This is a genomic window from Modestobacter excelsi, from assembly GCF_005930495.1.
Taxonomy (GTDB): Bacteria; Actinomycetota; Actinomycetes; order Mycobacteriales; family Geodermatophilaceae; genus Modestobacter; species Modestobacter excelsi.
Map to the genome: position 1 here is coordinate 112828 of NZ_SJEX01000001.1, position 57671 is coordinate 170498.

Here is a 57671-nt window from a genome sequence, read left to right on the forward strand (position 1 = left end):
CCGGCCCGTCGGCGCCACCCCCGCTCCTCAAAGCTCTCCGCTAACACGTCGACAGGAAGATCGTCATGGTCACGCGCCTGCATATGCCCTCACTCGGTGGGGCGACTGAATGGCTGAACTCCGGGCAGCTGAGCAGCGCTGATTTGCGCGGGCAGGTGGTCCTCGTCGACTTCTGGACGTTGACGTGCATCAACTGGCTGCGCACCGCGCCCTATGTCCGCGCGTGGTGGCGGGCCTACCGGGACGACGGACTGGTCGTCATCGGAGTCCACACGCCAGAGTTCTCCTTCGAGCACGAGGTCGACGGGGTGCGGCGGGCGACGAAGGAGCGGGAGATCGACTACCCGGTCGCTGTAGACAGCGACTTCGGGATTTGGACCGCCTTCGACAACCACTACTGGCCGGCGCTGTACTTCGTCGACGCGGAGGGCATCATCCGCGACCAGCACTTCGGCGAGGGACGGTACGAGCATTCCGAGCGCGTCATCCAAGGTTTGCTGGGTGTGGACCGCCCACTCCTGTCGGTGGAAGGGCTCGGCGTAGAAGCGCAGGCGGACTGGGCGCATCTGCGCTCGCCGGAGACCTACCTCGGCAGCGACCGCGGCACTGCTTTCGCGTCCCCGGGGGGATCCGCGGCGGGCCGCCTCCGCGCCTACGAGCTCCCCGAGCGCCTGTCGAGCAACCACTGGGCACTCTCCGGTGAGTGGCGCGTCGGCGGTGAGAGTGTCGTGCTCGCCCGGGCTGGCGGGAGGATCGCCTACCGCTTCCACGCCCGCGACGCGCACCTCGTGTTGTCTCCGGGAGCGCGAGGACCGATCCCATTCCGGGTGCTCCTCGACGGGGAGGCTCCTGGGCCATCCCACGGGGTGGACGTCGACGAGGCTGGGCGCGGCGTGCTCGGGGAGGGCCGGATGTACCAGCTCGTCCGCCAGCACGACAGGGTCCGCGACCGGACCCTTGAGATCACGTTTCTCGAGGCTGGCGCCGAGGCTTACTCCTTCACCTTCGGTTAGCCGGAACGGCGCAGGCACGAGCACGACGCACACCCGGAATGACGGGAGAAGTGGCGATGTCGATCCCCGACCCACATGAAGCCGACCCCGAGCAGGAGTGGGGCGTGCTGCAGCCCCAGGACGCCCTCGATGACGTAGGCGGAGTCGTCGACGTCCTTGACACGGGCTGGTCGCCACCGGACCACCCATGGGCGGTCCACGACTGGGGGACGACCCAGCAGGAGGAGAGCGCGAGCGAGGCCCTCGGCCGACGCCTCGCGCGCGAGGTCCCGGATCCGGGGGAGTGGTACGGCGACGGGCTCGGGGACACGTCGGACACCGACGGTGAGCTCATCGACGGCGAGGTTGGTCATCGGCGGGCCGGCCGTCTGGTCGATCCGGGGGCGCAGGAGCGGGACCCCGGGTCGTGTCTCTACGCCGCGGACGTCGGCATCGACGGCGCCGGGGCGGCCGCGGAGGAAGCAGCCGTCCACGTCGTCGTCGAGTGGCTCGAGGACCCGTACGGCCCGCCTTGGCCGTGACTGGGCGACCCCAGTCGGAGCCGGCCGGACACCAGTAGGGCACGGATGGGCACCGGCGGTCCTCGACGGGCGCGGTGGCACGCTCCGGGCGGAGACCGTGAGTGCGTACCGATCGCCCCGGCTGGGGCAGGAGTGGGAACGATGACCGTCATGTGCGCCATGGAGAGCCAGCGCACGGATCACCGGGCCGGCTTCACCCAGGCGTGGAGCCGCTTGGTCGACGCTCGCTTGCAACAGCAGCAGAAGGACACCCCCGCGCACCGCGCGGCGGTGGCCGCACGGCTCACGGAGAATGACGCAGTGCTCGACGCCCACCTGGAGTTGCGCCGCTACGACGTGCCGGTCTCTCGGCAGGGCGCTGATGCGCGGAACGCGCACCACGGCGGCGATCGGCCCGAGAGCCGCGACGTCGTCGTTGCGCGACACTCCGGCAACCCATGAGCTGACCACCGGCGCCGCGCGAGCACGGCCAGGGAACTCCGCCTCATACGGACGAGGTCTCCGCGGGGACGTCGGGCAGGACTAACCGTAGCTCGCGGCGTGACGTGATGCCGAGCTTGGTGAAGACCTTCCGCAGATGCCACTCGACCGTCCGCGAGCTCAGGAACAGCAGGGCGCCGATCTCTGTGTTCGTCCGCCCCTCGCTCGCCAACCGCACAATCTGCGCTTCCTGTGCCGTCAGCTGTCCCACGGTGTCGACGCTGCGCTTGCGCACCCTCTCGCTGGTGGCCTGCAGTTCGACGCGCGCGCGCTCGGCGAACCCGTCCACGCCCATGATCGTGCACATCTCGTGGGCAGTGCGCAGCTCCCGGCGAGCGTCTCTCCGACGGCCCTCGCGTCGCAGCCATTCGCCGTAGAGCAGGTGAGCGCGGGCCAGATCCAGGCGGAGCCGGCTGTGGCCCAAGTGGTGGATCGCCTCCTGGTAGCGGTCCTCGGCGTTGCCGTCCTGATCGACCAGCGCTCGGCAGCGCGCTTCGACACCGATCGCCCAGTCGGTGCCGCTGGGTCGCGTGCTCCACGACAGCCGCTCGAGGGCGCCTTCGGCGACCGCGGTCTCGCCGCTGCGGACGGCGGCCTCGACCAGCTCGACAAGACACCATGAGGCGAAGCCGAGCTCCTGAGGGTGCTGGGCACCCCGCGTGGCGGCGGCCATCGCCATCGAGTACTGCCCCAGGCCGTTGTGCAGCACCGCTTCCGCGTGGTCCACCAGGGTCAGTCCCATGCCCTCACAGCGGGGGACCAGCTCCTCGCGGGCCGTCCTCATCAGCGCCAGGGCCTCGACTTCGCGACCCTGGCGGGCCGCCAGCGCGAGGGCACCGTACGGCGGCAGCCGGTTCCCGGTCACCTCGGCGACCGTGGCGACCTCCTGGACCAGCGCGGCAGCCTCGGCCAGCTCGCCGGCGTAGAGGTGCAGTTCGATCCGCGCGCTCAGCGCGAGGGGCAGCATCGTCAGCGCGCCGGCCTGCTTGGCCATGCGCACATGACGCGTGCTCAGCACCGCCCAGCTTTCGTCGTCCCAGATGTCGTGGGCCGCATGGGTGGCGAGCCAGAGCCAGCGGAGGGAGTCACCCTCGGAAAGGCCCTGGGTGCGTACGGCGTCCAGGCCTCGCTTGAGCAATGCCGCGCCATGGGAGGGGTCATCCGCTATCACGGTGGCCAGACCATCGAGGAGGAGGTCCGCGGGGCCCGGGACGTCGGGCTTCGGCGCGCGGAGGGCCGCGGCGGCGACTGCGACGACACCAAGGTCCCCACCGAATCGACCGACGAAGAGTGCGGCCGCCAGAGCGTCCCGATGGGCGTCCCGAGCGAGCCCGGCATCCAGCGGCTCTAGCTGACGGGCCCCCGCCAGCAGGAGCGAGGGAGCCTCCCCGTCGGAGTTCGAGGCAAAGGCAATCTGTGCCGCCATCACTGCGACGCGGGCGTGTTGCAGCTCATCGAGCGAATCTAGTTCGGCGGAGGTGAGCAGCGCAGACGCCGCTTCGAGCGCGCCGGACAGGTAGTGGGCCTGCGCCGCGGCCAGGCTCCGCGCGGCCCGGCGAGCCGGATCAACCGTCAGCTCGCACGCACGCTGGAGGAAGGCGGCCGTGGCAGCCAGGCCCCCACGGGCCCGCGCCCGGGCGGCCGACCGCTCGAGTTCCACCGCGACGGACTCGTCCGGCCCCGTCACCGAGGCGGCCAGGTGCCAGGCACGGCGATCGGGGGCACGCTCGGGGTCGGTCGACTGCGCCAACGCGCGATGTACCTCGTGCAATTCCGGACGACCGGCTGCTCGGAAGGCGGCCGAGCGCACGAGCGGATGGCAGAACGTGACGCGTGCTCCGAGGTCGATGAGTCCCGCTGCCTCGGCCGGCGCTGCGGCGTCGGGCCCGACCTCCAGCCGGTCAGCTGCCCGCCACAGGAGGGAGACGTCGCCGGTCGGCTCGACTGCTGCCGCCGCTAGTAGGAGTCTGCTGTCGGCCGGAAGCGCCGCGATCCGCTGGAGAAAGTCCTGCTCGAGGCGTCCGGCCACATTCTCTGCCTCCCGTTGCCCGCGATCCAGACCGAAGGCCAGTTGTGCCGGTGTGCGCCTCCGAGCCAGTTCGAGCAACGCCAGCGGGTTGCCGTGCGTCTCCGCGATGATCTGGTCCCGGACGGTGGCCTCGAGCGGAGTCTGCAGCACCATGTCCAGCAGGGCCCGCGCGTCGGCGGGGTCGAGACCGCGGACTGGTAGCTCGGGCAAGGCCGTCAGTGCCCCGTCCCTCCCGGTGTCATGAGCGGCGAAGACCAGGCCCACCGGCTCGGTATGCAGCCGACGGGCGACGCACGCCAGCGTCAACGCGGAGGCCTCATCCAGCCACTGCGCGTCGTCGACCAGGCAGATCAGTGGTACGTGCTCGGCTGCATGGGAGAGGAGGCTCAACGTCGCGGGGCCCACGATGACGGGGTCGGGCGCCGCTCCGGCACTCAGGCCGAACGCCGTCGCCAGTGCCTCCCTCTGTCGATCCGGCAGTTGACCGAGGTGGTCGAGCAGGGGAGCGCACAGCTGCTGGAGTCCGGCGAAGGGAAGTTTGATCTCTGACTGCACGCCGGCCGCCCTGACGATGCGACACCCGGGCGCGTGTTGGGCGACGTGGTCGAGGAGTGATGTTTTTCCGACCCCGGCTTCGCCGCGGACGACCATGACGCGACCACGTCCGGAACGGGCGTCGGCCACCAGTCCTTCGAGCGTCGAGCACTCACTGCGGCGACCCGGGAGCCGGGAACCGGGAACAGCTCTCGTCATCTGCGGCCGCCGAGTCTGCACAAATTCCGGACCAGGAAGCCGCACAGTGTAGCGACGCCCCCGGTCGGCGAGGAGCCGTACGGGCCTCGCCGCAGCCATCGTGCGGGCCGCAGTTTGGCACATCTGCGGTCCGGGACGCTCCGTGACCAAGGCGCGACTTCGGGGGTTCGCACTGCGGCTGCCGGCTCTCGGCAGTTGTCAGGGTGGCGGCTGCGCCGCTCGGCGGGGCGGCTCCGAGAGGAGTGCTCGGTCACCCCGCCGAGCGAGCGCGTTCGGCGACGCGCGAGGAGGTCAACCGGTGACGGCGACCGCCGGCCTCGACCCGGTCGCCGTCCCCACTCCGTCGCGATAGGGCTCGAGGAACGTGGTCAGCACCTTCAGCATCTCCTCAGGAGCCTGCTCGGCGACCCAGTGGCCGGTGTCCGGGATGACCACGGTCTGCACGTTCAGGGCGGCTGGCTCGATGCCATGGCCGGCATGGTCGCCCCAACTCTCTGCTCCGCCGATGGCCAGCACCGGCATGGCCAGCGGTCGGCTCTTCCGCTGCTCGTTCTGTGCGAGCGTGGTGCCCCACGCGCGATAGAGGCCGAAGCTCCCGCGCAGGGCGTCGGGGTCGGAGAAGAGGTCGAAGTAGTACTTGAGCGCCTGATCAGGCAGCGGCTCTCCACCCTGGATGGCGAACTCGTATCCGAAGAAGATGTCCTCACGACCCCTGACGAGCTGTTCGGTCATCTCGTTGTTCACGCGGTTGAAGGGGATGTGCCAGACGCGGTTGTTGACCGGCTCGGGAACGAACAGCGGCGGCGACGGTGCCACCCCCGGAGGCCCGGGGATCTCGGCGAGTGCGACGCAGGCGACGCGGTCCGGGTGATCGGCGGCCAGCGCGTAGCTGATGATGTATCCGGTGTCGTGGCCCACCACGGCAAACCGCTCGTGGCCGAGGGCGTCCATCAGGCCGATCAGGTCGCCGGCGAGGGTTCCGGCGTCATAGCCCCCCGCGGGCTTGTCGGACAACCCGAAACCGCGCTGATCGACGGCGATGACCTTGAAAGACCGGGCCAGGGTCGGCATCAGCAGACGCCAGGCATACCAGTTCTCCGGCCAGCCGTGCACCAGCAGCAGGGGCGGCCCCTCGCCTCCGATGACGGCGTGCAGGCGAACGTCGCCTGTGTCGATGTACCGACTCGCGAAGGTGTCGGTGAACCCTGCGGGGAGGCCAGGCGCTCCAGAGGCGGAGCGGGGGCCTTCCGGCGTGTAGGAGGTGCCGGCGGACGAGCTCATGGGTGTCTCCTCTGGTTCATGATGGGACTTCCGCACCGGCTCGATGCCGGCTCCAGCACCGTCCCGCTCCTGCTGTTCGCTCGCCTCGGGGATGTCCCTGATCCACTGCCTGGTCATGGGGCGGGGCATCGTCGGTGGCGTTCGGAGGCCTTGCCGAGATTGGCCTGGGGCGACCCCACCGTTGGCTCCACTGGGTGGCGTCCGCCCGTGTTTCACCGGGGAGGGCACGGACGCGACGGGGCCCTCCCGGGATCGACGGTCCTTACCTCACGACCTTGAACCAACGGAGGACCTCATGTCGGCAGACACCGTAGCCCTCGCCCCGACCCTCGACCGGGACCGGACCGCCACCCTGCTCGGTCGTACGATGGGCCTGGTCGGGCTCACCGCAGCGACGTTCACCCTCGGTGCGTACCTGGCCCGGGGACTGTCAGCTGGGTGGGGCTGGTTGTTCTTCGGCGCCACCGTCGCGTGCCTGCTCGCTCTCAACACGGCAGTCAAGCGTTCGGAGCCCACAGCCGTCGGGCTGTTGTTGGTCTTCGGCGCCTCGTTGGGCGCAGCGCTGGCGCCGACGATGGCTTACTACGCCGGGGCGGACCCGCTGGGGTTGGTGCTTGCCGCCGGGGCGACGGCGTTGTTCATAACCGGCTTCGGAGCCGCCGGCTATGCGACCCGACGCGACCTCTCCGGGCTGGAGCGCACCCTCTTCTGGGCGCTGGTCGGCCTGGCCATCTTCGGCGTCGTGTTGATCTTCGTCGAGCTCCCGGGCGGTGCACTTGTCTACGCCGTCGTCGGACTCGTCGTCTTCGCCGGGCTGACGAGTCTGGACTTCCAGCGGCTGCGGCGGAGCGGCGACATCAAGACCGCGCCGCTGCTGGCCGCCTCGATCTTCCTCGACATTCTCAACGTGTTCGAACTGTTCCTGTCGCTCTTCCGAGGCGACGCCGACTAGCAGCGCCGCTCTGCCCGCACGGCCAGGGCACGACCAGGACGCCAGGACGGGATAGAGGCATCGGCCTTCGGCAGCAGCTGCCGCCGGGAGCCGATGCCTCCCCGGTGGAGCGATCCGCACCGGGGTCAGCGACAGAGCTCCGGGACGGCGCGGAGGGCCCCGGTCTGTCGAGGTCGAGCCCGGCGCCCCAGCCGGCGCCGGGTCGGTCCACCCGACGGAACTGGGCCCTGGGCGCGCCTATTCCCTTGCCATCCCCGCTCCGGCACGGTCGGGCACAGGCCCCTCGGCCGGGACGGCGCATCCGTGTACCCGCGGCGAGGGCAGCACCTTCGGCACCGTGGCCAGGTGGTCGGACACGAAGACGCCGGTCACCACGGCCGCCGCGGCGGCCAGCCCCGCCATGACGAGCATGGCAGAGCGGTAGCCGCCTGCAAGTGCGTCCCCGAGGTCCTGGTCCCCGACGCCGATCAGCACTGGCACCAGCGCCACCAGCAGGACCCCACCGACCCGGGAGGCCGCGTCGTTGACCGCCGCTGCCTCCCCGAGGTCCTCGTCGTCGACCGTAGCGAGCACCGACGCGGTCAGCGGAGCCACGGTGAGCCCGAGCCCCAGGCCCTCAAGGAGGGCACCGGGCAAGACCGCGCCGGCGTAGTGGTCCCCAGCGCCCACGGCGGACAGCCGGCCGAACGCTGCGGCGATGGCGAGCATGCCGAGGACCATGAGCCGCCGGGGACCGACCCGGGCGACCAGCCCGCCGGCGAACGGCGAGAGCACCAGGAACACCGCCGACTCCGGGACGAGCACTGCGCCGGCGGCGGCCGCGCTGTAGCCGAGGGTCAACTGCACCTGCAGGACGACCAGGTAGGCGGCCGCGGCGAGCGCACCGTAGAGCAGCAGCGTCGCGGTGTTGATGGCGTCGAACTGGCGGGACCGGAACAGCGACAAGCGCAGCATCGGACTGCGCTGGTGGCTCTCGACCGGCACCAGCGCGGCCAGGCAGACCATGCCGACGACGGCGGAGCTCAGCACCGGGGGGCTCAGCCAGCCGGCCGACGGGCCGGCGGTCAAGGCGTAGATCAGGCCCCCCAGCCCGGCCACGGCCAGCGCCGCGCCGCCGACGTCCAGCGAGAGCGGCCTGCCGGGCCTGGCCAGCCCCGGCAGGCGCCGCAGCATGGCGAGGGTGACGGCGACCAGCGGGAGGTTCAGCAGGAACACGTACCGCCAGGAGGCGTGGTCGGCCAGCCAGCCCCCGGCGTACGGGCCCACGGCCATGCCCAGCGTCGCGAGGCCGGCCCAGACACCGATCCCGCGGGCCCGGTCGGCCGTCGTCAGCGTCCCGTTGAGCAGGGCGAGGCTGCTAGGCACGACCATCGCCGCGCCGGCCCCCTGGACCAGCCGGGCCGCGACGAGCGCGGCGGTGGTCGGCGCGATCGCGCACAGCACGGATGCGACGAGCATGACGAGCAGCCCCGCGGCGAGGACCCGGCGCCGGCCGAAGTGGTCGATCAGGGCACCGGAGAGGAGCAGGAGCGCCGCGCCGGTCAGCAGGTACCCGGTCACCACCCATTGCACGCCGGAGACGCCTGCGGCCAGGTCCCCGCTGATGGCCGGGACCGCGACGGTGACGACAGCCGCGTCGTAGAAGGCGACGAGTGAGGCGAGGACTGTGGTGGCGACCAGCAGGGCGCCGTCGTGACTCCGCAGTGCTACCAGTGCGCTTGGGTTGGTGTCGGCCGGCGCCGACGCGCGCGCCCGGTCCTTCCCCGTGAGCGTACCGGGGCGGTGGCGCCGACCGGGATGGACGTTCATCACCTGAGCTCCTGTCCGTGATGATCCAGAGGTCGTCCGCCTCGGGGCCGGTCGGGTTTCGGAGCGGCTGGCCACAGGTTCAATCGATGACGGGTCGACAGGTCGTGGTGCGGACCCCCCTGGACGACTGCACCCCGGGGTCCGCACCACGCCTCTAGGCTCAGCGGCCGGGTAGGCGCTGGGTGATCTCCTGCAGCACCCAGCCGTTCCCATCCGGGTCGCTGAACACCGCATGTGACTGGTAGCTGCGGCCGTCCGGGTCTGGCCCCGGCAGCCGGACGCTCGGGTCGTCGGGGTGGAAGCGGCCGGCCGGGCCGTGGAAGACCTCGCTCACCTGGGCGCCGCGCTCGACGAGCTCCGCGCGAGTGGCCTCGATGTTCTCCGTGGCGAGCAGGAGCCCCTGCTGCGAGCCCGGCGTCATGGTCGTGACGCCGATGCCGAAACTGACCGAGCAGGCAGAGCCCGGCGGGGTCAGCTGCACGATGCGGAAGTCCTCACCACCGACGATGTCGGCGTCCTCACGCCATCCCAGGTTCTTATAGAACTCCTTGGAGCGGTCGACGTCGGAGACGGGCAGGACGACGACCTCAAGTTTCACGTCCATCGTGAGACCTCCTGGATCTGTGGGTCGGCCGGAGCGGCTTAAGGGCGCGACCAGCGTGGCTCGCCGGGAGCCCGCCCCGCCCCGGGGAAGTCCCTGGTGCGCTGCCCGGTCCCCGGGGGATGTCGGCCGACCGTGCGCTCGCCCTCGTGGACCTGGGGAGTGGTGCATCAAAGCGCTGGTGAGCAGCCGCGCCCCGGCAAACGACACCACGGGGGCGTGGGCCGTCGCCGCGGCGGGCGCGGGCGATGCGTCAGGACGAGACGACCTCCATCGGATGCCGCTCGGCCATGACGGCGCTGACCAACGCCTTGAGCGCGTCGAGGTAGACCTCGGAGAAGGCGGGGAACGGCTGAATGGTGTCGACCAGCACCTCTAGCGGCACGCCGGCCCGGATGGCGACCGTAGCCTGCTGCAGCCACTCGCCAGCCTCAGGACCGAGCGCGTACGCGCCGGTCAGCCGTCGTCCGTCGCTGAGCAAGGTCAGGAATCCGTTGCTGTGGGCGTACGCGCGCGTATAGGCCGCGGTCTTCGCGACACCCGACAGCATGGCCGTCGCGCCAAACCGTGCGTCGGTGCGGCCGACGGCGGCCGCCTGTGGGTCGGTGTAGACCACGCGCGGGACGGCGTCGTAGTGGGCTTCGCGAGGGAATCCGAGGATGTTCGCGGCGACGATCCTGGCCTGGTACTTGCCGACGTGAGTCAGCTGCCACAGGCCGGTGACGTCGCCGATCGCCCAGAGGTGATGGCCCGCCCGAAGTCTGCCGTCGACAGGAATCCCGTGCCCGTCGGCCCGGATGCCCACCGTCTCGAGGCCGATGCCCTCGACCCGGGGACGGCGTCCGGTCGCGACGAGCAGGCGGTCGCCGCGGAGCTCACGGCCGTCGTCGAGTTCGAGGACGAAGTCCTCCCCGTCGCGCCGCGCTCTGCGGCCGCTCCGGCCGAGCGCCAGTTCAATGCCCTCGCGGCGCAATGCCTCGCCGAGCGCCCGCCCGAGCGGGGCGGGCTCGCGGGTGAGCAGGTGCTCGCCCATCTCCACGATGACCGCCTCGCCGCCCAGACGGCGGACGGCCTGTGCCATCTCCACGCCGACGGGGCCACCGCCGAGAACCAGCAGCCGCCGTGGTACGGAGGTCATACCAGTCGCCTCACGGTTGGTCCAGAGGCCGTCGAGCCCGGTCAGGCCGGAGATCGGTGGGATGACCGGGTCCGAGCCGGTGGCCACCACCACGTGCTCGGCGGTGCACCGGACGCCGTCCACCTCCGCCGCTCCTGGCCCGGCCAGCCGGCCAGCGCCGCGGAGCAGGGTGATCCCGTTGTCGGCGAGCCAGCGCTGCTGGCCGGCGTCGGAGTAGCCCGACACCATGAAGTCGCGCCAAGCGAGGGCCATCTCGACGTCGACCTGCGCCGTGGCCGCCGCCTCGCGGGCACCGTGCACCGCCTCCCCGGGGCGCAGCAGCGTTTTCGAGGGGATGCAGGCGTAGTAAGAGCACTCACCCCCGACGAGGTGTCGCTCGACCAGCGCGACGCGCAGCCCACCCATCGCCAGCGCGCCTGCACAGTGCTCACCGGGCGAGCCACCGCCGAGCACGAGGACGTCGAAGTCGGCGGTCACCGCAGGACGGCTTCCATGTGCCGCCCGGCCTCGGCGACAGCCTGGTCCTCCGCGCTGCCGCCGTCCCGGGCGACGATGTAGGCGGCGTACCAGTCCCACCAGTGGTGCACGGGCGCGACAGCCTCGTACGCGCCGTGGTGCTCCTCTGCCTCGTGCAGCAGGCCGGCGAGCTCGGTGACGTCCATCGAATCTCCTCCTGTGTCGCTCACGCTCCGTGGGCACGTCGGCGGACGGGGCCGTGCCGCCCGGGTGATCGGTGCCGAGGGACCCGCAGCATGTCGGTGCCTGCCGATGCGTCGCCCCCGGGAGGTCACTGGTCGACCGCCCGGTCCGTCTCCGGGCCGAGGACCGGTGCAGCACGGCGTCGATCCAGGGGAAAGGACCGGGGAGGTCCCGGAGGCGATGGCCACCCTCGCAGGGCGACGGTCATCGACGCCGACCGGAGGCTCCCGGCGAGGGGGACGACTGGCAGGGAGGGACGGCGCGGAGTTCTCCCGCTGCAGCCGCTGCCCCGACGCTGTACGGCGTCGCCGGTCGCTGTCCCGCACGTCAGAGGAGAGGCGGTCCCCCATGCGTTCCGACATCGTCCCCGGCGGGGTCTTCCCGGACTACGAGCTGCCCGACCACACCGGTGCCGTCCACAGCCTCAGCGAGCTCCAGGGCCGCAACCCGCTCGTCCTCACGCTGGCGCGTGGTCACTACTGCCCGAAGGAGCACCAGCAGCACCTCGAACTGGCGGCGTCCCAGCCCAAATTCGGCGTCGCCTACACACAGATCGCGACGATCGCGACGGACGACCGCCACGAGCTGCAGGAGTTCCGTGCGTCCGTGGGTGCCCAGTGGACCTTCCTGTCGGACCCCGGGCGGATCGTGCAGCGGGACCTCGCCATCCAGGAGTACACCGACCCCGACCACGACCCAATGATCCCGCACACGCTCGTGCTCAAGCCGGGCCTGGTCATCCACAGCATCTACAACGGCTACTGGTTCTGGGGTCGCCCCTCGGTCCAGGACCTGTGGCACGACCTGCGCGCGGCGACCGCCGAGATCCGGCCGGACTGGGACCTGTCCTCCTCGGGCCTCCGCGAGGCATGGACAGCGGGGGAATACTCCCTTTTCCACGGCTGGGATCGGCGTATCGAGGAGTCTGCAACCCCTGGGTGACGACGAGCGGGGGATGTGCGTTCGCTCAGGCGTCGGCGGTCGTCGGGGCACTGTCCAGCACGGCACGACGCAGCTCTCGACGGCTGCGGACGCCCACCTTGGTGAAGACTTTTCCGAGATGCCACTCGACCGTGCGGGGGCTGACGTACAGCTGGGCGCTGATCTCCGCGTTGGTGAATCCTTGCGCGGCCAGTCTTGCGATGTGGGTCTCCTCAGCGGTGAGGTCTCCGGTGGTTTTCACCGTGCGCTTGCGCACCGTCTCACCGGCGTCCAGGAGCTCGCGGCGGGCACGCTCGGCGAACGCGTCGACGCCCATTGCGCTCAAGGTCTCGTGGGCGGTGCGCAGGTGAGCGCGTGCGTCGGCGTGCCGGCCTTGCCGCCGCAACCACTCGCCGTAGAGCAGCCGGGTCCGGGCGAGCTGGACCTTGACCGTGGTGCCGGCAAGCCGGTCGATGGCCTCCCGGTAGTCGTCCTCGGCGGCTCGACCCGTCTGCAGTTGGGCGCGCCCGCCCGCGTACACCCCGAGCGCCCACTCGGTGCCGGTGGCAGCCGCCATCGTTGAGAGTTCGTCGAGGGCGGCGGTGGCCAACTGAGGGTTTCCGCTGCGCGCGCCGGCCTCGATGAGCTCGACCAGTGCCCACTTGGGCGGCCCCAGTTCCAACGGGTCGGCGGTCGCTTCCCGAGCGGCACTCAACGCGTCGTCGTAGCGGCCGAGGCCATTGCACAGCACGGCGCGCGCCCACTGAATCATGTTCACACCGACCCCCTCACCGCGGGCGACGACATCTTCGAGGCAGCTCTGTAAGAGCGGTTCCGCCCGCCCGGCGTCGCCTCTCAAGGCAAGCAGACCAACCTCTCCGTAGGGCACGAGGCTGCTCTTCGTCGCCTCGACGGCGGCCCCTGCCTCCTCGACCAGGGACGTCCCCGCTGACAGGTCACCCGTGAAGAGGAGCACGACGACACGGGTGTTCAGAGCAAGGGGCAGGGCACTGAGGGCACCTGCCTCGCGAACGAGGTCCAGGTGTCGACGGGTGAGAGCGTCCCAACTCGCGTCGTCCCACAGGGACGCCGCCGTGGCGGCGGCCAGCCAGGCGGAACGCAGCGCCTCATCCATGCTCAGCTCTTCGGTTATGAACGCGTGCACCGCCCCGTCCAAGACCGGCGCCGCTGGCGTGTAGCCGTCTGTGAACATCACAGCGAGCCCCTCGAGCAGCAGGGCGTCCTTGCGCGGCGCCTCCGGCGGGGGCGACTCTCGGACGGCCTCGGCCACCTCCCGTGCCCCCGGGCCGGCGGCCAGCCGCCCGGCGAATAGTGCGGCCGACAGCGCATCGAGGTAAGTGTCCCGGGCGACTTGCGGGTCCAGTGGCTCGAACCGGCGGGCGGCGGCCAGCAACAGCGGCAGCGCCTCGTTCCCACGGTTCGCCGCGAAGGCCATCTGAGCCTGTAACAACTCCATCCGCGCCCGCTCCGCCTCCCCGACCGGTCCGACCTCGGCCATCGACAGGAGGGCGGAGGCGTCGTCGAAGGCGCCTGCGTTCACCTTGCCCTGCGCCGCGACCAGGGCGCGCTGCGCCCGACGCGCGGGGTCAGGGGTCAGCGTGGCCGCGAGTTCCAGGAAGGCGGCTGCCGCGGCCAGGCCTCCGTGTGACAAAGCGCGGTCGGCTGAGCGCTCTAGGTCGCAGGCGACCTCTTCGTCGGTGCCCACGGCGGCCCGGGCTCGGTGCCAGGCCCGGCGGTCGGGATCCAGGTCGGGGTCGGTGACGTCGGCGAGCGCCCCGTGGACAGCCCGCCGTTCTTCGCTTGAGGCCGAGCGGTAGAGGGCCGAGCGCACGAGCGGATGACGAAACTGGACACGATCGCGAAACTCGATCAGCCCGGTGGCTTCGGCGGCTGCCGCCCCGGCGGCGCCGATGTCGAGCCGCTCAGCGGCGCGCCACAGCAGCGGCACGTCTCCCACCGGTTCAGCAGCGGCGGTCAGCAGCAACTGCCGGGTCCGCCGCGGAAGGGGTTGAACCTGGCGCAGAAAACCCTGCTCGAGGCGGTGGGCCAAGGACGTCGCGGCAGCAGCGCTGCTGTCCCCTCCGAAGGCCAACTCCGCGACCGAGAGCCCCCGCGGCAGCTCCAGCAGAGCCAACGGATTCCCGTGGCACTCCGCCAGGATGCGATCAAGAACCCGGGGATCGAGCACGCCGGTGACTACCGACTGGAGGAGACGCGCCGCATCCCTGGCGCCCAGCCCGTGCAGGACGAGGTCCGGAAGCCCCGCGAACCTCGGCACATCATGAGACCCGCGGGCAGCGAAGACCATGGCCATGTGTTCGGCGGTGAGCCGTCGTGCGACGAACTCCAGCGTCTCCGACGACGCCTGGTCGAGCCACTGCGCGTCGTCCACGACGCAGATCAACGGCCGATCCTCGGCCACGTCGGTGAGCAGGGACAGCACTGCCAGAGCTACGAGAAAGCGGTCGGGCGCGCTTCCGGGCCGCAGTCCGAACACCGTGCCGAGCGCCTCCTGCTGCGGCACAGGCAGCTTGGTCAGCCGATCCAGATAGGGGCCACACAGCTGATGCAGGCTGGCGAACGGGATTTCCATCTCTGACTCGACGCCAGCCGCCCGGGCCACCCGGCATCCAACGGCGCGCTCGAGGAGGAACTCGAGCAGAGCCGTCTTGCCGATGCCGGCCTCGCCGCGCAGGACGAGGACCCCGCTGTGGCCCGCCTTGGCGGCCGCCACCAGGCTGCTCAACTTCTCGCACTCGTGGTGGCGACCCAGCAGTCCGGGCCTCGAGCCGATGGTGGACATCCCTCTACACCGCCTGTAGTTCGGGAACGGGCGCACGTCCCGTGACGCTCGGCCAGCCGGGGGTCGCCCGCAGCAGTGGTTGCTCCGGCCGCTGCGCCGCTGCGCCGCCGCGGGGCCGGTGTGAGCCAGCCTCTTGCTCGAGAAGTCATGTTGTCACCGCACGCCGCGGGACAGAAGTAGGCACAGCACCTCCTCGCGGGCAGGCGTCCGGACCGCTCCGGCCAGGGAGCGCCGCCGGGGACCTCCCTGATGTGAGGCGACCGGACGAGCGCGACGGTCATCCTCACACCGCCGCAGCAGGAAGTGGCCGTGCAGGCCAGGGCGGGAGCCGCTTCTCGCCACCGACCGTGGAGACACCAGATGAACCACGTTGTGCAAGCTCAGGACACCTCGGCGGTGATCGGCAAACCACGCCGGCGATCGCTCAGCAGGTCGGTCGCCTACGCCTTAGCGGCCTACGTCATCGGCCTCGGGTTCTTCGCGGCCGTGACGCCCTCGCCGCTGTATCAGAGCTACCGAGCGCTCTGGGGATTCTCATCCCTGACGCTCACGCTGGTCTATGCGACGTACGCCTTCGGGGTTCTGGTGACCTTGCTCTTCGCGGGCAGCGTCTCGGACGACGTCGGTCGGCGACCTGTGCTCCTGGTGGGCCTGAGCGGACTCATCGTCTCGACCATCTGCTTCTTCTTCGCCTCCTCCGTGGCCTGGTTGTTCGTCGCCCGTGGGGTGCAGGGACTGGCGACCGGCGCCGCGATCAGCGCGGCGAGCGCGGCGCTGCTCGACCTGCACCCTCGCCGCGACGCATGGGGAGTGGGGTTGGCCAACGCCGTCGCCAGTAGCGCCGGGATCGCCCTCGGCGTCCTGCTGACCTCCTTAGCGGTGGAAATCGGGAGCGCGCCCCTGAAGCCGCCCTACGTCCTTCTCTTCGGGCTCCTCGCGGTCGGGTTCGTCGGCGCATGTGCGATGCCTGAGCCCGTCACCAATCGGCGGCGTCCCCGGCTGACGTTCCAGCGACCGCACGTGCCGGCCCCTGTTCGCAGGCCGTTCGTCCTCGCCGGTCTGACCGCGCTGTCCTCCTGGTCCCTGGGCGGCCTCTTCTTCTCTCTCGGACCGGCGCTCTCGGCGCGTCTGTTCGACTCGAAGAACACCGTTCTCGCCGGCATCGGCATCGTGGCGGTCGGGGGCACCGCGGCGCTCTGCCAGCTGCTTCTGGGACGCACATCCCCATGGCTCTCCGCCTGCCTGGGTTCTATCGCGCTGGTGGTGGGTGTCTTGCTCGTGGTGCTGGCGACGGCCAAGGCCTCGAGTTCCCTGTTCGTCATCGGCTCCGCGTTCTGCGGTGCCGGATTCGGAGTGGGCTTCCTCGGCGGTCTGCGCGGGCTCGTAGGGGCCATCCCGGCGCAGCACCGCGCATCGGTGATGGCCGCGTTCTACATCGTGGCGTACGCGGCCATCTCGGTGCCGGCGGTTCTCGCCGGACTCGTCGTCGGCCATCTCGGCCTGCAGTCGACGTTCGAGGCCTTCGGCCTCGTCATCGTCGCGATCTCGTCCGTGACCGCGGGCTGGGCCTGGGCTACGCGGCCGGCCCCCTCGGGCGAACGGCGGAGGACGACGAGGACCCAGTCGCGGGCGTCGACCGCGAGAGGCTCTCGCCTGCGCGAGTGACGCGCCAGCGGGCGGGCCTCGTTCATCGACGGAGTACGACGGATGGGGCCGGCTCGACGCGCTGGAGCACCAGAGCGCCTCGCTGGCGCCTCGGCCTGTCGGCGGATGCCACCCTCCATCGGCGGCTGACCGGGACCGTGGATCGGGCATGACGAGTCAGCTGCTGGATGGGGGCCGCCACTCGGTCTCTCGGCGTCAGGTATGTGCGACGGCGTTCACGCCGCAGTGGGCTGTCCGAGCCTCGTCTGCACGGACGGCCTCGGCTCTACGGGACCCAGGATGGTCGGTGTTGTAGCGGTCTCCAAGGCGAAAGATGCTGGCCCGTCTGACTGTTGGTGCGTCCCGACCCGAGGAGGCTCGCCGCAGGCGGCACAGCCGGGCCGGGTGACCGTCCTGTTTGTTGCGAACGTGAGCTGAACCCGAGCCCGGAGAAGTCCTGGGGGCTGGAGCGTCGTTACGCTGATCCTTCTCGGGTGGGGTCCCCGGGTACGCCGCCCGGGGTTTTCACGGGCGCGAGCCCCGTCGGCTGTGACCATCTTTTTCTACGTGACTCCTCATGGCTTCCACCAGAGCGCCTTGAATGCCGTTGCGGACCGGTCCGGCCTCGCCGGTCGAACCGTCGAGTGCGCCCGTGTCGATGACGCGCTCGATCGCGCTCAAGGTGGCCATAGCAGCGTTCTCGTCCTGCGCGGCGAGGCAGGCATCGGCAAGACAGCTGTCCTGGACCGCGCCGTCGATCGTGCCGCAAACTTCAGGGTCATTCGGATCAGTGCGATCGAGTGCGAAGCGGACCTTCCCTACGCGGGCTTGCAATTGCTGTCCAGCGCCATGGAAGACGCCGTGGGCCGCCTGGAGCCTCAGCAGCGACGGGCTCTTGAGACCGCTGTCGGATCGGGCGGCGGTGAGCCGGACCGGTTGCTCCTCGGGTTGGCAGTTCGTTCGCTGTTCGAGAAGGTCGCCGGCCCCCGACCCCTGCTCTGCGTCATCGACGACGCCCAGTGGCTCGACCGGTATTCGGCGCAGGTGCTGGCCTTCGTCATTCGGCGCCTCCGGGCGGATCCGATCGCCGTCCTCATCGCTGAGGGAGATCCCCAGAAAGTGTGGGAGTTCGACGGTCTCCCTGCGCTTCGGCTGGTGGAGCTGTCCCACTCCGATGCGCGGACGTTGGTGCGTTCGCTGATCCGCGGGCGCGTGGACGAGGCCGTGATCGATCGAGTCATTGCCGAAGCGCGTGGCGTCCCTCAGGCGTTGCTGGACGCGGCGCACGGCTTCACCTCGGCGGGGCGCGCCGGTGGGTTCGCAGTCGACACTCCAGCCCTGCTCGCAGCCGGCCGGCTGCAGGAGGTCTTGGAACGGTTCCACGCGTCAGCGGACGACAGTCGTCGCCTGGCGCTGCTGGCGGCCGCTGATCCCACTGGTGATCCGGCGTTGCTGTGGCGTGCCGCCGCGACGCTCGCACTACCGCCCCAGGCGGCTGCGCCGCTCGAGTCGGATGGTCTCGTGCATGTGGGCTCACGCGTGCTCTTCTGTGACACGGCGTTGCGGTCAGCCGTCTACCACTCGGCATCGGCCGGAGACCGGCGAGCGGTCCACGAGGCGCTCGCCATCGCGACAGATTCCACATCGGCACCCGATCGGCGAGCCTGGCACTTGGCCTACGCGGCCGACGCGCCGGACGACGAACTCGCGGCGGAGTTGGAGCGCTGTTCGCCGAAGGCTGGCGAACGGGGAGGACCGGCCGCTGCGGCTGCATTCCTGGAGTTGGCCACCCTGATGACCCGCGACTCTGCGCGTCGCTCCCAGCGGGCGCTTGCCGCCGCCGCGGCGACACTCGATGCCGGTGCCACCGACGCGGCGTCTCGGCTGCTCGCCACCGCCGAGCTCGGCACTCTTGACGCATTCGGTCATGGTGGTCTGGCCCGCCTGCGTGCACAGGTCGCATCCATCTCCCGACGCGGCGACGAGTCATCCGAACTCTTTCTCGACGTCGCACGAATGTGGGAAGGACTCGATGCATCCGTTGCCCGGGACACGTATGTGGATGCGCTGGCCGCGGCCGTCGCGGCCGGTCGACTCGGGCGTCGCGGCGTGGAGGCCGTGGCGAAGGCGGTCAACGGAGGACAGCCGGCGGACCCCCGGGCGAATGACCTGCTGCTCGACGGACTCGTCGTCCGATTCACCAAGGGGCATGGGGCGGCTCACGTTCCCTTGAGTGGCGCCCTTGAGGCATGGGGCCGAGACGGCATCGGCGGTTCCGCCCTCTCGCTGTGGCTGGCCACCACCGTCGCGGCCGACCTCTGGGACGACGAGGCCTGGCATGTGCTGACAGCAGTTGGACTGGCACGTGCGGAGGACACCGGTTCTCGCACGGTGCTCCTCTGTGCGCTGGCATGCCGCGCGATGGTCGACGTGCACCGTGGCGAACTCCGTGCGGCTAGCGCTCTCGTCGAGGAGGCGCTTGCCCTAGCGCATGCTTCGGGCAACCCTCCGATCGCCCACGCCTCCCTGGTACTGGCGGGGTGGTCGGGAGAGGAGCATCGCGCTCTAGCCCTCTTCGACGCCGCGCGTAGGGACGCCGGTTTCCGTGGCGATGGGTACACGCTCAGTACAGCCAGCCTCGCGGAGGCCGTCTTGTACAACGGCCTCGGTCGCTATGACGCTGCACTGGCTGCGGCGTGGCACGCCGCCGAACTGGATGAGCTGGGCTTGTCCGGGCTCGGCTTGGTAGAGCTGATTGAAGCGGCGACACGCAGCGGAAGGCATGACGCCGCCGTGGGCGCGGTAGAGCGTTTGACCGATTCCGCCCGTGCCTCCGGCACAGACTGGGCATTGGGGATGGAGGCGCGGTCGAGAGCCCTGGTGACCGATGGTCAAGGGGCCGAGAAGCTCTACGAAGAAGCCATCGACCGGCTGGCGAGGTCACGTATCACGGTCCACCGAGCCCGCGCCCAACTGCTATACGGCGAGTGGTTGCGGCGTCAGGGTCGGCGCATCGATGCCCGAGTGCAGCTGCGAGCCGCCGAGGAGTCCTTCGTGGCGATGGGCGCCGAGGCGTTTGCTGTCCGGGCCAGGCGAGAGAACTCAGCCACGGGGGAGAAGGTGCGCCGTCGAGGAGATACGGCTGGGAACCTCACCCCGCAGGAGGCCCGCATCGCGTTTCTGGCTTGCGACGGCCTGACGAATCCGGAGATAGGTGAGCAGCTGTTCGTCAGCCCCCGCACGGTTGAATACCACCTGCACAAGGTCTTCGAGAAGTTCGGCATCACATCGCGGCGGGAACTGCCACGCCTGCTGGACAACACCGTGAGCATTTCTTCTGGACGATTTCTGCCAGCCCCCCATGCCCGCAACCCCCGACTTCGCGGGCGTCTCGATGTTGCCGGGTTCTCAACTGAACGACGGACGAACGTCCCGACCCCGCGCGACGCGTCCGAGGTGCGGTCCGTCGGCGTAGACGCCGAGGGGTGCCCGGCACCCGAGTCCGCCGCGGGGACGCCCCGGTAGCCGATCAGGAGCTGCTGCAGTGGCTGGTCCGTCGACGACCTTGCCCCTGGGCGGGCAGGCTGTGGTCGACGCTCGCGGCCAGGGATCACGATGAGACCGACTCCGCCATCCGCGCAGTCAGTCGTGGCTAGCCTCAGCATCGCGGCCCTCAGGTGTGGTCGTCGCCGTGGGCAGCAGGCAGTGCCTGACGGGACTGGCTAGACGTGAGGAAGTAGCCGGCCGTCGCGCTCTCTGCGGTCACCGCTGGACGCACACGGCGCAGGACGTCGCGGGTCGGGGACGGAGCGAATACAGCAAGCGGTACCGCAACGCGCCTCGAAGGACGACGGACCGAAGCATTCGCAGGTCAGAGCCCGTTTGCGGCAAAGCAGGAACGTCTATTCTGTCGCGCGACCGCTCGACCACCATTAGCCGACCTCAAGTGGCTCAGGACGGTGCCCCGAGTGATCACGGCATCGGGAAAGACGTGTCCGTAGACGTTGCCGGTGAGGGGCCCGGCTGAGCTCCTCGGCGGCGCGGTCGGCCGGCACTTGACCCCAAGTGCATCGCCGCGCGAGCTCCGAGGCTCTGTGAAGGCGAGCCGCAGCTGCGGAGGAGCACGACGCGCTGTTCGTCGTCGGAAGGCATCCCGGTGGGATCAGCGAGCTCCTCCATCGGGCGACCGCCGGCTCGGTCTCCCGGCGGCTTCCTGGCCGGTGTGCCCGGCCGGTCCTGCTGGTCCCCTTCCGCTGACCACGTCGTCCCCCGAACCGTCCACAGTGATCATCGCGAGTTGAGTGCGGTTGCGCGGGCGCCAGGACTGCGAGCCGCTCGCGGGGCCGGTGAAGACCCTGGCCACGGTCGCGGCGCTCACTCGCGAGGGTGCCGACGCCTGCTGCTCCTGATCCGTCATGGAGGTGCTTGACCTTGGACTTGGGTCCAAGGTGCAGGCTGGTTTGCATGACGACGACGGCCGAGCGCGGACTCCGGATCGCGGAACTGGCGCGGGCGGTCGGCGTACCGAGGGACACGGTCCGCTACTACGAGCGCGTCGGGCTGCTGCCCCCGCCGAAGCGGACGCCGGGGGGCTACCGGGACTACGACGTGGGCGCTGTCGACCGGCTGCAGTTCATCCAGGGTTCGCAGCGGCTGGGACTGCGACTGGTCGACATCGGCCACCTGCTCGCCGTCCGGGACACCGGACGATGCCCGTGTGAGCCGGCGGGGGAACTGCTCCGCCGTCGTCTGGCCGACGTCGACGCCCAGCTCGCCCGCCTCACCGCCCTGCGCGCGGAGATGGCCGCCATGGCCGCCGCCTTACCGCAGGCCGAGTGCCCCGACCCCACGCCCGGCACGTGGTGCCCACCGGAGGAGAGGGAGGTGATTGCCCATGTTCGAGCTGACATGTCCCTGCGACCCGGACTGGACCGACTGCGAGTGCAGCAACGGTTGCTGCTGAGCGAGTAGCTCCGACTCCGTGTCGAGAACGGCCATCGTCGGGACGGTGACCGACAGGTCAGGGATGGCCGTCCCTGCCGGTCGGATCGGAGCAATCGCGACACATAGCAACGTCAACACATGACGCCGGGTACTCGACGAAGCATGCCTGGCGCCTGACGCTATAAACGTCGGCATCGTCCAACAGCTCGGTCGGGGCCATTCCGCAGATAAACGACGCTCCATCAACCAGCCAGTTCCAACACTTGAATCAGAACGGCACGCATGCTACCAATGGAGGTAGCTCGAGCCCCGCTTTGCGGGGCTCTTCGTCGTTGTTGGGGTGACATGTTGGCCATTGTTGGGCGGCGTTGACGAATGCACGGCGGGATGAAGGTGTACGCGGGTGCACCTGCCGCTGCCCGCCACTATGTCGAGTCCGGGCGCGGCCGGGCCGATGACTACTACTTGACCGAGGGGACCGATGTTGCTCGCCGCTTCACCGCAGCCGGCGGGCGGGTGGAGGAACTCGCGCCGCTGACCGGGGACGGCTACGAGGCGTGGGTCGCGGGGGTGGATCCCGAGACTGCGGCGCCGTGGGGGCGGCTGCGGGAGGACGACCGGGCGGTGCGGTTCGTCGAGGTGGTGGTCAACGGCCCGAAGTCGTGGTCCCTGGCAGCAGCGCTGCACCCGGACATCGCCGAGGCATACGACGCGGCACAGGATCGCGCCGCCGAGCAGATTGTCGGCTGGCTCGGCGAGCACGCCACCACTCGGGTCGGGCCCCGAGGCGGACAGGTGCAGGTGCCCGTCGAAGCTCTGCACGCGGTGACGGTGCGGCACTGCACCTCCCGTGCGGGAGACCCCCATCGACATCTGCACCTGCAGATCAACGCCCGAGTGTTCGCAGCCGGGAAATGGCGCGGGCTGCACACCGTCGGCGTCCGGGATTCGCTGGCCGCGATCAACGGGATCGGCCATGCAGCGGTCGCCACCGACCCACATCTCCGGGCCGCACTCGCGGCCCATGGATACGCCTTGGATGGTTCCGGAGAAATACTGCAGCTTGCCGAGTACGTGGGCCCGTTCAGTGCCCGCACCGTGCAGATTGCGCGAAACATGGGACATTATGAACGGGAATGGAGGCAGGTGAACCCTGGCGAACAACCCGGCCCGGCGTTGCACCGGAGATGGGACGCGCGTGCGTGGGCCGAGGACCGCCCCGACAAGGGGCGCCGGCGACCGGCGGCGAACGTCACCGCCCGGTGGCTCGCTGAGCTCAGGGCCCTTGGATATCGCGACCGCGACATCGCGATGGCATTGACGCCGGCTCCGATCGGCGGGCTGGACCGCGACGCCGTGGCGCAGGACGTCCTCACCAGGTTGGCGGTGTCCAGGTCGGCCTGGAACGCCGCCGACATCCGCGGTGAGGTCGAGCAGACTGTCGCCGGGCAGGGCATCGTCGCCGACGCCGCCGTCCGCATCGAGCTGGCCGAGGACCTAACCGCCCGGTCCCTGGACCGCTGCGTGCCGCTGCTCCTCCAGGCCGGCGTGCTTCCCGCTGTGCCCGATCACATCCGTGCCTGGACGTCTCAGCCGGTGCTCGATGTGGAGGCCGAGCTGACTGACCGGCTCGCGGCCCGCACCCTCTCCCGCGAGACCGACACCGCCGGTATCCGGCCGGCGGTTCTGCCCGCCCAGCGGCTGGACGCCGATCAGGCGGACGCGGTCACCGCGCTCGCCGGCGGAAAGCCGCTGGTCGTGATCGAGGGCGCGGCCGGCGCCGGCAAAACCACCACCCTCGCGGCCACCCGGCGTCTGCTCGAGGAGCAGGGCCGCGGCCTGATCGTTGTGACTCCGACGCTGAAAGCCGCGAAGGTGGCCCGGGCGGAGGTGGGCACAGCCGCGGGCTCGGTGGCGTGGCTGGTGTTCCAGCACGGCTGGCGTTGGACCGAGGACGGCACCTGGACCCGCCTCGCCGCCGGCGAGGCCGACCCGGTCACCGGCGCTCTCTACGCCGGACCGGGGGCCAGCGCGCGCCTGTGCCGCGGGGATCTGCTCGTGGTCGATGAGGCCGGCATGCTTGACCAGGACACTGCCCGCGCCCTGCTCACCGTCGCCGACGAGTGCCAGGTGCGCCTCGCGCTACTCGGTGACCGGCATCAGCTGGCCGCGGTCGGCCGCGGCGGCGTCCTCGACCTCGCCGCCCGCGCCGTCGATCCGACCGCCCACCTGACACTGGAGACGGTGCACCGCTTCACCCGAACCGAGGGCACCGGCGTCACCCTTCCGGACCGCGAGTACGCGGACCTGACCCGGGCCATGCGCACCGGGGAGGATGCGGGCGCGGTGTTCGACGCCCTGCTCGCGCGCGGCCAGGTCCGGCTGCATGCTGCCCAGGGCGCGCTGACCGAGGCGTTGGCCGGCACGGCAGCCGCCTCCTACGCCGAAGGCGTGCGCGTGGCGGTGGTGGTGGACACCCGCGAGCAGGTCGCCGAACTCAACGCTGCGATTCGCGAACGGCTGGTCACCGCCGGCCGCATCCAGGACAGCACAGTCGTGACCACGCGCGCCGGGCAGCGGATCGGCGTGGGGGACTGGATCACCACCCGCCGCAACGACCGTGACCTGGACGTCGCGAATCGTGACACCTGGACCGTCGGCGGGGTCGGCGGTGACGGAGAACTCGTTGTCACCCCCGTCGATGTCACCCCGACCGCCCGTGGTCGGGGAAGTGTCACCCCGGCCGCGGCACGACAGCGGGTGCTGCCGGCGGGGTACGTCACCGCGCAGGTTGAGCTGGCCTATGCCAGTACCGCTCACGGCGTCCAGGGGGACACCGTCCCGGCAGCGCACGTGGTGATCGGCGAGCGCACCGGCGCCGCGTCTGCCTACGTCGGGATGACCCGCGGCCGCCAGAAGAACACCGCCCACCTGGTCGCTGCCGACGTCGCGGATGCCCGGGAGCAGTGGATCGCCGTGTTCGCCCGTGACCGGGCCGACCTCGGCCCCGCGCATGCCGCCGAACTCGCCGCGCGGGAGGCCGCCCGGTACGTCCCCACCCGACCGCTCGAGCAGGTCCTCGCCGACCTGCACGAAGCGTGGACGGCTGAGCAACACGCCGAGCTCCGGCTTGCCATCACCCAGCCGCTGCGCGACCGGCTGCGGCAGCTCGTGGAACTCGGCGGGAACCCCGTCCAACGTTTGGAAGGCCGACTCGCACGAGAACGGCAGGCGGGGCGGAACGTCGACCACGCCGACCGGCAGGTGCGCGCGGTCGAGGTGATCTTGCGTGGCGACGCCGACCGCATTCGCCAGCAGCTCATCGACGCCTGGGACGGTCAACGCGACGGCGCCTCCCAGGCAGCGGCGGTGGTGCTCCAAGGAGCCGGCCGGTTGGGGCAGCGGCGGCGGGCGGTTACCCGGGCCGGCGAGGAGCTCACCGAGTGGGCCGACATCTGGCGGCCCTACCTCCCCGACCTGCCCGCTGACCCTCGGGCGATCGCCGAGCATGCCGATTCGTTCGATGACCGCGCAGCACTGTGGAGGGCATTTGACGACGCCGCCCGCCGAGGCGCAGAGGGGGCCCATCCTGAGCAAGCCGCCCTGCGCAGCGCCGCGGCCACCGCCCGGAACGCCCACGCGCGAGCCACGCGGGCCCGCGGTGAGGGCCGACGCGAGCGGGACGAGATGGTTGCCCGCTTTGGCCGGGTGGCCCACACGCCGGATCCGGCCGCAAAGCTGGTTGAAGTCGACCGGGAGATCACCGCCGCCGGCTGCGACCTGGCCGCAACCCGGGCACGCATCGAGCACCTCACGGGCGAGCCTGCCTTCCGCGGCCAGCCGCCGGACCGGATCGTGCGAGAGCGCGACGCCTGGCGGGCACGCCGCGACGCCGACCGCAACCGCGACCGGCATTCTCCGGGCACCCCGCGGCCGCCCGACCCGTACGTGCTCGACCGCTCCCGGTCCGCCGGCCGTTCCGGCCCCGGCCTCGGGAGATGACCGTGACGCGGTCGCCCCGGAGGCGAGGGCTCGGGCCGGTGCTGGAGGAGGACAGAAGGCAATGCCAGAAGCTTCGCGGTCGGTGACAGGAGCCGGTCCGAAATCGCGCCTTCTGGGAGTGCAAGGGCCATCCACACCCGACAAGACCCGGAGCCAGTCATGCCCGAACCGGTCACCGGCCACGAGAGCGAACTGCTCACCATCACCGAAGCAGCCGACCTCCTGCGCACCCCGGTGGCCACCCTTCGGTACTGGGGGCATCGCAACATCGGCCCGCACAGCTTCCGGCTCGGCCGCCGCGTGCTCTACCGCCGCGACGACCTCCAGAGGTGGATCGACGCGAAAGCAGGCCAGATCCGTGTGCGCTGAAGAAGTCCCTCCGCGACGGCGGCGCGGAGGTCACACGGGCGACCCCGATGCGGTCGGGCGGGGAGAACGTGCCGCGCCGGCGGTGTCCTCCCCGGCTCGGCGGGCGCTGCAGGCCCGGATGGCGGCCCACGCGCTGCACGCCGGGACCCCGGACGCGGCTGCCCACACCGCACCTGCCCGGGCGGCGTTCCTGGGGCGGTTCGAACGCGAGGTCGACCCGGACGGGGTTCTTGATCCGCGCGAGCGGAACCGTCGCGCCGAGCACGCCCGCAAGACCTACTTCCTCCGGCTGGCCCTGGCATCGGCCCATGCCCGGGAAGCCCGCCGGGGCCGCGGCGGGCCGAACCCAGCCGGGAATCGGTAGCAGGCCCGGGGGAGACGCCCCGTTCCGTAGGTCCCCGGACTGCGCCCGGTTCGGCCGATGGGGCAGGCCGCGGACGGCGGCCTGCGCCGATCACATGGGCCACGTCCTCGGTGACGTCCTCGGTGAGGTCTTCGGTGACGTCGAGGTCAGCGACGGTTGGTGCAGGCCCCGCTCAGCGCCGCGCGGTCATGGTTCACAACCGGTCGCCCAGGGCAGCGCGGTGGAATGCGGCGCGGGCGCGTTCATCGGCGGCGCTGGCGGCGTACCGGCCGACCATCTCCCGGGACCGCCAGCCGGCCAGCCGCATGAGGTCTTGCTCCTGGCCGCCGGAGGCGAGCCAGGTGTGGGCGTAGGTGTGCCGGAAGCGGTGCGGGTGGACGTCGTGCACCCCGGCCTCGGCCGCCCGTCGTTCGAGCATCTGCCGGACACCGGAGTCGGTGACGCGCCCCTTCTTGCCCAGCCACAGCGCATCGGTGGCGGCCTGCGGGTGCTGAGCGCGGGCCCGGAGGTAGCGGCGGAGGGCGTCGGCGGTCTTCGTGCCGTAGGGAACGGCGCGGCCGCGTCTGCCCTTGCCCATCACGATGGCCACGCTCTGCTCGCTGTCCAGGTCGCTGACGGCGAGGCCGGCCAGCTCCCCGGCGCGCATGCCGGTGTCGATGAGCATGCGAAGCATGGCGGTGTCCCGGCGGTTCTCAAAGGTGTTGCCGCGGGCGGCGTCGAGCAGGGCGCGCAGTTCGTCGTCGGTGAGGATGTCGACCGGCTGCTCGGGCACGGCGGGCGGGCGCATGCGTTCCATCGGGGAGTGGCCGATCTCGCCGTCCTCGACCAGCCAGCGGAACAGTTGTTGCAGCGAGCGGTAGTGCTTGGCCACGGTGGCTGGGGAGACCCGGTCGGACAGAGCAGCGAGGAAGGCCTCGATGTGCTCGCGGGCGATGCCGGCCGCGCTGGAGGGCATGCCCGCCTCGTGCAGCCAGACCTGCAGGTTGTCGCCGACCTTGAGGTAGCTGGCGATCGTGGACGGCGCGACGTTGCGGGCGCGCAGGTGCGTGCGCCAATCGGGCAATAGGACCGACAGATCATCGATCGGCGGGGTGATCTGGGGCACAGATGCACCGCTCAGAGCAGCCGCGCCACCCCGGATCCGCGTCTGCGTCATGGTTCACATGATGGCACAATACCCGTCTGTTGGAGCGCTGTGCGGGATCCAGTACCCGCGTATTGCCTGGTGGTGGGGCGGGTGGGGCTCGAACCCACGACCCAGGGATTATGAGTCCCATGCTCTGACCGGCTGAGCTACCGCCCCAGGGCGTCACGCTAGCGTTCACGGCAGACGGCCCGGCGAGGTGCCCTCCGCCTACGACCGGTGGACGATCCTGGTCACTTGTGTCCACGTGTCGCGCTCAAGATCACGCTGACCTGCCTTGATGATCGCCACGGTGGACCCACCCGTCTCCGGGCGTCTCATCGTTACCAGTCAGCACTGGCGCGGGAAGGTCACGATCCGGCAAACTGTCCCCGTCGCTCTGAGAGCCGACGCGGTACGACTGCAGTTCATCGCACGACAGGTCCGTTGGGGAAGACGGAGTCAGTCGAGTCGATGGAGGTGCACCGTGCAGCGACGGTCAGCCCAGGGTGTCGTCTTCGTGCACGCGTGCCCGAAGGCTCTCTGCCAGCATGTCGAATGGGCGCTCGAGCGCGTCGTCGGCACGCCGGTTTCCTTGGCATGGGGTGAGCAGCCCGTGACCCATGGGTCCTACCGTGCCGAGGTGGCCTGGACCGGTGCCCCGGGGACCGGGGCCAAGCTCGTGGCGGCCCTCAAGCAGTGGCCGATGCTGCGCTTCGAGGTCACCGAGGAAGCCAGCCAGGGCAACGACGGCGAGCGCATGTCCTACGTGCCCGGCTACGGCGTGCACCGCTCCTCGATCAGCGCGAACGGCGACCTGATCGTCAACGAGCAGCAGCTGCGCCACCTCGCGGCGACCGCGAACTCCGTCGAGGCCTTCCGCCACGGGGTCGACGACCTCCTCGGCGCCGCCTGGGACGCCGACCTCGAGGCCTACCGCCACGCCGGCGACGGCACCCAGGTCACCTGGCTCCACCAGGTCGTCTGACGAAGGACCCTGCTGCCCCCGCGCAGCAGGGCCGATGACGGCACGGGCCCGGCACCTCTGCGCGAGGTGCCGGGCCGCCGTCGTGTCAGAGGGGGATGTTGCCGTGCGCCCCGCGGCCGGACGGCGCCGCCGCCAGGGCGGCCACCAGCCGGCGCTTGGTGTCGGTCGGCGCGACCACGTCGTCCACGACGCCGATCTCCCGCGCCCGGTTGACGCCGCCGGCGATCCGCTCGTGCTCGGCGGCCAGCTGCGCGTGCAGCGCCTCGCGCTCGCCGGGCTGGGCGGCGGCGAGCTTCTTGCGGTGCAGGATCCCGACCGCTGCCTTGGCGCCCATGACGGCCACCTCGGCGCCCGGCCAGGCGAACACCGCGGTGGCGCCCAGCGAGCGGGCGTTCATCGCGATGTAGGCCCCGCCGTAGGACTTGCGGGTCACCAGGGTCACCCGCGGCACGACCGCCTCGGCGAAGGCGTGCAGCAGCTTCGCGCCGCGGCGCACGACGCCGTCCCACTCCTGGCCGACGCCGGGCAGGTAGCCGGGGACGTCGACCAGCACGACCAGCGGCACGCCGAACGCGTCGCACATCCGCACGAACCGCGCCGCCTTCTCCGCCGACGCGGAGTCCAGGCAGCCACCGAGCCGCAGCGGGTTGTTGGCGATCACCCCGACGGTGCGGCCGGCCAGCCGGCCCAGCGTGGTGATGACGTTCGGGGCGAACCGCGGGTGCAGCTCCAGCCCCGGACCGTCGAGCAGCGCAGCGACCACCGGCTTCACGTCGTAGGCCCGGTTGCGCTGCTCGGGCATCAGCGCCATCAGGTCGACCGCGGGCTCTCCCTCAGCAGCGGCGAAGGTGCCCTGCGCGGCGAGCAGGTCGACCGCCGTCCGGGCCGTCTCCAGCGCCTCGGCCTCGGTGCCGGTGACCACGTGCACGACACCGGACCGCCGGCCGTGCGTGTCCGGCCCGCCGAGCTGCTCCTGGTCGACGACCTCACCGGTCACCGAGCGGACGACGTCCGGCCCGGTGACGAAGACCCGGCCCGCCGGGCCCATGATCACCAGGTCGGTCAGCGCCGGGCCGTAGGCCGCGCCACCGGCGGCCGCGCCGAGCACGACGGAGATCTGCGGCACCCGGCCCGACGCCCGCACCATCGCGGCGAAGACCTCACCGACCGCGTGCAGCGCGGTGACGCCCTCGGCCAGCCGCGCCCCGCCGGAGTGCCAGATGCCGACGACCGGCACCCGCTCACGCAGCCCGGCGTCGATCGCGTCGACGATGTGCTGGCAGCCGTCGACGCCCATCGCGCCGCCCATGATCGTGGCGTCGGTGCAGTAGGCGATCACCGGCGACCCGGCCACCGTCCCCCGTGCCGCCAGCACGCCGGAGGTGTCCCGGGGGGCGAGCGCCTGCATCGACCCGGGGTCGAAGAACCGGGTGAGCCGGTCCTCGGGGTCCCGCGGGTCGATGGTCGCGGCGGGCGGCGGCGCGGCGGAGACGGTGGTCATGAGCAGCTCCTCGGAGCGCGAGTCGGGGGGCAGCCGGATCCCGTCGTCACGCCGTCGTGAACACCAGGGCCATGTTGTGGCCGCCGAAGCCGAACGAGTCGTTCAGCGCGGCGGAGAAGGTCGCCTTCCGCGCCTCGCGGCGGACGATGTCGAGCGCCTGGACGGCGGCACCGTCGTCGGGGTCCTCCAGGTTCGCCGTCGCCGGCACGAGCTGGTCGCGCAGCGCGAGGATGGTGAACACCGACTCCAGCGCGCCGGCCGCGCCGAGCAGGTGGCCGGTCTGGCTCTTGGTGGCGGTGACCAGCGTGTGCTCGCCGATCGCGTCCCGGATGGCGGTGGCCTCGGCGAGGTCGCCCAGCGGCGTCGACGTGGCGTGCGCGTTGACGTGCCCGATGTCGGCCGGGGTCAGCCCGGCGTCGCGGATCGCGGCGCCGATGGCCCGGGCCGCGCCCTCGCCCTCCGGGTGGGGGGCGACCAGGTCGTAGCCGTCGGACGTCGCGCCGGCGCCGGCCAGCCGGGCGTAGACGGTGGCGCCCCGGGCGGCGGCCGCGTCGGCGCGCTCGAGCACCAGGGCGGCGGCGCCCTCGCCGAGGATGAAGCCGTCGCGGCCCTTGTCGAACGGTCGCGAGGCGCGCTCGGGCTCGTCGTTGCGGGTGCTCATCGCGCGCATGGCGGCGAACCCGGCCATCGGCAGCGGGTGCACGCAGGCCTCGGTGCCGCCGACGACGACCATGTCGGCCCGGTCGAATCGGAGCAGGTCCAGGCCCCAGCGGATCGCCTCGGCGCCGGAGGCGCAGGCGCTGACCGGGGCGTGCACCCCGGCGCGGGCGCCGACGGCCAGACCCACGGCGGCCGCCGGGCCGTTGGGCATGAGCATCGGGATGGTGAAGGGGGAGACGCGCTTGGGGCCCTTGCTCTCCAGGACGTCGTCCTGGCCGAGCAGCGTCAGTGCGCCACCGATGCCGGTGCCGAACACGACGGCGAGCCGCAGCGGGTCGATGCCCGAGTCGGCGCCGTCAGCGTCCTTCCAGGCCTCCTCCGCGGCCACGACCGCGACCTGCTGGCTGCGGTCGAGCCGGCGGACGCGGACGCGGTCCAGCTGCTCGGCCGGTTCGTCGGTCAGCCGGGCGACGAGCTGGGCGGGGAACTCCTTGGCCCAGTCGTCGGTGATCCGGCTGACCCCGGACCGCCCGGCCAGCAGCGCCTCCCAGGTGGTGGCGACGTCACCACCGAGTGGCGTGGTGGCACCGAGCCCGGTGACGACGACGTCGGTGGGCGTGCTCATGGTCTTTCCTCCTGGGACTGGCTGGCCGGACGGCCGGGGAACGTGACGTGCGGGGTTGGCCGCCCTTCAGGGGCCCGCGCCGAGCTTGCGAGGCGTGGGGGGAAGGGTGGTCCTTTACTGGTTCTTCTCGATGAAGGAGATCGCGTCGCCGACGGTCTTGATGTTGGCCAGCTCGTCGTCCGGGATCGCGACGCCGAACTTGTCCTCGACGGCGGTGGCGATCTCGACCATCGACAGCGAGTCGACGTCGAGGTCGTCGGTGAACGACTTCTCCGGGGTGGCGTCGGCGGGGGTCACGCCGGCCACCTCCTCCAGGATCTCGCCGAGGCCGGCCTGGATGTCTGCGGTGCTGGGCACGCGGGGTCCTCTCTACGAAGTGGGTGACGCCGGACCGGGAGCGGTCCGCCGCCGTCGTCCGGGACGGGTGTCCCGGCAGTCGTGGGGGTCAGGGCAGCCGACTCACGGCAGCCGCAGCACCTGGCCGGCGAAGGTGAGCCCCGCGCCGTAGCCGAGCACCAGGGCCAGGTCACCGGACTTGGCCTCGCCGGACTCCAGCAGCGCGGTGAGCGCCAGCGGCACGGAGGCGGCCGAGGTGTTGCCGGACTGCACGATGTCGCGGGCGACGACGGTGTCCTCGTCGAAGCCGAGCTTCTTGACCATCGACTCGATGATCCGCAGGTTGGCCTGGTGCGGGGCGAAGACGTCGATGTCGGCGGCGGTGACGCCGGCCTTGTCCATCGCCTCGGTGAGCGTCTCGGTGAGCTTGGTCGTCGCCCAGCGGTAGACCGCCTGGCCGGCCATGGTCATCGTCGACCGCCCGGCGGCGATCTCGATCGCGGTGTACTGGTCGCCGTCACTGCCCCAGGCGACCGGGCCGACGCCCGGCTCGTCGGAGGGGCCGAGGACGGCGGCGCCCGCGCCGTCGGCGAAGATCACCGCGGTGGTCCGGTCGGTCATGTCGGTGACGTCGGTCAGCCGCTCCACCCCGACCACCAGCACGTTGCGCGCGTCGCCGCTGCGGATGGCGTCGGAGGCCATGCCGAGGGCGTAGCAGAACCCGGCGCACCCGGCGTTCAGGTCGAACGCGCCAGGGCGGGGGATGCCCAGCCGGTGCGCGACCTGCGGCCCGATGCCCGGGATCGGCGCGCGCAGGCTGGCGCTGGCCAGGATGACCAGGTCGACCTCGTCCGGACCCAGCCCGCTCGCCGCCAGGGCCTTGCCGCCGGCCGCGCAGGCCATCTCGACCAGCGTCTCGTCCTCCGACGCCCACCGGCGCTCGGCGATGCCGACCCGGGTCTGGATCCACTCGTCGTTGGTGTCCATCGTCTCGGCGAGCTCGTCGTTGGTCACCCGACGACGAGGCCGGTAGGCCCCGAGGCCGAGGATCTGCGCGCCGGGTGAGCCCGGCCGCATCTTGATGCTGGTCACGAGACCTCCGGGTAGAGACGGGCGATGGGGTCGCCGGCGTCGACGAGGTCGCCGTCCTGGACCAGCCACTCGGCGAGGACGCCGTCGTAGCCGGCCGAGACCTTGACCTCCTCGCGGCGGCTGCGGACGCAGCCGAGCGGGGAACCGGCCGGCAGGTGGGTGCCCTCGGGCACCTCGGCGGGGCTGACCGTGCCGCGGACCGGGGACACGACGACCCGCCAGTCGGGGGCGTGCTCGCCCTCCGCACGGCTCCGCTCCGCGGAGATCAGCTCGCGGGCCCGGTCGAGGTCGGCCGGGCCGGTGAGCGCCAGCACCTCGATGCCGGTGCCCTTCCACTCCCGCTTGGCGAGGCCGGCGAGCGCGCCGGCCGGGGGGAGCTCCAGGACGGCGGTGACCCCGAGGTCGCGCAGGGTGGCCAGGCAGGCGTCGAAGCGCACCGGGCTTGTGACCTGGCTGACCAGCCGGGAGACCACCTCCGCGCCGTCGACGACGGCCGCACCGTCGGCGTTGGACAGCAGCAGCCGGCTGGGGTCGGCCGGGCGCAGGCCGCCGACCAGACCCTCGAGCTCCTCGCGGGCCGAGGACATGTAGGAGGTGTGGAAGGCGCCGGCCACCGACAGCGGCACGATCCGCGCCTTGGCCGGCGGGTCGGCCTTGAGCGCGTCCAGTGCCTCCAGGGCGCCGGCCGCGACGACCTGCCCGCCGCCGTTGCGGTTGGCTGGGACGAGCCCGTGCCGTTCGATGACGGCGAGCACCTCGTCGAGGTCCCCGCCGATGACGGCGGACATGCCGGTCGGCGTCTGCGCGCAGGACCGGGCCATCGCCCGGCCGCGCACCGCGGTCAGCGCGATCGCCGCCTCGACGGAGAGGACGCCGGCCAGCGCGGCGGCGGTGAGCTCGCCGACGCTGTGCCCGGTGATGACGACGTCGCGGCCGGCCTGGGGCGTGTGCACCACCGGACCGGGCATGCCACCGAGCTCGCGGGCGATGAACAGGCTCATCGCGACGACGAGCGGCTGGGTGACCGCGGTGTCCTTGATGGCGTCGGCATCACCGGTCGTGCCGAGCGTCAGCAGGTCGGCGTCGGCGATCGCACCGGCCCAGCGGAAGAACGACTCGGCACCGGGGAGGTCGAGCCACTCGGTGAGCATCCCGGGCTTCTGGGCACCCTGTCCGGGGGCGAGGACGGCAAGCACCTGTCCACCGTGCCAGGCGGAGGGTGTTCCGCGGGATGGGGTGACCCACGAACAACACAGGGGTGTTCTTGGAGGATCCCTCCAAAAGGCGGCCCGGCAACTCGACCTGGGACCGCGTGTCGGTGGCGGAGACCACAACTGCGGGGCACCGGAGGTGGCCGTCAGTGCCAGAGCGAGTGGTCGCCCTCCAGCTGCCCGAGGGCCAGCGCGAGCTGCAGCGTCCAGGCCCCGCGGGGGTCGGTGGCCGAGCACCCGGTCAGCTCCGCCGCCCGCTTGAGCCGGTACCGGACGGTGTTGGTGTGCACGAACAGCGCCCGTGCGGTGGCCTCCAGGTTGCCGCCGTTGCCCAGCACGGTGCGCACCGTCTCCAGCAGCTCGGGGCCCGCGGACTGCAGCGGCATCGCCACCTGCTCGGCCAGCGCGGCGCGGGCCAGCGGGTCGCCGTCGAGGGCGCGCTCGGGCAGCAGGTCCTCGGCCGCCACGGGTCGCGGCGCCTCGGGCCAGGCGGCGGCGGCGTGCAGGCCGGCCAGGGCGGCGGAGGCGGACTCCCCGGCGTGCGCGAGGGAGTCCACCCGCGGGCCGACGACGACGGGACCGGCGCCGAACTCCCGGCAGACCCGGGAGGTGACCGCGGTGAGGTCGGGCCCGCCACCGAGGACGACGACCAGCTCGTCGGCGTGCACGCCGACCAGCACCTCGCAGCCCATCGAGCGCGCGGCCCGGCGGACGGCGGTGCTCGAGTCCTGCTCACCCGGGGGAGCGGAGCCGACGACCACCACCACCGGCTCGGTGTCCGCCCAGCCCAGCGCGGCGGCCCGGCCGGGCAGTTCCTCGGCGCGGTCGCCGCGCACCAGCGCGTCCACGACGAGGGCCTCCAGCCGTGCGTCCCAGGCGCCGCGGTTCTCGGCGTAGCTGGCGTAGACGTGCGCGACGGCGAAGGCGATCTCCCGGCTGAACTGCAGCACGGTCAGCTGCAGCCGCTCGACGTCCCCGGGCTCGGCGACCTGCTCGACCCGGTCCTCGACCACCTCGACGGTCACCTTGATCAGGTCGACCGACCGGCGGAGCGGGACGGCGTGCATCAGCTCGCGGGGTGCGGCGCCGAACACCTCGCCGGTCAGCCGGGGCGGTCGGCCCGGGTTGCGGCACCACTCCACCAGCGAGGCGATGCCGGCCTGGGCGACGATGGTGACCCAGGAGCGCTGCGCGGCCGGCATGGCGCGGAACCAGGAGAGCTCCTCGTCCATCCGGGCCACCGCCTGGGTGGCCAGCGCGCCGGAGGCCCGCTCCAGCCGGCGCAGCGTCGCCTCCGACGGCTGGGTGGTCCCGCGCGCTGCCTGCACGGCTCCAGCGTGTCACGGCGCGCATCGTCGGGGATCGTGGAGCGGTGCACACCGCTCATCCGGGTCAGACCCGCCACCGCGCGGCCTCCGTCGTCCCGGCCCGGCTGGCGGTGGCCGGGTCCGTGGTCGTGTTCGCCGTGCTCGCCTGGGCGGTGATGGTCGACTTTGCGCCGGTGCTGGCCGCCGACCGGCGGGTGGCCGCCGCGCTCTACGCGGGCGACGGCCGGTCCCGGTGGGTCGAGTTGCTGCTCGAGGTCGCCACCGCACCCGGGCTCTCGGCCAGCCGCGCGGTCGTGCTGCTCCCCGTCCTGGTCTGGCTGGTGCTGCGCCGCGCCTGGTGGACGGCGGCCTGGGTGTTCGTCGCCGCGGCCGGGGTCGGCCCGCTGACCACGCTGCTCAAGGACGCGTTGGGCCGACTGCGACCGCAGTTCGCCGGGGGCGGCGCCGGCTACGCGTCCTTCGGCTTCCCCAGCGGTCACTCCTCCGGGATCGTCACGCTGGTGACCATCCTGCTGGTCGTGGCCTGGCCGCTGCTGGCGTTACCCGCCCGGCGGGCCTGGCTGGCGCTGGGGGTGGCGCTGGTGCTGCTGGTCGGGCTCACCCGGATGTGGCTGGGCGTGCACTACCTCTCCGACGTGCTCGGCGGCTGGGCGCTGGGCCTGGGGTGGACGTTGCTGGTTGCGCTGGTCCTCGGTGCCCTGCCCGGGCACCGCGCCGCGCTGAGCCGGGAGACGACGTGACGGTGCTGGACTCGCGCGTGTTGCTCGCCCCGGACGACGGGTCGCTGGGGCCGCTGCTGCGGCTGGCCGACGACCGGCTCGGTCCGGGCGCCGGGTACGGGCGGCACCCGCACGCCGCCGTCGACGTCGTGGCGGTGGTGCTGGACGGCTCGCTCCGGCACGCGTGGGGGCGGGAGGCGGTGCTCGGGCCGGGGGACGTCGCGGTGCTGCGGGCCGGCCGGGGCCTCGAGCACGACGAGGTGGCCGGCGCCGGGGGAGCGCACGCCCTGCAGACCTACCTGCGGTCGGCCGAACCGGCCGGCCAGCCCGCGCACGACGTGCTGCTGCGGCCGACCGGCTGGGTGGACCTCGGCCGCGCCGACGCCCGGCTGTGGACCGGCGCAGCGGGGCCCGACGTGCCACCCGGGCTGCGCGTCGTCGTCCGGGACGGGAACGTCTCGACAGCCGTCGGCGAGGGGCCGGTCCCGGGTGGGGCCTTCGTCTGCGTGTGGCAGCTGGACGCCGCGCGGCCCGCCTGGGCCGGGTGAGGTGCCTGCCGCGTCAGAGGACCGAGAAGCCCGACGCGGGTCCGGGTCGGCCGGTCGCCAGCAGCAGCAGCTCCCCGGCCCGTCCGCCGGTGACCGCGAGGTCGGCGACCAGCGCGAGGGCCTGCGCTGCCGGCCGCGCGGGGACGTCCAGCGGTGCCGACAGCGCCCGGGCCAAGTCCAGGGTGTGCACCACGAGCTCGAACGTCCGGGTCGGCAGGTAGTCCACCAGCCGCATGCCACCGGCGATCGTCGTCAGCAGCTCGCTGCCGTCCCGGGTGTCGAGCAGCGCGAGGACGCGCTCGGCGATCTCGGCCACCGCCGCGGCAGGTGCCGGGCCGAGGGCGGCTCCGGCCTCCCGCCCGCGCGCTGCGACGGCAGCCGGGTCGCCGGTGGCCGAGATAGCGGAGAAGTAGTCGACGGCGGAGGCGACCTCGACGGTCGCGGCCGGACGGGCGAGATAGGTCTCGACGGTCAGGAGGGCCCGGCTGGTGTGGCCGACCAGCGCGCGGACGTCCCACTCGCCGAGGCCGGGCTCGCCCCACCGGTCGTCCACCAGCGACACCGTGCGGAGGAAGGACCCCGCGGCGTCGGAGAACGCCGTACGGGCGTCGTCCCAGCTCACGACCATGCGCGGGAGCCTAGCCGTGCTCGGCCGCCCCCGATCCTGAGCGTTGCTACAGACTGGGCGGCATGCCCGCAGACACCACCGCCGCTGACCTGCTCGCCGCCGCCCACGCCGACGCCGCCCGCACCGTCGACCTCCGCCGTCGCCTGCACCGGCAGCCCGAGATCGGCCTGCACCTGCCGAGGACCCAGGCGATCGTGCTCGAGGCGTTCGCCGACCTGCCGATCGAGGTGACCACCGGCTCCAGCACCAGCTCGGTGGTCGGCGTCCTCCGCGGCGCCCGCCCGGGCCCGACCTACCTGCTGCGCGGGGACATGGACGCGCTGCCGGTGCACGAGGACACCGGCCTGGACTTCGCCTCCGAGGTGCCCGGCGTGATGCACGCGTGCGGTCACGACACCCACGTCGCGATGCTGCTGGGCGCTGCCCGGTTGCTCAGCGAGCGCCGCGACGCCCTCGCCGGCCAGGTCGTGTTCATGGTGCAGCCGGGCGAGGAGGGCTACCACGGTGCGCGGTTCATGCTGGAGGAAGGGTTGCTCGACGCCGTCCCGGAGGCGCCGGTGAGCGGCGCGTTCGCGCTGCACATCTCGACCATGTGGCGCAGCGGCACGATCAACGTCCGGCCCGGCCCGATGATGGCCTCCGCGGATCAGTGGACGATCACCGTGCACGGCCGCGGTGGGCACGCCTCGACGCCGCACCTGGCCGCCGACCCGGTGCCGGTGGCCGCCGAGATCATCCTGGCGCTGCAGTCGATGGTCACCCGGCGCACCGACGTCTTCGACCCGGCCGTGGTGACCGTGGGCCACCTCGAGGCGGGTCACACCGACAACGTGATCCCGGAGACCGCGCTGGTGCACGGCACGATCCGCACCCTGTCACCGGAGCGGCGGGCCGACGTCCTGGCCTCGGTGCAGCGGGTCGGTGAGCACGTGGCGCTGGCTCACGACATGACCGCGCAGTTCGTCCACGTCGAGGGTTACCCGGTGACCGTCAACGACGCCGACGTCGCCGCGCAGGTGACGGCGACGGCCGCGGCGCTGCTCGGGGAGCAGGCCAGCGCCGTCATGCCGGTGCCGCTGATGGGCGCCGAGGACTTCTCCTACGTGCTCGAGAGGGTCCCCGGCGCGATGGCGTTCCTGGGCGCCTGCCCGCCGGAGCTGGACCCGGCGACCGCGCCGGGCAACCACTCCAACCACGTCCGCTTCGACGAGGACGCCCTGCCCAGCGGCGTGGCGCTGTACGCCCGGATGGCGCTCGACGCCCTCACCTGAGCGGGGCGGCCTGGGCAGTGATCAGGTCACCTGATCACTGCCCGTCCTCCCGCGCCAACGCAGGTGCGGGAGGACGGCCGTTGGTGCGGGAGGATGTGCGGCGGGATCAGCCGGCGGCAGCTCTCGGGGTGATCCGGGTGCCGCTGTTGTACAGCTGCGTCCGGTAGCGCGGGGCCGATGGGCGGCCGCGGTCGAGCAGGCTCCGCAGGCGAGCGACCTTCTCGGAAGGGCGCAGGCGGACGTCGTCGGGGGTGATGCGGACCCCGTGCAGATCCAGGTCGAGCAGGTCGTCGTGCCGACGCTTCTCCTCCCGGAGCGCATCCGCCGGCGAGCGACCCCGCCACGGGTCGGTGTACTTGACCATGCCGTCGCACTCGGCGAAGACCCCGTGGTGGGGCCAGTACATGTCCAGGACGGCGACCAGCCGGGAACCGAGGAAGACCGCCTGCTGGAGCAGGGGTTCGGGCAGTCCGGCCTCGAGCAGCGCCAGCCGCGTCCTGGTCTCGTGCGGGGAATGTGCCCCCACCCGAGCGAGGGAGACGGCGCGAGCGGCACCCCGCAGCCGACCCAGTGCGTCTGCGCCAGCGCGGCGGCCGTCAACTCGGGCAGCGTCGTCCGGCCGTCGGCGAGAGCGTCGTCCACCGCCACGACGGCGTCGACGAGCTGCCATTCGCGGCCGACGTCGGCCAGGGTCCGGGGGAGGGTGGTGAGCGGCAGGCCACGCTGTTCCACGACGTCCCGGGCGGGGGTCGTGGCGGCGCTGATCCGGTAGCCCCGTCCGACGCGGAACTGCTCGGGATCGGTGAGTCGGACCTCGGTGGTCAGGCCGTGGGGGAGGACGAGCTCGTGCAGGCGCGCGGCCGAGCCGTGGCTGATCACCACCGAGTTCCGCTCGAGCCGGCGCAGCACGGCTGCGCACTCCAGTCGGTGGACGCGCCCCTCCCGGTCGTGCTGGCGCCAGACCTCGCCGGTCGTGTAGACGCCGTACCGGATGTGGTGCCAGGCGCCAGAGCGCAGGAGCGGTCCGATCTCCTTCTTGTGGACGCCGGCGGCCAACGCGTCAGCAGTGGCGAAGACGCCGGCGTGGCGGGTCATGGCACTGCTCAGGGAGGGCTCCACGCCGCCACCGTCGCGGGGACTGCGGGGGCGCGGAAGAGCGCCGGGAGAACTGTGGACGCCGGCGCAGGCTGGGGACGGTCGGCGCACCGTGCCGTGCTGGGACGGCATCGGCGTCCCGCCTGGCGTCGTCCTACCGCACCAAAGGCCGTCCCCCCGCACCAACGTCGGTGCGGGGGGACGGACGGTGATCAGGTGACCTGATCGAAGCCGGGCAACGGCGTCAGGCCTCCGGCTGCTGCTCCGGGGTGGTGGTGGTGTCCTCCGGAGCCGCCTGCACGTCGCCGATCTGGTACTTCTCGACGGCCTGCCGGACGACGTCCCGCTCGATCTCGCCACGGGTGGCCAGCGCGGCCAGGGTCCGGACGACGATCGACTCGGCGTCCACCCGGAAGTGCCGCCGCAGCGCCGGGCGGGTGTCGGACAACCCGAACCCGTCGGTGCCCAGCGACACGATGCCGCCCGGGACGAACGGCGCCAGCAGGTCCGGCACCGCCTTCATCCAGTCCGACACCGCCACGACCGGGCCGGGGGCGTCGGCCAGCTGCTGGGTGACGAAGGGGACCTGCGGCTCCTCGGCCGGGTTGAGCAGGTTCCACTCGTCGACCTGCACCGCCTGGCGGCGCAGCTCGTTCCACGAGGTGACCGACCAGACGTCGGCCGACACCCCCCAGTCGTCGGCCAGCAGCTGCTGTGCCCGCAGCGCCCACGGCACGGCGACACCCGAGGCCAGCACCTGGGCCTTGGTCCTGTTCTCCACCTGGGGCCCCTCGGCGTAGCGGTACATGCCCGCCAGCAGCCCGGTGACGTCGAGGCCCTCGGGCTCGGCCGGCTGGGGGTAGGGCTCGTTGTAGACCGTCAGGTAGTACATGACGTTCGGGTCGCGGTGCCCGCCCAGCGGAGCGCCCGGGTCCTCGCCGTACATCCGGCGCAGGGCGTCCTTGACGATGTGCCCGAGCTCGTAGGAGAACGCCGGGTCGTAGGAGACAACGGCCGGGTTGGTCTCCGCCAGCAGCAGCGAGTGCCCGTCCTCGTGCTGCAGGCCCTCGCCGTTGAGGGTGGTGCGCCCCGCGGTCGCGCCGAGCAGGAAGCCGCGGGTCATCTGGTCACCGGCGGCCCAGAACTCGTCACCGGTGCGCTGGAACCCGAACATCGAGTAGAAGATGTAGATCGGGATCATGGCCTCGCCGTGCGTGGCGTACGACGTGCCGGCGGCGATGAACGACGCCGAGGAGCCGGCCTCGTTGATCCCCTCGTGCAGGATCTGCCCGGTGGTGGACTCCTTGTAGGCCAGCATCAGCTCGCGGTCGACCGACGTGTAGTTCTGGCCGTGCGGGTTGTAGATCTTCTTCGTCGGGAAGAGCGAGTCCAGGCCGAAGGTGCGGGCCTCGTCGGGGATGACCGGGACAAAGCGGGGGCCGAGCTCGGGGTCCTTGATGAGCTCCTTGAGCAGCCGGACGAACGCCATGGTGGTGGCGACCTCCTGCTTGCCCGAGCCCCGCCGGACGACCTCGAAGGCCTTGTCGTCGGGTGCCTTGAGCGGGGCCGCGGTGTGCCGGCGCCGCGGTACTGCCCCACCGAGCTGACGACGCCGCTCGAGCATGTACTGCATCTCGTCGGAGTCCTCGGCCGGCTTGTAGTACGGCGGCAGGGTCTTGTCGAGCTGCTCGTCCGGGATCGGCAGGTAGAGCCGGTCGCGGAAGTTGGCGAGGTCCTCCGCCGTCAGCTTCTTCATCTGGTGGGTGGAGTTGCGGCCCTCGAAGTGGCTGCCCAGGGTCCAGCCCTTGATGGTCTTGGCCAGGATGACCGTCGGCTGGCCCTTGTGCTCCAGCGCGGCCTTGTAGGCGGCGTAGACCTTGCGGTAGTCGTGCCCGCCGCGCTGCAGGTCCCAGACCTCCTTGTCGCTGAGGCCCTCGACCAGCTTGCGGGTACGCGGGTCCCGGCCGAAGAAGTGCTCGCGGACGTAGGCGCCGTCCTCGGCCTTGTAGGTCTGGTAGTCGCCGTCCGGCGTGGTGTTCATCAGGTTGACCAGCGCGCCGTCGCGGTCGGCGGCCAGCAGCTTGTCCCAGCCGCGGCCCCACACCACCTTGATGACGTTCCAGCCGGCGCCGCGGAAGACCGACTCCAGCTCCTGGATGATCTTGCCGTTGCCGCGGACCGGCCCGTCGAGCCGCTGCAGGTTGCAGTTGATGACGAACGTGAGGTTGTCCAGCTCCTCCCGCGCGGCCAGGCCGATCGGGCCGAGCGACTCGGGCTCGTCGGTCTCGCCGTCGCCGAGAAACGCCCACACGTGCTGGTCGGAGGTGTCGGCGATGCCGCGGTCGTGCAGGTAGCGGTTGAACCGCGCCTGGTAGATCGCGTTCATCGGGCCGAGGCCCATCGAGACGGTGGGGAACTCCCAGAAGTCCGGCATCAGCCGGGGGTGCGGGTAGGAGGACAGCCCGCCGCCGGGGTGGCTGACCTCCTGGCGGAACCCGTCGAGCTGGTTCTCGTCGAGCCGGCCCTCGAGGTAGGCGCGGGCGTAGACGCCGGGGGAGGCGTGGCCCTGGAAGTAGATCTGGTCGCCACCGCTGGGGTGGTCCTTGCCCTTGAAGAAGTGGTTGAAGCCCACCTCGTAGAGCGACGCGGACGACGCGTAGGAGGAGATGTGGCCGCCGACGCCGATCCCCGGCCGCTGTGCGCGGTGGACCATGATCGCGGCGTTCCACCGGATGTAGGCGCGGATCCGCCGTTCGACGTCCTCGTCGCCGGGGAACCACGGCTCCCGCTCCGGCGGGATCGTGTTGATGTAGTCGGTGCTGCGCAGGGCGGGGACGCCGACCTGCTGCTCACGACTGCGCTCGATCATGCGGAGCATGAGGTAGCGCGCGCGACCACGGCCGGCGTGGTCGACGACCGCGTCCAGCGAGTCCAGCCACTCCTGGGTCTCGTCGGGGTCGGTGTCCGGGAGTTGGCTGGACCGCCCGTCGGTGATGACCGCGCGAGGGGTTCCTGCGTTGCGGGCGGGGTCTCCGTCCGACTGCTGCGGTGCGCTCATGCCTCCATCGTCTCCTGTCAGAGCGGTCGGCGTCACGCCTGGCCCGCTGGAGGTCCCGCAGGACGGGACGACGGCGCGGCCGGAGACTGGCCATCGGGCCTTGCGCCTGCCCTGTGATGCCCTACGCTCCGCTCCAACGGTGGCCCCGGAGCGGCGCACCCCCGGGGACGGGGACGACGCACCGTGGCCTCTCACCACCGGTGCGGAGGGGGTCGGTGTGGGCCGATGAGGGGTCCCGGCCAGGCACGATGGCCCGGGACAGGGCACCATCCCTCCAAAACCGCCTCGCAGCACACCGCCGCGGGGCACCGGACACCGCACACCACAGCACCCGGCACCGGCCGGGACGTCGAGCACACGGAGGACGAGCAGGGATGAGCGTCGACTCGGGGAGCACCAGCATGGCTGCCCGGCTGGGGATCAAGCCGGGGATGGTCGTGCAGGAGCTCGGCTGGGACGAGGACGCCGACGAGGACCTGCGCGACTCCGTCGTCGAGCTGTCCGGCGGCGAGATGGTCGACGAGGACTCCGACGAGGTGGCCGACGTCGTCCTGCTGTGGTGGCGCGAGGAGGACGGCGACCTGATCGACGCCCTCGTCGACTCCATCGCCTCCCTCGCCGAGGACGGCGTCGTCTGGCTGCTGGTGCCCAAGTCCGGGCGCCCCGGTCACGTCGAGCCGGGTGACGTCACCGAGGCCGCCCCCACCGCGGGGCTGCAGCAGACGTCGAGCATCTCCGCGGCCAAGGACTGGTCCGGGATCCGGCTGGTCACCCCGAAGGCCGCACGCTCCCGCCGCTGACGAAGGACCCCCTCGCCCCCACCGCTCGCAAGCTCGCGGCGGGCCCCGGCGAGGGGGCCGTTCCAGCACGTCTCGTGGGTGCGGCAGCATGGGGGCATGAGCATCTCCGTCGGCGACACCGCGCCCGAGTTCAGCCTCCCCGACCAGGACCGGCAGGTCGTCTCCCTCGCCGAGCTGCGGGGAGCCCCGGTCTTGGTGGTCTTCTACCCGTTCGCCTTCTCCGGCATCTGCACCGGTGAGCTGTGCCAGCTGCGCGACGAGCTGGCCACCTACACCGGTGCGGGCGTGCAGGTCGTGGCCGTATCCACCGACCCGACCTTCTCGCTCAAGGCGTGGCGGGACGCGCAGGGCTTCGAGTTCCCGCTGCTGTCGGACTTCTGGCCGCACGGCGCCGTCGCCCAGGCCTACGGCGTGTTCAACGACAAGGCCGGCATGGCGCTGCGCGGGACCTTCCTCGTCGACGCCGAGGGCACGGTCGCCTTCGCCGAGGTCAACCAGCCCGGCGACGCACGGGCGCAGTCCGGCTGGAAGGACGCGGTCAGCCAGCTCGCGGCCGCCTGAACCCATGGCGGCCGGGGCTCATGGCCTCGGTCGCACGGGCGCGTAGCTCAGCGGTAGAGCGCTCGCCTTACAAGCGAGTGGTCGGGGGTTCGAACCCCTCCGCGCCCACAGATCATGCCGGGGACGGCGTGGCGGTCGTTCCAGGCGACTCAGGGACCGTCCCACCTCACGGCAGTCGGCGGGGCTCCTCCCTCGGGTCGGGGCAGGGAGGGGCAGCCGCCCGGGTGGTCCCCGGGCGGACCGGCCGGGAGCCGCCGATGTACGGGACTCCCACCGCCTCGCCCGGGCGTGGGTCCCGAGCCCCGTGCTCCGTGAGCAGCAGTCGACGAGCGGCGTCCACCCGGGCCTCGTCCGCCGCGTCCTCGACGGGCCTCGTCTCGAAGCCGCAGCTGCAGAGCGCCCGCGTCCGTCGAGGCCCGAAGGGCCTGAACCCAGCCAGCACGTGCTCATCCGAGTCCGACATGCACGTCACCATCACTCGTCCAGGTCCCTGATGGGTCAGGGTCTCGTCCGCGGGTCTCCGGAACCGGCAGGGTTGACACAGTCGCCCGGTCAGGACTTCTTGCCCTTCTTCCCGCCCTTCTTGCCCAGCTCGCTCTGAGCGGCCGAGCTCGTGCGGGGGTTCTTCTTTCCCTCCTTCTTCGCCTTGGCGTTCGCCTTCTTCGCCGTGTCGCTGCCCTTGCCGCTCTTCTCGGCCATGCCGAACATCCCAGTCCAGGGTCGCCGTCCGGGGGCCGGAAGGTCAGGGCGTGGCCACTACCCCGAGCGGACCAGCCGGAACATTCGGATTCCGCAGGACCGACGAACGCGCCTGAGACCGGTCGGACGTCGCGGTGAGAGACCGCAGGAGTGCGTCCGTCCGCCCCGCGGCCGCTCGATGGTGCTCACTGGGCGCCGGGCGGACCGGCAGTCATCCCGCCCGGTCGAGGATCGGCCGCAGCAGCCCGGCCAGCTCCCCGGGTTGCGACAGGAACGGCGAGTGACCGGTGTCCATCCGGAGCACCTCGCCGGCCCGTTGGGCCATCGCCTCCTGCGCGAAGACGGGGATCGCCTGGTCCTGCTCGGAGATCACATACGTGCTGGGCACGGACTTCCACCCTGCGTTGGTCAGCGGCTGATCGAAGGCAGCCAGCGAGTGCGCCGAGACACGGGCCACCGACCGTGCGGTCAGCTCAGGGGAGACGTCGTTGTAGAAGACCTCCGCCGGCGTCTGCACCAGGACGCGGTCGCCCCGGACGTCCCACCACGGGGGCGGAGTCCCGCCGACCGCGCCCAGCAGTGACTCACCCTCGTCGAGGAGGAAGGCGCAGAGGTAGACCAGGTGCGCGACGCCGCTGCCGGCGGTGACCGCCTCGGTGATCACCGCTCCGCCGTAGGAGTGCCCGAGGACGACGGTCGGTCCGTCGATGCCGGACAGTGCGGACCGGAGCGCCGCTGCGTCGGCGTACAGGTCGCCGAGAGTCGCTTGACCCTCCCCGACGCTGGGCAGGTCGATGGTCTGAACCGGCACGTCACCGAGCGCGTCGACGAGCGGTTCCCAGCACCAGGAGCCGTGCCAGGCGCCGTGGACGAGGACCAGTGTGGGGGTCATCGGATTCCCTTCCTCCGGGGCAGGGCCCGTGAGCCCCATCTCTGGCCAGCGGGCAGTCTGACACGGAATGCCCCGTCCACCGAGACGCATCTGCACTGTGATCGCGGAGGTCCGTGAGGTCGCCCCGGCGGTGATTCGAAGCGGCCGGCCAGGGACACGCCGGGACCCCCGCACGGCATGAGGACGCACCCACGCGAGGTCGGATCACGATCGCGTGCCTGTCGAGACCCTCGTCCACGGGATGCCCGGATGGCCGGCTGGCCGTTCGCTGCCCCTTGGGACGCCCTGGTCTTCATCACCCGGCCGGTGCTGGACGGCGCGCCGGTCCGCGAGTCAACGTCGCCGGGCTGCATGACGCGGAGATGAGCCTCTGACCTGGTCGGGAGCATGCTGCCCGCGCTCCGTCGAGGCGAGGCGCAACCCACTCTGCGGCAGCAACGTCATCGGTCGGGGTGGCCCATACCAGCGCACCAAGCATCTTCGACCACCACCCGCCAAGTTCTCAGGCACTGGGGAATCTCTCTGATGCCGCCGTAGAGGGCTGTCCCCTAGCGACCCACTCAGAGACGCTCGTGTTAGCGGCGGTGAAGACGATGAGACCCAACCCAAGTCTCGGCGTGATGCGACGGTGACGGGCCCGTGACGATCCGAGTTCCAGAATGCGACCCTCGAGGTCCCGAAGCGTATTGGGAGGAAATTGCAGTACGGCAGGAAGCCCTGACCCGACACGAGGCGTACGCGGGAAACCGTGAATATACGGTACAGGAGCGAGCGATCTCATAGAGCGCAGCGCAAGGGCGTCTTCCTGAATGGACTGTGGCCACCGTGCATACGTGCGCCGTCTTGTTCGTGGCGGCTACAGCCCTAAGTGCCTGGAAGAGTTCCTCGTGACCGGCGCCAAACCGGCTGGGTGAACGAGCTTCCGAGGATCCGAGGCACTCCTCTTCAGGGGCGCCGAGTCGACGGGTTCCTCGTATGAGGATTTCGAGGAGGTGAGAACTCGAGATGCGTAAGCATCCCTGGCTTGTCCTGGGTGGAGTTCTTGCTGTCGTCTTTCTTCTTGGGCTTGCCATCGCGGTGGCGGCGAATGCGCTGTCGAACCAGACTGATGATCTCTGGGCCAAGATCTCCACAGCAGGGGTTGGGGTGGCACTCACAACAGTCGCTGGCGCGATTGCCGCAGGCGGCCTCAAGTTCCTGGACGAAAAACGCTCTCGGGACCAGGAACGCCGTCGCCTCTTCCATGACGTAGTAGCCGCATACAACCAGGTCAAAGCATGCCGTCGAGGGATGGAAGCGCTGGGACTAGTCGGCTCCGGGGTGCCGTCCCCGCGCTCCGGGACCAATCTACGGGCCGAAGAGGTCAAGGAACTGCGTTCGATCATGAGTCGACTGGACGACGCGCAGCTGAGGTTCGAGGCGCTGAAGAGGGAAGTTCACCAGTCAGACCTCTTCAGGAATAAGATTGATGTAGAGCAGGAGTTGAAACTGGTCGAGGACTACATCAACAAGGTCGCTTTGAGCAACTGGCAGAAATGCGGCAAGTCTGTGTGGGAGAACGAACCTGCGGACGTCCTCCAGAATCTGGGACTCCAGGAGTTCCACCGCTTCTTCGAGTGGAACATATCCAAGCGGCTGGATCACCTCACCGAGCTCCTGCAAGCCGAATTGTTCGGCGGACGCCGCTAGCGCTGCAATCGTGTAGCGAGGCGATCGCCGGCCACCCTGGTGCAGGGTTCCCAGGGCTGCAGCGCCCGGCCTCCTCGACACTGTGCCGTCGCCTTCGTAGTGCTCGCGTGTCATCCGCGGCGAGTGCCGTTAGCAACGGAGCGGCACGCACGGCTCTCTGAACCTGATGTGCGTCGCTCTTGACGTGACGGGAGGGCTCCGTCGTGCCACAGCCGCCGGTCCGTGCCTTTTCTGGTCATCTTGGGCGTGAGCGCCTCGCTCGTGTTCGGCACGATGGCGTTGCACCTGATAACGACGACTGCCCAACACGAAGCAGGGTGCGATGGCTTCTTCTCGCGCTGCCCAGTAGTTGCCGACACGTCCCGCGCGTGTCCCTTGAGCCGTATGCACGAACGCACCCCGCTGGTCCGCAGGACACCGCTGCGCGGACGTGCACCTCATGGGCGTCAGCTGACGTCCATGAGGGCACCCCCCCGGAGACCAGCTCAGCCGGTGCGGTCCAGCATCGACCGCAGCGCCTCCCGCCCGGAGTAGCGCGGTCGCCACCCCAGCTGCTCCTTCGCCTTCGTGGTGTCCATGATCGCCGGGTGGGTGGCGGCCTCGACCCACTCCGCCGCCGCGGGCAGCAACGGCAGCCGGGAGACCACCCGCGCGGTCAGCCGGGCCGGCCCGCCCGGCACCGGCAGCGCGATCGCCCCGTACTCCCTGGCCACGTCGGCCGTACTCAGCACACCGTCACCGGCGATGTTGTAGGCCCCCGGCGGCCCGGAGCCGAGCACGCAGCGCACCAGCGCCTGACCCACGTCCTCCTCGTGCACCACCTGCAGCGGGAGGTCGGCCACCACGACCGGGAGGGGGACCGGCAGGCGCCGGTTGGCCGTGTTCGCCAGCAGCCGCCCCAGCGGCGCGAGCCGGCCGGGCAGCAGGTCCTTGCCACCCAGCGAGTGGGGCCCCACCACCAGGGACGGCCGCAGCATGAACAGCGCCAGGTCGGGGTGGGCCGCCGCCGCCTTGCCCAGCCGCTGCTCGAGCTCGGCCTTCTCCTGCGCGTAGAACAGCCGCGCCGCCGGACGCACCGGCCACTCCTCGGTCATGCCGACCGGGTTGTCGCGGTGGAAGCCGTAGGCGGCGACCGATGAGGCGTGCACGAAGCGGTGCGCGCCGGCCTCCGCCGCCGCGCGGAAGACGTTGAGCGTGCCCTCGACGTTGATCTCGCGGGTGGCCTCCCGCCCGGCGGTGCCGGTGATCAGGAAGGCCAGGTGGACCACGACGTCGACGCCTTCGAAGGCCGCCCGCAGCGAGTCCGGGTTGCGGACGTCGCCCCGCCGGTAGTCCATCTTCGTCCAGCCCCGCTCGGCCGGGTCGAACGGCCGCCGCGCGATCCCGACGATCCGGGTGATCCGGTCGTCGGCCTGCAGCAGCGGGACCAGCCCGGACCCGAAGGTGCCGGTCGGACCGGTGACAGCGACGGTCAGCTCGGTCTGTCCTCGGTCCCCGGAGCCCGGCCCGTCCTCGGCGGCCAGGCCTCGGGGACCGGCCATCTGCTTCCCGCGCCCCGGGCTCACCGGCGCGCCCCCGGGTGCGTCAGCTGGTGTCGGACGGAGGCGTGGATCCCGATGGTCATGGACGTCGGGTACCCGGCAGGAGCCGTACCATCCGTCGCGCTGCCCGACGGGTCAGATCCGAGCGGGTCCCGGTCCGGCCCTCGGACGGCCGCACGGGCCGGGCCTCGCGCCAGTAGGCGACGACCCGTTCCGCCTCCACCGCGTCCTCCGACGGCTCACCGGCGGGCGCGAGGACGGCCGTGAGGTCGGGCTCGCCGTTCAGCTGGCAGAGGTCGAAGACCCCGCCGAGGACCTGCCGGTCGTACCAGTGCAGGTGGCCGAAGGGGCGCAGCTCGCCGTACCTGACCGTCTGACCGTGGATCGCCGCCATGACCCACCCCTCCGGTCGGTGGACGGCGACGGAGGCCCCGTCGGGGAGGGCCTCGGGGCGCGCGCGGTCATTGCAGGGTCCGCTCCTGCTCGAGCGAGCGATCGGGGGAGGGGCAGTCGTCGGCGACGGCTGGCGCGGGCTACCCGCCGTGAGCGGGTCCCGGATGGGCCTGACGTCGGACCTCGGGCCGCGACACGCCCGGGTGGCCACGCGACGCGCGTGGCGACCAGCAAGTCTCTCCTAATCTGTGTCCCCGATTTGTGCGGAACCGCCCAGTCTCCTAACTTTTCGGCGTCCGGCCGGGTCCTCTCTCCCTCACCCGGGGAGCCCGCGCCGGATGCCGCCGAATCGCACATGCGAGCCGGGGACCCACCGCACTGTGGGGTGAATCCCGCCGCCGAGCTCCGCTCGGGGCGGGTAGGGCTCTCCCCGCCCGAACCCGTCAGCTGACCTGGTAGGCGGCCATGGGAGAACGGAGAACCACCACACACGTGCGCCCTCGGGTCCTCGCGCAGTCCGCGAGCGACTCCGTACCCGGGCGTCGCGCATCCCGTCCCCGCACGTAGCCGGGGCGGTCACCGCACGTCGCCCGCACCCGGGCGTCACCTGACCGGACGGCACTGAGCTGCCGCCTGTCGGTGCCATGCGCCCGGGCTCGCCACACCCCCTCCACGGGTGGCTGCACCAGGTCCAGCCGCGGCCCGGCCGCAGGCACCCGCGTCCCTGTCGACCCCGCAGGTCGATGCCGGCCGCCGTCCCGAGGACGGCTGCCGCACCTCACCGCCGAGGAGTCCCCCCATGACCCACGCCCCTTCCCAGCTCGAACCCCAGCTCGACCCCCAGGCACCCGAGCGGTCGTCGCCGCCACGGGGCGTCCACCGGCGCGCCCTGCACCGGGTCGCCGCCGTCCTCGCGCTCTGCGTCGCCTTCGCCTTCGCCGGCCAGTCGGTGGCCCAGGCGGCGTCCGGCGTGCAGGCCTACCAGGCCTACGCGCTCGGGAAGCTCGGCGGGAACACCGCCCAGTCCTCCTGCCTCAACCAGCTCTGGCAGAAGGAGAGCGGCTGGAACCCCAACGCGCAGAACCCGTCGAGCACCGCCTACGGCATCCCGCAGTTCCTGAACTCCACCTGGGCCAGCACCGGGATCGCCAAGACCTCGGACCCGCTGCGGCAGATCGACGCGGGCCTGATCTACATCAAGAAGCGCTACGGCACCCCCTGCGGGGCCTGGTCCTTCTGGCAGTCGCACAAGTGGTACTGACCGACTGAGGGAGGGGGTGCGGCGACCGCCGCACCCCCTCCCCGCCGGTCCGCCGCCCGTCGGGCACGCTGTGGCGGTGGGCATCGACGACGTGCTGGCCGCCAGCCGGGCCGGCGTGCCCCGGCTCGGGCCGGCCGAGCTCTGCGCCGCGATCGCCCGCGGCGCACTCGTGGTCGACACCCGCACGGAGTCCCACCGACGGGTCCAGGGGGAGTTCCCCGGCGCGCTGGTGATCGACCGGACCGTCCTCGAGTGGCGGCTGGACCCGACCTCGCCGTGGCGCGTCCCCGAGGCGACCGGCCCCGACCTCGAGGTCGTCGTGGTCTGCCGGCACGGGTTCAGCTCCAGCCTCGCCGCCGCGTCCCTGCGCGCGGTCGGGTTGCACCGCGCGACGGACCTCGTCGGTGGCGTGCAGGCCTGGCTCGCCGCGGGGCTGCCGGTGTCGGACGAGCCCGCCGACGTCCGCGAGTGACCATGCACCGGCGGGCGGCCCTCCGCGGAGGGCAACCCGCCGGCGCTCAGCCGGCCGGACGGACGCCGAGGCCGGGGGTCGGACCGGTGGTCAGCACGACCGTCGCACCGCCGGCCTCGACCGCCTGCAGCGTGCGCAGCTGGAGCAGAGCCGGCTGGTCGACGACCATCCGCGCCGCGTTCGCCAGCGCCCGGGTCGCCGCCACCTCCGACCGGGCCCGCTCCAGGGCCGCCTGGCCCTGCGCCCGCGCCGAGGCCACCTCCGTCGCGGCCCGCCGCAACTCGGCCGGCACCATCACGTCCCGGACGGCGACGTCCTCGACGGCGACCCCGACACCCGCCGCCCGAGCCGTTCCCGGCTCGCGCAGCGCGGCCGGGAGCGACTGCCGGTCGGTGAGCAGCTCGTCGAGCGTGCGCCCGGCGACGACCTCACGCAGCGCCACCTGCAGCGCCGCGTAGACGAAGCCGTCCGCGTCCTCGACCGCCTCGTGCCAGCGCCGTGGGTCGACGGTCCGGCAGGTCACGAGGAGGCTCACCTTCACGGTCAGCCGGTCGGCGGTGAGCACCTCCTGGCTCGGGACGACGAGCAGCCGCGGGCGGACGGCGACGCGGACGAACCGCCGCCGCCGCCGGGCCCGCCGGTGCCTGCCCGGCTCGAGCACCTCGACGAAGCGGCCGTCCCGGTAGACCAGGACCCGCTCCCACTCGGCGGCGACGATCCGCACGCCCCCACCTCCTCTCCTCCTCGACCGGCTGCCGCCCCCGGGGTGACCGGCCGGCGCACGGTCAGGCGCCGGTGAGGGGCACGTCGTGCCACAGGCCACCGACGCCGGGACGACCGTGCGCCGGACGGCCTCGGGACTCGAACCCGGGGCGTTCCTGGGACGCCTGCCACCAACGGCACGCCCGGAGCCGACTCGCAGGACCTGCGACGGCGATGCCGTCCGGCTGCTGACCCGGGCGAGGAGGAACGGTAAGTGCTGGTCGGCGGCCTGGCCAGCGGTTTTCCGGGGTCAGTCGTCGGCGCCGCGGACGCCGACCCGGCGTCCCGGCGTCGTCTCACGCACCAGCCGGCGGGCGGCGTCGACCTCCCGGGCCACCGGCGCCAGTACCCCCTCGGCGTCGATCTCGGCGTCGTCGGGCACCCGGTGGGCGCGGAGGTCCTCCTCCAGCTGCGCGACCGCCTTCCGCAGCACGGCCACCTGGGCGGGCTCGGGCACCGGCTCGCCCGAGCGCATCGCGATGACCGCCGCGGTGACGGCGTCCGACGTCCGCTCCAGCTGGACGATGACCGGCCACCACGCCGCGGCCCGGGTGCTGATCGGCGGAGGCTCGGCCAGCCGCCGCTGCAGCTGCGTCTGCAGCTCGGTGAGCGCGCGGTAGCTGGCCCGCCGGGCGCGGCGGGTCTCCACCGGGCCCTCGGTGAACGCCGCCTCGATGAACCGGTCCAGCGCCAGCGTCGCCCCGCGCAGCGCGTCGTCCAGCGGCGCCCGCCAGGTCTGCGGCCAGAGCAGGTAGCCGACGACCAGCACGATGCCGCAGCCGATCAGGGTGTCCACCAGCCGGGCGCCCACCAGCTGCGCGCCGCTGGGCGTGGCCAGGTCGAGCAGCAGGATGATGAACGGGGTCTGGAAGACCGAGAACAGGCCGAAGCTGCCGTTGCGGGCCCACGGCAGCGCGCCGGCCGCGATCGCCAGGGGGAGCAGCACCCAGGCGTCGCGGGACAGGAAGGTCAGCAGCAGCGACCCGATGAGGACGCCGAGCAGCGTGCCCGCGCCGCGCTGCACGGCCCGGGTGAACACCGAGCCGTAGTCGGGCTTGAGCACGATCGCGACGGTGAGCAGCACCCAGTAGGGCCGCTCGATGGGCAGCAGCTGGCGGGCCACCTCGGCGACGGTCATGCACAGGGTCAGCCGGACGACGAAGGCGCGGGAGTCGGCGTTGCCGATCGTCTTGTCCTGCACGTCGCGCAGCCGCAGGCGCCAGCCCAGCTCAGGCCGCTCGACCGCCGCCTGGGCGCGCTCCTCGGGGTCGCCGACGACGTTCCACACCAGCCGGATGCCGTGCCGCACGGCCCGCCGCGTCGCCGGGCCCTCCTCGACCCGGGCCGGCCGTTCGCCGAGGACGGGTCGGCGCTGGGTGACCGCCGTCGCCAGGGCGCGCGACGCGCCGACGTCGCGGGAGTCGGCCGGCACCCCGGCCCGGGCGCTGGCCACGGCGGCCTCCACCAGCGGCGCCGCGGAGTTGAGCACCCCGGCCAGCTCGGCGAGCTCCCGGCTGCGACCGGCCGACCGGCTGCGGGTGTGGATGACCCGGTCGTAGCCCTCGTTGAGCGCGGTGGCCAGATCGCGGCGGGCGTCCTCGGCGCGGTCGGTGCCGATCGCCTCCAGCAGCTCGGCCACCTGGGTGAACACCGCACCCACCGAGGCCCGGTCAGGGTCGAGCGGCTCGGCGCGGGACTGCACCAGGACGGCGAGGGCCCCCCAGGCCGCCCCGGCCAGGAAGCAGCCGACCTCGGCCAGGGGCGACAGCGACGTGACCAGGCCCGAGGAGATCGCGGTGTAGACCAGCAGCTGCAGCGCCCCGAGTGAGTAGGCCGCGCTGATCGAGCTGATCAGGGCCGACAGCGCGGACACCACGGCGATGAGCACCACCGCCGACCACCCGCCGCCGGTCAGCCAGTGCCCGACGACGAGACCGACCCCGCCGAGCAGCGAGGCGGCGGCGACCCGCCGCATCCGGGCGCGCAGCGGACCGGACTGCGGCGCGAGCGTGGCGGCCAGCGACCCCATCGTGGCGAACACCCCGGCGCCCAGCGCGCTGCCGGCGAGGCCGCCGATGGCCAGGGCGGCGGCGAGCGGGGCGGGGACGACGACGGCGAACCGGACGACGTCCCGCCACGGCACCGCGGGGCGGCTGGTGCGGACCAGCTCCTCCAGCCAGGCCGGCGCCCGCAACCCCCGCTCCGCCACGTCCGCAACCCTGCCATCCGCGACTGTCGGCAGCTCGTCGCACACTGGACGGCGTGCCGATCCCCGACGCCGCGTGACGGCGACCGCCGAGTACGCCGCGGGCACCCGCGGCCGCCCCGCGGCCCCGCCGCCCGAGGGCGGGTGGCTCAAGCGGCTGGTCGGCTACTGCCTGCGCCACCGCGGGGACCTGGTGGGCGCGTTCGCCGCCGCGCTCGCCGGCTCGGTCATCGCCGCCGTGGCGCCGCTGCTGACCCGGGCGGTCGTCGACCGGGTGGTCGACGCGGGCGGCTCAGGCCGGGCGGCCGACGTCACCCCGTTCGTCGTCGCCCTGGTGCTGGCCGGCGTGCTCCGCTTCGCCGCCGGGTTCGTCCGCCGGTACCTGGCCGGGCGGCTGTCGCTCGACGTCCAGTTCGACCTGCGCAACGACCTGGCCGCGGCGCTGTCCCGGCTGGACGGGCCGGGGCAGGACCGGTTGCAGACCGGGCAGACGGTCAGCCGGGCGATCAGCGACGTGACCCTGGTGCAGGGGCTGCTGGCCTTCCTGCCCAACCTGACCGGCAACGCGCTGCTGTTCGTCGTCTCCCTCGTGGTGATGGCCTGGCTGTCACCGCTGCTCACCGTGGTGGCCCTCGCCGTCGGGCCGGCGCTGTGGTGGCTGGGGCTGCGGTCCCGACGCGACCTGTTCCCGGCCAACTGGGCGGCGCAGCAGCAGGCAGGGGCGGTCGCGGGGGACGTCGAGGCGGCCGTCACCGGCGTCCGCGTGGTCAAGGGCTTCGGCCAGGAGGACCGCGAGCTGGACCGGGTCGACGAGGGCGCCCGGCGGCTGTTCGGCGCCCGGATGCGGGTGGTCCGGTTCACCTCCCGCTACAACCCGCTGCTGCAGGCGATCCCGGCGCTCGGCCAGGTCGGTGTGCTGGCGCTCGGCGGCTGGCTGGCGCTGCGCGGGTCCATCACGCTCGGCACGTTCCTGGCCTTCGCGACCTACCTGGCCACCCTGGTGTCGCCGGTGCGCCAGCTCGCCGCCGTCCTCACCATCGGGCAGCAGGCCCGCGCCGGTGTCGAGCGGGTGCTCGAGGTCATCGACGCGCGGCCGACGCTGGTGTCGGGGACCGGCGCGCTCCCCGAGGGACCGTTGACCGTCGACCTGGACGACGTCACCTTCGGCCACTCCCCCGACCGGCCGGTGCTCACCGGGGTGTCGCTGCGGGTGGAGCCGGGGGAGACCCTGGCGCTGATCGGCACCGCGGGCTCCGGCAAGTCCAGCGTGGTCAACCTGCTGCCCCGCTTCTACGACGTCTCCGCCGGGGCGGTGCGGATCGGCGGCAGCGACGTCCGGGACCTGGACACCCACCAGCTGCGTGCCGCGCTGGGTGTCGTGTTCGAGGACAGCTTCCTGTTCTCCGACACCGTGCGCGCCAACATCGCCTTCGGCCGACCGGACGCCGGGGACGACGAGGTGCGCGCCGCCGCCCGCGCCGCCCAGGCCGACGGCTTCATCAGCGAGCTGCCCGACGGCTACGACACCGTCGTGGGCGAGCAGGGGCTGACCCTGTCCGGCGGGCAGCGGCAGCGGGTGGCGCTGGCCCGGGCGCTGCTGGTCGACCCGCGGGTGCTGGTGCTCGACGACGCCACCTCCGCCGTCGACGCGGCCGTGGAGGCGCGGATCCACGAGGCGCTGCGCGAGGAGGTGGTCGGCCGGACGACGCTGCTGGTGGCCCACCGCCAGTCGACGCTGGCGCTGGCCGACCGGGTCGCCGTGCTGGACGCCGGCCGGGTGGTCGACGTCGGCACCGCGGCGGAGCTGGAGGCGCGCTCGCCGCTGTACCGGCTGCTGCTGTCCGGCGCCGACGGCGACCTGCCGCCGCTGGAGGAGGAGCTGCCGCCTGGCGGCACCACGCCCGCGGCCTGGCCCGAGGTCGAGCCGGACGAGGCGGAGGACGCCGGGCCCTCGCGGGCCGCGGCCGCCTCCATCGGCGGGCGCGGCGCAGCGATGGCCGCGGCCGCGCCGACCGCCGCGCTGCGGGCGCTGGTCGACCGGCTGCCCCCCGCCGACGAGGAACCCGACGTGCCCGCCGAGCGGGCCCGTGCCGCGGACCGGGCGTTCACCCTGCAGCGACTGCTCCGGCCGTTCCGCTGGCCGCTGGCCGCCGCCCTCGTCCTGGTGGCGGCCGACACGGCGGCGCAGCTGGCCATCCCGGCGCTGGTGCGCCAGGGCGTCGACGACGGCATCGCCCAGCGCTCGCTGTCCTACCTGCTCGGCATCGCCGGCGTCGCGCTGGCCGTCGTGCTCGCCGACTTCGCCGTCGCCCGCGGGGCGGCCTGGCTGACCGGCCGGACCGGTGAGCGGCTGCTCTACACGCTGCGGGTGAAGACCTTCGCCCAGCTGCAGCGGCTGGGCCTGGACTACTACGAGCGCGAGCTCGGCGGCCGGATCATGACCCGGATGACGACGGACGTCGACGCGCTGTCGGCGTTCCTGCAGACCGGGCTGACGACGGCCGTGGTCAGCGTGCTCACCCTGGTCGGGGTGCTGGTCGCGTTGGTCCTGTTCGACGCCGAACTGGCCCTCGTCCTGGTGGTCACGCTGCCGGTGCTGGCCGTGGCCACGGTCTGGTTCCGGTCCCGCTCGGTGCCGGCCTACACCGAGGCGCGGGAGCGGGTCAGCGCGGTCAACGCCCGGCTCCAGGAGGACGTCGCCGGGGTGCGGGTCACCCAGGCGTTCAACCGCTCCGAGCACTCGACCGCCGTGTTCCAGGGCTACGCCCGGCGCTACCGCGACGTCCGGCTGCGGGCGCAGCGCTACATCTCGATCTACTTCCCGTTCGTCGAGTTCCTCTCCGAGGTGGCCGCCGCCGCGGTGCTCGCAGTTGGGGCCGCCCGGCTCACCTCGGGCAACATCAGCGCCGGCGTGCTGATCGCCTTCGTGCTGTACGTGGACACCTTCTTCTCCCCGGTGCAGCAGCTGTCCCAGGTGTTCGACAGCTACCAGCAGGCCTCGGTCGGGCTGCGCCGGCTCCGCGACCTGCTCCGCACACCGGAGTCGACGCCGGCCGCCGCCGACCCCCGGCCGGTGGGCCGGCTGCGCGGCGAGGTGCGGCTGGCCGACGTGACCTTCGCCTACTCCGGTGCGCCCACCCCGGCGCTGCGCGACGTCTCGCTCACCGTCGCGCCCGGGGAGACGGTGGCGCTGGTGGGGGAGACCGGGGCCGGGAAGTCCACGGTGGTCAAGCTGGTCGCCCGGTTCTACGACCCGACGTCCGGCGCGGTCTGCGTCGACGGCGCCGACCTGCGCTCGGTGGACCTGCTGCAGTACCGGCACCGGCTGGGGGTCGTGCCGCAGGAGGCGTACCTGTTCGCCGGCACGGTGCGCGACGCGATCGCCTACGGCCGGCCCGAGGCCACCGACGCCGAGGTCGAGGCGGCGGCGCGGGCGGTGGGCGCGCACGAGATGGTCGCCGGGCTGCCGCGCGGTTACCGCACCCGGGTGGGGGAGCGGGGGCGCGCGCTCTCGGCCGGGCAGCGGCAGTTGCTCGCGCTGGCCCGCGCCGAGCTGGTGGACCCCGACGTCCTGCTGTTCGACGAGGCGACCGCGTCGCTGGACCTGGCCACCGAGGCCGCCGTCACCCGGGCGGCCGACGCGGTGGCGCGCCGCCGGACGACGCTCGTGGTGGCGCACCGGCTGACCACCGCCGCCCGGGCCGACCGGGTTGCCGTGCTGGCGCACGGCCGGGTGGTCGAGGTCGGCCCGCACGCCGAGCTGCTCGTCGCCGGCGGTGCCTATGCGGCGCTGTGGGCGGCGTTCACCGCCGACGAGGACGCCGACCCGCTGATGGACTGAGGACCCCGCTGCCCCCCACCGCTCGCA

General features: G+C 72.3%; 44 protein-coding genes, 2 tRNA genes and 1 riboswitch. Of the genes, 22 read left to right on the forward strand and 24 right to left on the reverse strand.

Features of this window, described 5'->3' with window-relative positions; all coding sequences use genetic code 11:
- Positions 1-65: 65 nt before the first annotated feature.
- The 3 genes from FHL80_RS00575 (at position 66) to FHL80_RS00585 (ending at position 1975) form a co-directional block, all read left to right on the forward strand.
- Positions 66-1013: a redoxin domain-containing protein gene (locus FHL80_RS00575; RefSeq protein WP_138731532.1), complete on the forward strand. Its 948-nt coding sequence runs from the start codon at positions 66-68 to the stop codon at positions 1011-1013.
- A 56-nt stretch (positions 1014-1069) separates the two neighbouring features.
- On the forward strand, positions 1070-1534 hold the full coding sequence (locus FHL80_RS00580; protein ID WP_216870310.1) for a DUF5709 domain-containing protein: 465 nt from the start codon (positions 1070-1072) through the stop codon (positions 1532-1534).
- A gap of 141 nt (positions 1535-1675) precedes the next feature.
- Positions 1676-1975: a hypothetical protein gene (locus tag FHL80_RS00585; RefSeq protein ID WP_138731534.1), complete on the forward strand. Its 300-nt coding sequence runs from the start codon at positions 1676-1678 to the stop codon at positions 1973-1975.
- Positions 1976-2018: 43 nt separating this feature from the next.
- On the opposite strand, the gene FHL80_RS00590 is transcribed toward FHL80_RS00585, so the two are convergent.
- On the reverse strand, positions 2019-4796 hold the full coding sequence (locus tag FHL80_RS00590; protein WP_138731535.1) for an AAA family ATPase: 2778 nt from the start codon (positions 4794-4796) through the stop codon (positions 2019-2021).
- A gap of 291 nt (positions 4797-5087) precedes the next feature.
- Positions 5088-6077, reverse strand: coding sequence for an alpha/beta fold hydrolase (locus FHL80_RS00595; protein ID WP_138731536.1), 990 nt, complete (start codon positions 6075-6077; stop codon positions 5088-5090).
- 295 nt (positions 6078-6372) lie between these two features.
- Between FHL80_RS00595 and FHL80_RS00600 the strand changes: the two genes are divergently transcribed.
- The gene (locus tag FHL80_RS00600; RefSeq protein WP_138731537.1) at positions 6373-7029 is read left to right on the forward strand and encodes a Bax inhibitor-1/YccA family protein; all 657 of its coding nucleotides are present in this window, start codon (positions 6373-6375) and stop codon (positions 7027-7029) included.
- A 237-nt stretch (positions 7030-7266) separates the two neighbouring features.
- Here FHL80_RS00600 and FHL80_RS00605 read toward each other — a convergent pair whose 3' ends face one another.
- The 4 genes from FHL80_RS00605 to FHL80_RS00620 all read right to left on the reverse strand — a co-directional run bounded on the left by FHL80_RS00605 (position 7267) and on the right by FHL80_RS00620 (position 11239).
- The gene (locus FHL80_RS00605; RefSeq protein WP_216870311.1) at positions 7267-8838 is read right to left on the reverse strand and encodes a DHA2 family efflux MFS transporter permease subunit; all 1572 of its coding nucleotides are present in this window, start codon (positions 8836-8838) and stop codon (positions 7267-7269) included.
- Between the two features lie 160 nt (positions 8839-8998).
- Complete coding sequence (locus tag FHL80_RS00610; protein WP_138731539.1) at positions 8999-9442, reverse strand: VOC family protein; 444 nt, start codon at positions 9440-9442, stop codon at positions 8999-9001.
- 250 nt (positions 9443-9692) lie between these two features.
- Positions 9693-11054, reverse strand: a complete 1362-nt coding sequence (locus FHL80_RS00615) for a dihydrolipoyl dehydrogenase family protein (RefSeq protein ID WP_138731540.1) — start codon at positions 11052-11054, stop codon at positions 9693-9695.
- On the reverse strand, positions 11051-11239 hold the full coding sequence (locus tag FHL80_RS00620; protein WP_138731541.1) for a bleomycin resistance protein: 189 nt from the start codon (positions 11237-11239) through the stop codon (positions 11051-11053). Before FHL80_RS00620 ends, FHL80_RS00615 begins: the two co-directional genes overlap by 4 nt.
- A 385-nt stretch (positions 11240-11624) precedes the next feature.
- Here FHL80_RS00620 and FHL80_RS00625 point away from each other — a divergent pair, with 385 nt between their 5' ends.
- Positions 11625-12218, forward strand: coding sequence for a peroxiredoxin family protein (locus FHL80_RS00625; RefSeq protein ID WP_138731542.1), 594 nt, complete (start codon positions 11625-11627; stop codon positions 12216-12218).
- Positions 12219-12243: 25 nt separating this feature from the next.
- Here the strand turns inward: FHL80_RS00625 and FHL80_RS00630 are convergent, their stop codons facing one another.
- A complete protein-coding gene (locus FHL80_RS00630) occupies positions 12244-15021 on the reverse strand; it encodes a helix-turn-helix transcriptional regulator (protein WP_138731543.1) in 2778 nt (925 codons plus the stop codon).
- 360 nt (positions 15022-15381) lie between these two features.
- Here FHL80_RS00630 and FHL80_RS00635 point away from each other — a divergent pair, with 360 nt between their 5' ends.
- From FHL80_RS00635 to FHL80_RS00665, 6 genes are all read left to right on the forward strand, one after another.
- Positions 15382-16686, forward strand: coding sequence for an MFS transporter (locus tag FHL80_RS00635; protein ID WP_138731544.1), 1305 nt, complete (start codon positions 15382-15384; stop codon positions 16684-16686).
- A gap of 528 nt (positions 16687-17214) precedes the next feature.
- Positions 17215-20190, forward strand: a complete 2976-nt coding sequence (locus FHL80_RS00640; RefSeq protein WP_216870312.1) for a helix-turn-helix transcriptional regulator — start codon at positions 17215-17217, stop codon at positions 20188-20190.
- 939 nt (positions 20191-21129) lie between these two features.
- Positions 21130-21636, forward strand: coding sequence for a MerR family transcriptional regulator (locus tag FHL80_RS00650; protein WP_138731545.1), 507 nt, complete (start codon positions 21130-21132; stop codon positions 21634-21636).
- Between the two features lie 360 nt (positions 21637-21996).
- Positions 21997-25611 carry a MobF family relaxase gene (gene mobF, locus FHL80_RS00655; RefSeq protein WP_138731546.1) on the forward strand — a complete coding sequence of 1205 codons (3615 nt, stop codon included), beginning with the start codon at positions 21997-21999 and terminating at the stop codon, positions 25609-25611.
- A gap of 159 nt (positions 25612-25770) precedes the next feature.
- The gene (locus FHL80_RS00660; protein ID WP_138731547.1) at positions 25771-25980 is read left to right on the forward strand and encodes a helix-turn-helix domain-containing protein; all 210 of its coding nucleotides are present in this window, start codon (positions 25771-25773) and stop codon (positions 25978-25980) included.
- 82 nt (positions 25981-26062) lie between these two features.
- Positions 26063-26344: a hypothetical protein gene (locus tag FHL80_RS00665; RefSeq protein ID WP_246078359.1), complete on the forward strand. Its 282-nt coding sequence runs from the start codon at positions 26063-26065 to the stop codon at positions 26342-26344.
- A gap of 193 nt (positions 26345-26537) precedes the next feature.
- Here the strand turns inward: FHL80_RS00665 and FHL80_RS00670 are convergent, their stop codons facing one another.
- On the reverse strand, positions 26538-27449 hold the full coding sequence (locus FHL80_RS00670) for a tyrosine-type recombinase/integrase (RefSeq protein WP_246078360.1): 912 nt from the start codon (positions 27447-27449) through the stop codon (positions 26538-26540).
- 121 nt (positions 27450-27570) lie between these two features.
- A tRNA-Ile gene (locus FHL80_RS00675) sits at positions 27571-27647 on the reverse strand.
- 121 nt (positions 27648-27768) lie between these two features.
- Here FHL80_RS00675 and FHL80_RS00680 point away from each other — a divergent pair.
- Positions 27769-28455: a DUF3145 domain-containing protein gene (locus FHL80_RS00680; RefSeq protein ID WP_246078361.1), complete on the forward strand. Its 687-nt coding sequence runs from the start codon at positions 27769-27771 to the stop codon at positions 28453-28455.
- 85 nt (positions 28456-28540) lie between these two features.
- Here the strand turns inward: FHL80_RS00680 and FHL80_RS00685 are convergent, their stop codons facing one another.
- From FHL80_RS00685 to FHL80_RS00710, 6 genes are all read right to left on the reverse strand, one after another.
- Positions 28541-29956, reverse strand: a complete 1416-nt coding sequence (locus tag FHL80_RS00685) for an acyl-CoA carboxylase subunit beta (RefSeq protein ID WP_138731548.1) — start codon at positions 29954-29956, stop codon at positions 28541-28543.
- Positions 29957-30002: 46 nt separating this feature from the next.
- Positions 30003-31241, reverse strand: a complete 1239-nt coding sequence (locus tag FHL80_RS00690; RefSeq protein ID WP_138731549.1) for a beta-ketoacyl-[acyl-carrier-protein] synthase family protein — start codon at positions 31239-31241, stop codon at positions 30003-30005.
- 114 nt (positions 31242-31355) lie between these two features.
- Positions 31356-31598, reverse strand: coding sequence for an acyl carrier protein (locus FHL80_RS00695; RefSeq protein ID WP_026845377.1), 243 nt, complete (start codon positions 31596-31598; stop codon positions 31356-31358).
- Positions 31599-31700: 102 nt separating this feature from the next.
- The gene (locus FHL80_RS00700) at positions 31701-32669 is read right to left on the reverse strand and encodes a beta-ketoacyl-ACP synthase III (protein WP_138731550.1); all 969 of its coding nucleotides are present in this window, start codon (positions 32667-32669) and stop codon (positions 31701-31703) included.
- Positions 32666-33865, reverse strand: coding sequence for an acyltransferase domain-containing protein (locus FHL80_RS00705; protein ID WP_138731551.1), 1200 nt, complete (start codon positions 33863-33865; stop codon positions 32666-32668). Before FHL80_RS00705 ends, FHL80_RS00700 begins: the two co-directional genes overlap by 4 nt.
- Before the next feature lie 161 nt (positions 33866-34026).
- Positions 34027-35208 (reverse strand): PucR family transcriptional regulator, encoded by a 1182-nt coding sequence (locus FHL80_RS00710; protein WP_138731552.1) that lies wholly within the window; start codon positions 35206-35208, stop codon positions 34027-34029.
- 44 nt (positions 35209-35252) lie between these two features.
- Between FHL80_RS00710 and FHL80_RS00715 the strand changes: the two genes are divergently transcribed.
- Together FHL80_RS00715 and FHL80_RS00720 are read left to right on the forward strand one after the other, a co-directional pair.
- Positions 35253-35948: a phosphatase PAP2 family protein gene (locus FHL80_RS00715; RefSeq protein WP_138731553.1), complete on the forward strand. Its 696-nt coding sequence runs from the start codon at positions 35253-35255 to the stop codon at positions 35946-35948.
- The gene (locus tag FHL80_RS00720) at positions 35945-36475 is read left to right on the forward strand and encodes a pirin family protein (protein ID WP_246078363.1); all 531 of its coding nucleotides are present in this window, start codon (positions 35945-35947) and stop codon (positions 36473-36475) included. Before FHL80_RS00715 ends, FHL80_RS00720 begins: the two co-directional genes overlap by 4 nt.
- 13 nt (positions 36476-36488) lie before the next feature.
- Here FHL80_RS00720 and FHL80_RS00725 read toward each other — a convergent pair whose 3' ends face one another.
- Entirely contained in the window at positions 36489-37103 is a 615-nt protein-coding gene (locus FHL80_RS00725; protein ID WP_138731554.1) for a maleylpyruvate isomerase N-terminal domain-containing protein, read from the reverse strand.
- A 62-nt stretch (positions 37104-37165) separates the two neighbouring features.
- Here FHL80_RS00725 and FHL80_RS00730 point away from each other — a divergent pair, with 62 nt between their 5' ends.
- Positions 37166-38374 (forward strand): M20 metallopeptidase family protein, encoded by a 1209-nt coding sequence (locus tag FHL80_RS00730; RefSeq protein WP_138731555.1) that lies wholly within the window; start codon positions 37166-37168, stop codon positions 38372-38374.
- A gap of 106 nt (positions 38375-38480) precedes the next feature.
- Here the strand turns inward: FHL80_RS00730 and FHL80_RS00735 are convergent, their stop codons facing one another.
- A complete protein-coding gene (locus FHL80_RS00735) occupies positions 38481-38900 on the reverse strand; it encodes a hypothetical protein (protein ID WP_138731556.1) in 420 nt (139 codons plus the stop codon).
- 813 nt (positions 38901-39713) lie between these two features.
- Entirely contained in the window at positions 39714-42527 is a 2814-nt protein-coding gene (gene aceE / locus FHL80_RS00740; RefSeq protein ID WP_138731557.1) for a pyruvate dehydrogenase (acetyl-transferring), homodimeric type, read from the reverse strand.
- Between the two features lie 374 nt (positions 42528-42901).
- On the opposite strand from aceE, the gene FHL80_RS00745 reads away from it, so the two are divergent.
- The 3 genes from FHL80_RS00745 (at position 42902) to FHL80_RS00755 (ending at position 43996) form a co-directional block, all read left to right on the forward strand.
- Positions 42902-43327 (forward strand): DUF3052 domain-containing protein, encoded by a 426-nt coding sequence (locus tag FHL80_RS00745; protein WP_026845370.1) that lies wholly within the window; start codon positions 42902-42904, stop codon positions 43325-43327.
- A gap of 96 nt (positions 43328-43423) precedes the next feature.
- Positions 43424-43888, forward strand: a complete 465-nt coding sequence (locus FHL80_RS00750; protein ID WP_138731558.1) for a peroxiredoxin — start codon at positions 43424-43426, stop codon at positions 43886-43888.
- Positions 43889-43924: 36 nt separating this feature from the next.
- Positions 43925-43996: transfer RNA gene (locus FHL80_RS00755), tRNA-Val, on the forward strand.
- A gap of 444 nt (positions 43997-44440) precedes the next feature.
- On the opposite strand, the gene FHL80_RS25130 is transcribed toward FHL80_RS00755, so the two are convergent.
- Together FHL80_RS25130 and FHL80_RS00760 are read right to left on the reverse strand one after the other, a co-directional pair.
- Entirely contained in the window at positions 44441-44587 is a 147-nt protein-coding gene (locus FHL80_RS25130) for a hypothetical protein (protein ID WP_216870313.1), read from the reverse strand.
- A gap of 211 nt (positions 44588-44798) precedes the next feature.
- Positions 44799-45479: an alpha/beta fold hydrolase gene (locus FHL80_RS00760; protein WP_138731559.1), complete on the reverse strand. Its 681-nt coding sequence runs from the start codon at positions 45477-45479 to the stop codon at positions 44799-44801.
- Positions 45480-46484: 1005 nt separating this feature from the next.
- Here FHL80_RS00760 and FHL80_RS00765 point away from each other — a divergent pair.
- A complete protein-coding gene (locus FHL80_RS00765; RefSeq protein WP_138731560.1) occupies positions 46485-47168 on the forward strand; it encodes a hypothetical protein in 684 nt (227 codons plus the stop codon).
- A 485-nt stretch (positions 47169-47653) separates the two neighbouring features.
- Here the strand turns inward: FHL80_RS00765 and FHL80_RS00770 are convergent, their stop codons facing one another.
- Entirely contained in the window at positions 47654-48709 is a 1056-nt protein-coding gene (locus FHL80_RS00770) for an NAD-dependent epimerase/dehydratase family protein (RefSeq protein ID WP_246078364.1), read from the reverse strand.
- A 79-nt stretch (positions 48710-48788) separates the two neighbouring features.
- Positions 48789-49103 carry a hypothetical protein gene (locus FHL80_RS00775; RefSeq protein WP_138731562.1) on the reverse strand — a complete coding sequence of 105 codons (315 nt, stop codon included), beginning with the start codon at positions 49101-49103 and terminating at the stop codon, positions 48789-48791.
- 331 nt (positions 49104-49434) lie between these two features.
- A riboswitch (cyclic di-AMP (ydaO/yuaA leader) is annotated at positions 49435-49579 on the forward strand.
- Positions 49580-49901: 322 nt separating this feature from the next.
- Between FHL80_RS00775 and FHL80_RS00780 the strand changes: the two genes are divergently transcribed.
- Together FHL80_RS00780 and FHL80_RS00785 are read left to right on the forward strand one after the other, a co-directional pair.
- Positions 49902-50363 (forward strand): aggregation-promoting factor C-terminal-like domain-containing protein, encoded by a 462-nt coding sequence (locus FHL80_RS00780; RefSeq protein ID WP_216870314.1) that lies wholly within the window; start codon positions 49902-49904, stop codon positions 50361-50363.
- A 76-nt stretch (positions 50364-50439) separates the two neighbouring features.
- Positions 50440-50835 carry a rhodanese-like domain-containing protein gene (locus FHL80_RS00785; RefSeq protein ID WP_216870315.1) on the forward strand — a complete coding sequence of 132 codons (396 nt, stop codon included), beginning with the start codon at positions 50440-50442 and terminating at the stop codon, positions 50833-50835.
- 46 nt (positions 50836-50881) lie between these two features.
- On the opposite strand, the gene FHL80_RS00790 is transcribed toward FHL80_RS00785, so the two are convergent.
- Positions 50882-51559, reverse strand: a complete 678-nt coding sequence (locus FHL80_RS00790; RefSeq protein ID WP_138731564.1) for a slipin family protein — start codon at positions 51557-51559, stop codon at positions 50882-50884.
- A 288-nt stretch (positions 51560-51847) separates the two neighbouring features.
- Positions 51848-53806, reverse strand: coding sequence for an FUSC family protein (locus FHL80_RS00795; protein WP_138731565.1), 1959 nt, complete (start codon positions 53804-53806; stop codon positions 51848-51850).
- Positions 53807-53879: 73 nt separating this feature from the next.
- On the opposite strand from FHL80_RS00795, the gene FHL80_RS00800 reads away from it, so the two are divergent.
- Complete coding sequence (locus FHL80_RS00800; RefSeq protein ID WP_138731566.1) at positions 53880-57644, forward strand: ABC transporter ATP-binding protein; 3765 nt, start codon at positions 53880-53882, stop codon at positions 57642-57644.
- Positions 57645-57671 lie beyond the last annotated feature (27 nt).

What these genes read in the sequence shown, in the direction of transcription:
- FHL80_RS00580 (WP_216870310.1), top strand. Translation starts at nt 1,070, where the DNA reads ATGTCGATCCCCGACCCACATGAAGCCGACCCCGAGCAGGAGTGGGGC.
- FHL80_RS00725 (WP_138731554.1), bottom strand. Translation starts at nt 37,103, where the DNA reads ATGGTCGTGAGCTGGGACGACGCCCGTACGGCGTTCTCCGACGCCGCG.
- FHL80_RS00625 (WP_138731542.1), top strand. Translation starts at nt 11,625, where the DNA reads ATGCGTTCCGACATCGTCCCCGGCGGGGTCTTCCCGGACTACGAGCTG.
- FHL80_RS00690 (WP_138731549.1), bottom strand. Translation starts at nt 31,241, where the DNA reads ATGAGCACGCCCACCGACGTCGTCGTCACCGGGCTCGGTGCCACCACG.
- FHL80_RS00585 (WP_138731534.1), top strand. Translation starts at nt 1,676, where the DNA reads ATGACCGTCATGTGCGCCATGGAGAGCCAGCGCACGGATCACCGGGCC.
- FHL80_RS00685 (WP_138731548.1), bottom strand. Translation starts at nt 29,956, where the DNA reads ATGACCACCGTCTCCGCCGCGCCGCCGCCCGCCGCGACCATCGACCCG.
- FHL80_RS00775 (WP_138731562.1), bottom strand. Translation starts at nt 49,103, where the DNA reads ATGGCGGCGATCCACGGTCAGACGGTCAGGTACGGCGAGCTGCGCCCC.
- FHL80_RS00590 (WP_138731535.1), bottom strand. Translation starts at nt 4,796, where the DNA reads ATGACGAGAGCTGTTCCCGGTTCCCGGCTCCCGGGTCGCCGCAGTGAG.
- FHL80_RS00680 (WP_246078361.1), top strand. Translation starts at nt 27,769, where the DNA reads ATGATCGCCACGGTGGACCCACCCGTCTCCGGGCGTCTCATCGTTACC.
- FHL80_RS00650 (WP_138731545.1), top strand. Translation starts at nt 21,130, where the DNA reads ATGACGACGACGGCCGAGCGCGGACTCCGGATCGCGGAACTGGCGCGG.
- FHL80_RS00630 (WP_138731543.1), bottom strand. Translation starts at nt 15,021, where the DNA reads ATGTCCACCATCGGCTCGAGGCCCGGACTGCTGGGTCGCCACCACGAG.
- FHL80_RS00770 (WP_246078364.1), bottom strand. Translation starts at nt 48,709, where the DNA reads ATGGCCGGTCCCCGAGGCCTGGCCGCCGAGGACGGGCCGGGCTCCGGG.
- FHL80_RS00605 (WP_216870311.1), bottom strand. Translation starts at nt 8,838, where the DNA reads ATGAACGTCCATCCCGGTCGGCGCCACCGCCCCGGTACGCTCACGGGG.
- FHL80_RS00765 (WP_138731560.1), top strand. Translation starts at nt 46,485, where the DNA reads ATGCGTAAGCATCCCTGGCTTGTCCTGGGTGGAGTTCTTGCTGTCGTC.
- FHL80_RS00745 (WP_026845370.1), top strand. Translation starts at nt 42,902, where the DNA reads ATGAGCGTCGACTCGGGGAGCACCAGCATGGCTGCCCGGCTGGGGATC.
- FHL80_RS00610 (WP_138731539.1), bottom strand. Translation starts at nt 9,442, where the DNA reads ATGGACGTGAAACTTGAGGTCGTCGTCCTGCCCGTCTCCGACGTCGAC.
- FHL80_RS00760 (WP_138731559.1), bottom strand. Translation starts at nt 45,479, where the DNA reads ATGACCCCCACACTGGTCCTCGTCCACGGCGCCTGGCACGGCTCCTGG.
- FHL80_RS00600 (WP_138731537.1), top strand. Translation starts at nt 6,373, where the DNA reads ATGTCGGCAGACACCGTAGCCCTCGCCCCGACCCTCGACCGGGACCGG.
- FHL80_RS00635 (WP_138731544.1), top strand. Translation starts at nt 15,382, where the DNA reads ATGAACCACGTTGTGCAAGCTCAGGACACCTCGGCGGTGATCGGCAAA.
- FHL80_RS00595 (WP_138731536.1), bottom strand. Translation starts at nt 6,077, where the DNA reads ATGAGCTCGTCCGCCGGCACCTCCTACACGCCGGAAGGCCCCCGCTCC.
- FHL80_RS00730 (WP_138731555.1), top strand. Translation starts at nt 37,166, where the DNA reads ATGCCCGCAGACACCACCGCCGCTGACCTGCTCGCCGCCGCCCACGCC.
- FHL80_RS00780 (WP_216870314.1), top strand. Translation starts at nt 49,902, where the DNA reads ATGACCCACGCCCCTTCCCAGCTCGAACCCCAGCTCGACCCCCAGGCA.
- FHL80_RS00750 (WP_138731558.1), top strand. Translation starts at nt 43,424, where the DNA reads ATGAGCATCTCCGTCGGCGACACCGCGCCCGAGTTCAGCCTCCCCGAC.
- FHL80_RS00575 (WP_138731532.1), top strand. Translation starts at nt 66, where the DNA reads ATGGTCACGCGCCTGCATATGCCCTCACTCGGTGGGGCGACTGAATGG.
- FHL80_RS00620 (WP_138731541.1), bottom strand. Translation starts at nt 11,239, where the DNA reads ATGGACGTCACCGAGCTCGCCGGCCTGCTGCACGAGGCAGAGGAGCAC.
- aceE (WP_138731557.1), bottom strand. Translation starts at nt 42,527, where the DNA reads ATGAGCGCACCGCAGCAGTCGGACGGAGACCCCGCCCGCAACGCAGGA.
- FHL80_RS25130 (WP_216870313.1), bottom strand. Translation starts at nt 44,587, where the DNA reads ATGGCCGAGAAGAGCGGCAAGGGCAGCGACACGGCGAAGAAGGCGAAC.
- mobF (WP_138731546.1), top strand. Translation starts at nt 21,997, where the DNA reads ATGAAGGTGTACGCGGGTGCACCTGCCGCTGCCCGCCACTATGTCGAG.
- FHL80_RS00660 (WP_138731547.1), top strand. Translation starts at nt 25,771, where the DNA reads ATGCCCGAACCGGTCACCGGCCACGAGAGCGAACTGCTCACCATCACC.